The organism is Izhakiella australiensis, assembly GCF_002006995.1.
GTDB classification, from domain to species: domain Bacteria; phylum Pseudomonadota; class Gammaproteobacteria; order Enterobacterales; family Enterobacteriaceae; genus Izhakiella; species Izhakiella australiensis.
In genome coordinates, this window is record NZ_MRUL01000015.1 from 1 (window position 1) to 57,671 (window position 57,671).

The following is a 57,671-nucleotide window of genomic DNA, read 5'->3' on the forward strand; positions in this document are numbered from 1 at the left end:
TCAATCTGAACATCATCCACTCTTCCGCCAGTTTGATCTTTGCCTACGTGCTGCCGCATCTGGTGATGTCGCTGTACGTCAACTCGCGCATGAACGGCCGCTTTCGCTACACCTTCTGGGGTGAAATCTATGAAACGGTGATGGCATTCCACCTGGTGATCCCGACGATGCTGACGCTGATTTCGCCGAAACACGGCAAGTTCAACGTCACCGACAAGGGCGGCCTGCTGGATACCGGCTTTTTTGATTTCAATATTGTGCGTCCGCACCTGATCTGCGCGCTGCTGCTGGTGGCTGGCATTATTTACGGCATCGTGCGCGCGGTGGCCCATACCTGGTTTGCGGTTGACCCTTATGTTATCGCGCTGAACGTGGCCTGGGCGACCTTCGGCCTGATTATCCTGCTGGCGGCCATCGCCGTGGCGCGGGAAACCCGCCAGACGCGCAAGTCGATCCGCATTGACGTAGCGGTACCGGTGATCCTGCACTATGCCAGCGGCATTTCTTCGCGCAGCCAGACCATTAATCTGTCGATGGGCGGTGTGCAGGTCGAGGTGCCGGATAACCGCCATGAAAGCGATCCGATCGAAGCGGTCGACCTGATGCTGCGATCGGGGGCGATCAACATTGCGGTCAGCCTGATCCGCGCCGACGAGAAGGCTATCCGCCTGCAGTTTGATGAGATCCCGCTGGCGCGGCGGCGCGAGCTGGTGCGGGTGGTGCTGGCGCGCGCCGACGCCTGGGTGCGTCCGCCGGCGCCGCAGGACCGGCCGCTGCATTCGCTGCTGACCATCATCCGCACGGTATTTGCGCTGTTCTGGCTGAGTTTTAAAGACTGGCGCAGCGAGCAAAAACGACAGAAGGTACAGCCGCGCGGGGATGAAGTCTGATGAGCAAACGCTTTCTGCTGTTTGGCGCCTTGCTGCTGGCTGCGACCGTGAAAGGCGAAACCGGGCGCGTTACCCAGGACAGCTCGGCGCTTTCAGCGCTGCCGCCGCCGCCCGGGACGGGTCAACACCCAACTATGCCGGCGGCGGGTGCGACGGGGCGAACGCCGATGGCACCGTTAGCGCCAGCGCCCGCAGCGGGGCAGAATGATATCGGCAGCGCGGCAACAGCACAGGCGGGCGGCGAGACGCCGCAGGCTGAAGCGCCGTCAACGGCTGGCGGCCTGCCGCCGTTGCCGCCGGTTGCGACGCCGAACGATTCGTCGACGCAACGTGCTGGCGAGCTTTTTAATCTGCCGTTCTCCGGCGCGATTAGCGTAGCGCAGATGGGGCAGCCGGAAGGCATTGCGCTTGGCAGCGGCCAGCTGCAGGCTGGAATGAGTTTTACCCTGCCGTCCGACCAGGTGGTGACGCATGCCAGCCTGGCGCTGTCATTGAAGATTTCCCCCGCGCTGGCGGCCCGCAACGGGTCTTTGCAGCTGATGCTTAACGGCCAGCCGCTCGGCACGCTGCCGCTTAACGCCTCCGACAGCGATACCGCTGATTATCAGCTTGATATACCGGCGGCGATGGTGGTATCAAAAAATAACCTTAGCTTTAAGGTGAACGATAACGGCGGCCTGCAGTGTGAGCGCGACGCTGATAATAAATACCGGGTAACGATTCTGCCCACCAGCCGGCTATCGCTGGAAGGTCAACAGCTTAATATTGCCAACAGCCTGCAAAACTTCCCGCGTCCCTTTATCGATCCGCTGCGCATGACCCCTGCGCAGGTGCCGATGGTTTTCAGCGCGACGCCCACGCCGGGTGAGGTGAGTGCGGCGGCGGTGCTGGCTTCCTGGCTCGGCATACAGACCGATTATCGCGGCATTCGTTTTCCGGTGAGCCGTAATAGTTTGCCCGATGGCAATGCGGTGATATTTGGCCATCCCGGTGAAAATATTGCTGGCATCGTGCTGCCGCAGACGCAGCAGCCGCTGATTAAGCTGCTGAATAATCCGGTTAATCCTGTCGGTAAGCTGCTGCTGGTGGTCGGCAACAACGATCAGCAACTGCGTCAGGCGGCATGGCGTCTTATCAGCGGCCCGTTGAACGTGGAAGGTGACGCAATGGACGTCACGCCGCAGACGGTGGCCGAACATAAGCCTTACGATGCGCCGCGCTGGATCAATACCCAGCGGCCGGTAAAGCTGTCTGAGCTGCTGCGCAGCGACCAATCGCTGACTAGCAGCGGTATGTCCCATGATGCGCAGCAGTTATCTTTCCGCGCCGCGCCGGATCTGTTCCTGTGGGACGGCGAAACCTTCCCGCTGAATATTCACTATCGTTTCCCCAGTGAAAACTGGATTGATGAATCGAACTCGTTTCTTAGCGTGTCGCTGAACGGCACTTTTCTGCGCAACCTGACGGTGAATAAGCAAGGTATTCTGGAGACGCTCTGGCGCAGGCTGGGCGGCGATGCGCGTCAGGAGCGTTACGCCATGCAGCTGGATCCTTACCTGATATACGGTGACAACCAGTTGCAGTTCTATTTCAACATTAAGCCTAAGGCCAGCGCCCCGTGCAGCGTGCTGACCAATAATAATATCCGCAGCCAGATTGAGCCGGATTCCTCCCTTGACCTTAGCGGTTCGCGTCATTTTGGCCTGCTGCCAAATCTTTCCTGGTTTGTTGGCGCTTCGTTTCCCTTTTCCCGGCTGGCGGACGCGTCCCGCACGCTTTTGATGCTGCCGGAAAAGCCGAGCGATGCGCAGATCGGCACGCTGCTGGCGCTGGCCGGGCGCGCGGGTAGCGCCACCGGCGTCCCATTAACGCGAAACACGGTGGTCTTTGGCGTGCCGCAGGGTGGGGCGCTGCGCGAGCAGCTCGGCAGCAACGACCTGTTGGCGGTCACCAGCCTTGACGGCGGTGACTTTAATCGCCAGATGCTGAACGGTTCGCCTTTTAGCCTGAATAATAATGGCCGCGCGCTGGGCGTTTCGCCGCCATCCACGCTGGAAAAAGCGCGGACATGGCTGAGCGGCGACTGGAACCGCCACCCGCTTGATGCCGATCGTTACCTCTCCTCCAACGAGCAGTGGCGCGGGTTTGTCAGCTACCGCTCGCCGTGGAGCGCCCAGCATCTGGTGGTGGTGGCGCTGGCGACCGACGATACGCAGCTGCTCAAACTGAACCGCGATCTCAGGCAGCCTAAGCTGAACGCGGGCGTGCGCGGCGACAGCGCCATCATTACCGATGAAAATGGCGTGCGCAGTTTTCGCGTCGGCCCACAATTCCCCAGCGGCCAGATGCCGTGGTACATGATGGTGGTGTGGTATGCCAGCCAGCACAGCGTCACGCTGGCGCTGGTGGCGTTGTTGTTGGCGATGATTGCCGGAGGGGGAACCTTCGTGATGCTGCGTCGCCATGCCCGTAATCGGCTGCAGCACGTGCATGATGGTGAGGGTAATAAAAATGATTAAAACCCTGAGGTTGTACCAGCGTACCCGGCAGCTTAATCGCGCGCTAATCATTACCGGCTCGCTGTTAACCACGCTGTCGGCTACCGCTGCGAATAATCCGGCAATTCAGGCGCTGTTGGATCAGGCCAATTACTGGCATCAGAAAGCCCATGACGATCTGGCTCGCCAGTCGCTGCAAAAGGTACTGATGCTAGAGAAGGATAACCACGATGCGCTTTATATGATGGCGCTGATGGCCCAGCAGCAGGGTAACAATCAGGAAGCCGGGCGCTGGCGCGAACGCCTGGCGCAGGCATCACCGCAGGATAGCCGGTTAAGCGAACTTGAATACAGCCGTGAACGGCAAAAAATCCCCGAGACGCAGCTGGCGCTGGCGCGTCAGCAGGCGCGCAGCGGCAATACCAGCGCGGCGCTGCAAACCTGGCGCAATCTGTTTAGCGGCGAACAGCCGCCTGCGGCAGTGGCGGCCGAGTATTATCTGACCATGGCCGGTGACCGAAACCTGCTGCCGCAGGCAATCGACAATCTGCGCCAGTTTGCTGCCGCCCATCCGCAGGATACCGGCGCTCAGCTGGCGCTGGGCAAAGCGCTCACCTATCAGGCGTCAACCCGGCGCGAGGGGCTAACGCTGCTGGAGAATATGGCCGACGGCAACGCCGATGCGGACCGGGCGCTACGCCAGGGCTTACTGTGGCTGGCGGTTCAGCCCGGCGATGCGGAGCGCTATCAGCGCTGGCAGCAGCGCCATCCCCAGGATAGCGAAGTGTCGTCCTACTACCAGAAGAACGTTGGCGGCCAGGCAATTAGCAGTGGTTTTAACGCGCTGAATAGCGGCGACGTCAGCAGCGCGCAAAGCGCCTTTAACCGGGCGCTACAGGCTAATCCCCAGGATGCCGATGCACTGGCCGGGCTGGGCTATATCGCACAGCGGCAGGGCGATTTTGCGCAGGCGGCGGAGTACCTCGACCGCGCCGCGAAGCTCGGTGGCAACAACAGCGCCCAGCGGCAGCAGCAGGCGGATGACGCCCGCTTTTATGCCCAGCTGGCCAAAGCGCAGGCGGCGCTGAAGGCGGGTGACAGCGCGACCGCCCTCAGTCTGAGCGAGCCGCTGACCAATGCCGGCGGCGAGAAAGGTCTGGCGGTGAAGCTGTTTCGCGCTGACGTGCAGCGCCGCAGCGGTAGCCTGCAGGACGCTGAGCAGACGTACCGCAGCGTACTGCAGAGCGACCCGGATAATCGCAATGCTAAAGAGGGGCTGTTCTACGTACTGCGCCAGCAAAATCGCAGCGCTGAAGCTAATCAGCTGCTGGCCTCGCTGCCGGCCAGCGTCAAAGCCAGCGTTGCGCCGCGCGGCAGTAGCAGCGATCCGATTCGGCGCCAGGCGAAGCAGGCGGCCAGCGCTGGCAATACTCAGCAGGCGATCGCCATATTGCAGCAGGGCGTGCAGCGCTATCCGGAGGATGGCTGGCTGCGGCTGGATTTGGCAAGGTTGTTACAACAGCAGGGCGATTCTCAGCAGGCCGCCAGCATAATGGAACCGACCATGGGCCGTGGCGCCGGGCGCGATGCGCTTACGGCAGGCGCGTTGTTTGCCAGTGAAACCGGCGCATGGCAGCAGGCGCAGACGCTGATAAACCGCATTCCGGCCGCCAGCCGCAACGCCGAGCAGCGGGCGCTGGCCACGCGAGTCAACTTTAATTTGCAGATGGCGATAGCCCGGCAATACCTGGCGCAAGGCTCCAACGCCGCCGCGCTCAATACTCTGCGGGCGCTGGCGGTGAATCCGCCGAAGAACCCGGTTGATGCCGGCAGTCTGGCCCAGGCGTTGGTCAGGGCTGGCGATACCAGCGGCGCGGTAGCGGTAGCGCGCGGTAATATGCAGCTCGGCGTGCAGGGGAATGCCGGAGATTATGCCGCGCAGGTGGCGGTGCTCAATCAGGCCGGTTTAAATGATGAGGCGCAGCGGTTTCTCAGCGATCCGGCGCTGCAGGCGCGCAGTACCTCCACGCAGCTGGCGGGCCTGCGCAATGGCTATATCATCAACCAGGCTGACAGCCTGCGCGAGCAGGGCCAGTACGCCGCCGCCTACGATAAGCTGATCACGGCTTTGCAAAACGATCCGCAAAATCGCGATCTGATGTTTGCGATGGCGCGCCTTTATCAGTCCGGCAAAATGAATAAAGAAGCGGCGGTGGTTTACGATTACCTGATGACGCGCGACACGCCCGAACAGGCGGCGCGTGAAGGGGCAATAAGCGTCGCCCTGGCTCGCCACGATGTTGATAAAGCCCGGCAGCTGGCGGCCGGACTGCGCGGCGCTCAAACGCCGGAGCGCCTGCTGTTGCTGGCTCAGGTGGCTGAAGCTTCCGGTGATAAGCAGCAGGCGCTGGCTTATCTGCGCAGCGCGCGCAGCAAGGCGGTCGGGTGGCAGAATGTGCAGTCCGGTCAGGCGCCGGTTATCGGCGGTCTGGCCCTCGCCGATAATCCTTTCAGTAATCGTCATAACAGCGCATCGGCCAGCGCCTCCAGCTACGGTGGGGTGATGCCCTGGCAGCAGGCGCCGCGCGATGACGGCGCTGGGCAAACCGCGATGAATGGCGGCGATGCGGCCAGCGGCGCACAAAGTCGAACGTTGCATCAGATTGACAATATGATGGACAGCCTGCAAGACGAGGCCGGTAACTGGGTGCAGGGCGAATTTCAGGTACGCGGGCGCGACGGCGAGTCGGGGCTGAGCAAGCTCACCGAGGCGAAGGCGCCCCTTACCTGGTCGAGTGCGCCGTTCGGCGATACCCGCTTTGATTTCAGCCTGACGCCGGTGACGCTCAGCGCGGGCAGCGCCTCCAGCGACAGCATGACGCGCTTCGGTACCGCATCGCTGCTGCGTGGTCAGATAGCCCAGCAGAACAACGTTGCCCCCGGACTGGTGAAGCTTGATTCCGCAGGTTCGCAAAACGCGTCCGGCGTGGAGATCGGACTTGGCCTTAGCAATAGCCAGTTTAAAGTCGATCTCGGCTCGACGCCCCTTGGTCAGGATCTTAGCACCCTTGTCGGCGGCATTCAGTGGTCGCCAAAGCTGACGGATTATCTGACGCTGATCCTGACCGGCGAGCGGCGAGCGATGGCCGACAGCTTGCTTTCCTATGTCGGGGTCGAGGATAAGCTTTCCGGCAAGCGCTGGGGTCAGGTAACGAAGAACGGCGGCAGCGCGATGCTGAGCTATGACAACGGCGACGCCGGTTTTTATCTCGGCGGCGGCGGTTACAGCTACATTGGCAGCAACGTACAAAGCAACCAGAGCCTTAACGCATCGGCGGGGATTTATGTCCGGCCATACCATGATGATGACGGTGAGATAAAAACTGGAATCAGCATCGGCTGGATGGATTTTGCCCATAATCTGAGCTACTTCAGCTATGGCCAGGGCGGCTATTTCAGTCCGCAGAATTATGTTTCCGTTTCGCTGCCGGTCGATTTCAGCCGGCGCTATCACGACCTGGATTTACGTATTGGCGGCTCGGTGGGCTACCAGTCATATTCCCAGGACCGCAGCGCTTACTTCCCGACCGATCCGGCGCGCCAGGCGCAGCTGGAGGGGTATTACAACGCGGGCTATATCGACGAAGCATATTATCCGGGCAACAGTAAAAATGGCATTGGCTACAACATTCACGCCGGTGCGGACTATAAGGTGAACCGCAACGTCAGCATCGGCGGCCAGCTGGGCTATGACACCTTCGGCGACTATAACGAAAGCACCGCGCGGCTTAATTTCCGCTATCTTTTTGGGGACCACTGACATGAGTGACTTTGAGGCGGCGACGGCGGCGTATTACCGCCAGCAACAGTATCAACCCGGCTGGCTCGATTTGTTCAGCGTGGTGGTTGAAGGCATGTTCGCCAATGCCAGCGAAGCGGAAAGTCTGGCGTTTTTGCGCCAGATGGGCGGCCAGCTGGCGCAGCGTTATCCCCTGGCAAACGCGACCACGGTTGCCGATTTGGAGCAGGATATTAACCGGCTGCTGGCGCGCTTTGGTTGGGGAACGGTGGATATTCAGCCGGCAGGCGCTTCGCTGGTTATCACTCACCTGGCGCTGCCGCCAGGCGACGACAAGATGGCTGCGGCGCGCTGGCGCAGCGTGTTAACGGCAATATTACAGGGGCTGTACGCTGGCTGGTTGCAGGCACAAGGCGGCGATCCGCTGATTGCCGTTACGCCGGAAGCAAGCGAACGCGAAGATATGCTGCGCTTTCGCTATCAGCGCTAGCCTGGCTTAATCGTACTGCATAATTCCCTGCGCGGCCGGAGCGTAGCGCAGCTCAAAGTAGAGTCGGTCCTTGTCGCAGGCGGATTTTTGCGCCATCAACGCCCGGGTTTCCTCTTCGGGCAGCGGAACGCCGCGAAAGGTTTTACCGGCAATCTGGTGAAAAATCTCATAAACGATACCGCTGGCAGGGGTTGACCCGGCGCATTGCGCGGTCGCATCCAGATAGCGCTGGCACTCGCTGCTGCTAAGCGTGTTGACGCCGCGGCCATCCTGCACCCAGACGTTGATGCCGGACTGGCGAATTTGCGCCACCATCTGCTGATAATCGTCCGGCGTCATATGCCCGGCAAAAAAGCTGCTGATATATACCGGTTGGTTATCGACCGCCTTCAGCTGGCTGCGCGTTTCGCTCAGCCAGCGTAACAGCTGTGTTCTAGCCTGCGGGCCGCGCCAGTTGAGATCGTCTATCTCCGCGCTGATATACCAGCCTTGCGGCTGAAAGCCCCGCTGATTCATCTCTCTTTTTGCCTGCAGAATATCGGCAATCCGCAGGCGCGCCAGATAGTGCGTCAGCGCGGCGCCGGTCTGCTTCTGGCGGCTAAAAAATTCAGGATCGGCATGCAGGCCGACAATCACCTTCAGCCCCGCGTCGCGGGCGGCGTTGATGCGCTGAAGGAGCAGTTTGCTGCCGCTTTCATCACTAAAGGCTGGGCCGTATTGCGTCCATTGCACCACCAGGGTGTCGATGCCCTGCTGGCGCAGCCTGGACATCAGCGTCACCCACTGCGGCGCGCTGATGTTTGCGTCCCGCAGCTGCGGCTGCCAGAACATGCCGGTTATCGCGCTGGCGGCGGGGCTAATCAGCGCCAGCATAAGCAGAAGTGAAACCATTCTCAGCATTACCAGTGAACTCCCAGGGTAAAGAAGGCGTTATTGCGCTCGCCGGGCGCCTGATTAATGGTGCTGAAGGTGCGCTGATATTCCAGTCCAAGGCTGATCTTATGGGGCCAGGCATTATAGCGCGTTTCGCCGGTCCAGATATTCCAGCGTACGCCGATACCACCCAGCTGGTTTACCTGGATGGAATCGCTGATGTAGTCATCATTGCTGCGGCGGTCATCGCGGTTTTTCCCGTTGTAGTCACTGTTAATTTGCAGATGGGCATAAGGTTCCAGGGTTTGTCCCTGTGCTACCTTCTGATGCCAGCTGATGCGGTAGTCTGCCGTAGCAGACTGAATATCACGCCGTACGTATTGCGCCGCATCGAGATATAAATTCTGCGCCAGCCAGCCGCTGCCGTTGGGATGCCATTCGTCGCTGAATTTGCCGTTGTTCAGAAATGATGCGCTGGCGCGCAGCATGGTATCGCTGGTATTCGCGTGATTAGCGAGTGAGAACTGCTGTTCCACGGCAAAAAACAGGGTGAAGTTATAGAACGGTTTCCAGCGAATGCCGGTGCCGGAAGTCGGATTTTTTACCGGCATCATCACTTTGCTGCTGCCGGTATCGCCAAACACGCGGCTGTAAACCGCCAGCGTATCGCCCTTAACCAGCATGTTACGGCCCAGCCGGTACTCGGCTTCCATCTGGCCATAGCTGCGATAACTTTTGCCCGGTGTGGGGCCGCCGGATTGCGGGCTGGCTGAACTCATGGTGCCGGAACGCAGGCCCACCGTGCTGTCGATGCTGAACGTCCAGCGCCGGGCGATGTTTTCATGCAGACGGCGAATATTATACAGCTCCTGGTTCTGCGCCGGCGTCAGCGGCGTGACCTGCGCGGCATCGTTGGTTTCATCGATTAGCTGACGGGCATACAGCTGAGTTTGGTTGCGGTCGTCGAGCCGTTCGTTGACGTACATCAGCTGACGCGGCAGCTGCGGATCGTCGGGAGTAGATTTCAGCGCCTGCTCCAGCATCGCCCGGGACTCGAGGTAGTCGCCGTTACGCCACAGGGCGTATCCCAGCGCGGCCTGGGTCGCACCATTGCCCGGTTCAAGGGCCAGCGCCTGACGTAGGTCGCTGATGTTATTCTGCTTGTTGCGCGCCAGCCGGTACAGGTCCGCCCGGCTGGTCAGCGCTCTGACCGTCGGCTGAATCTCGATGGCGCGGGTAAGGTCTGCTAGCGCTAACTTCGGCTGCGCCGGCAGATAGCGCTGCGCATGCAGCCACCACCACGCCTCGCTGTTAGTCTTGCCCCTTTTTTGCGCTTCATCCAGCCAGCGGTCGCGGGCTGAAGCGTCGCCGGCGGCCTGCGCGGTATTGGCTGCGGCGATCAGGTCCGCGTCGCTCATGTCGCTCAGTGCCAGAGAACGCCAGCCCTGCATGGCGCTGGCATAGTTTTCAACGGCATAAGCCTGATAGGCGACGGCGCGGCGCTGGTAAGCATCCGGCTGGCGTTTCTCCGCCTGCTGCAGAGCAAAAAGCGCCACGCCCGGCAGATCGCCGCGATAGCAGCTGGCGAGACGGCGCCAGCTGTAGGCGTCATAGCTGTCAGACATATCACCCAGCAGGCGGCGAACAACGCGGCAGTCATCGCCTACGCCCGGTAGCTGGCTTTGTAATTGCCGCAGTGCCGGCGTAGGCAGCGGCTGAGTGAGGCGGTTTAGCAGCGCGGGCGTAAGCTGTTCAGGATGCGCCTGAAACAGCTGGAACAGGCGGGCCGTCAGGCGCCCTGCCTGCGGCGTAGAGGCGTCGAGCGGGTAGCGTTGCAGCAGCAGTTCGCTGGCCTCGCGCGACTGGCCGGCTTCAGTCAGCTGCCAGGTTAACTGGTCCAGCAGCTGCATATTTTGCCTGTCCCGCTGGTACATACGGCGCGCCAGCGCCAGGCTTTGTGCCGTATTATGGCTGGCGACGCTCAGCATATAGCGCTCGGTTAGCATCTCATCTTCTGGCAATGTGTCCAGAACGCGCTGCGCTGCGGCATAATCCCCGCTTTTTATCATTGACGGCAGCACCGCATTTGCCACGTAGCGGCGGTTAGCGGCGAACTGCGGGGCAAATTGCACCAGCTGGTGCAGCGGATCGTTACCGTAGCGGGCAATCAAATACAGCCAGTTTTTCTCCTGCGCTTCGTCGTCAAAGCGCGGCTGATGCTCCGCCAGATAGTTTTCCAGCTTGGTTTGCTCATTACGGGTTGCCAGCGCGCTGGCCCACTGCAGCTGATCCTGCGGGCTGTTGAAAATGCCCTGCGCTTGCAGCGTGTGTATATGGTCATCAAGCTGGCCATTAAGCAGGGCGCTAAACCACTGTTTTTTCTCTGCCTCGCTCAGCGGATGCTGCTGCTGTTTACGGGTAAATATTTCATCGACCATCTGCCAGACTTTGAGATAGATAGCGCGTTGCAGCAGGTTATTTTCCAACTGCTGACCCTGCGGCGATGCGGCAAACGCGCCGTCGTCAAGCTGTGCTTTCGCTATTGTCAGCTGCTTTAAGGTTAATGCGCTTTGTCCGATATCGCTGCGACAGCGCGACGTCGGCTCGGCGTTGCACAGCTTTTGCGCCAGACGCAATTGTTCCACCGTCGCCATCGGTTCGGCTTGATAAGGGATAGCTTCCAGCTGCTGCTGTAGACGTTTATCGCCGGGATGACGCTTGAGCTGATCTTTCAGTAACTGACGCGCCTGCTTGTTATGGCCAAAATGCCGGTAGGCCTCCGCCAGATGCTGGGTCAGCGGAACATTATCTGGTGCTTGCTGGAGGACATGGCGAAACTCCGCGATCGCCGTAGTTTCGTCATTTTCTTTTTGCGCGCGGAATGCGCGCTCCAGATGAGGATAAATCATGAAGTAGCGGTAGTCGCTGAGGCCAAGCTCCTCTGCGCTGGTGCCGGTGTCATTGCTTTCGGCTAGCGCGCTGGCGCTGAGCAGGGAAAGCGTCAACATGGCGCACAGTCGCGCTGAATTTTTTCTTTTCATGACGACGCCTGAGCCAGCTCATTCAGCTGGCTGTCAGTGATGCCTGCGCGCTGCAACAGCGTTGGCATCGAGAGCTGGAACTGTTGCTGAAGCCGCAGAACCTGCTCAAGGGTTTCCTGAGTGACCACGCCTTCTGAGACTAAAAATTCGCCAAGTGGCATTTCGCTGCGTTCGTGGCGCAACAGCAGCGCGCTCATGGCCGAGTTATTAATGTGGCCGAGTGAGGTTAACACCTCGGCGAACAGCAGTTGGCGTGGCACAAATTGCTGCCAGAGCTCTTCCGCTTTGAGCGGCGTCAGCCACCCTTTGGCAACCGCCGATTTCAGCAGCGCGCGCTCGTCCTGACCGCGACGACGGGCATACCAGTAGCGCAGTCCGGTAACCACCTGACCGCGCGGTACGATGACGTAATTAATGCGCAGCGCCATTTTACGCTCAAGGGCGGCCAGCGAGATGGGATCGATTCCCGCTTCGCTGGCGACCGTCATGACGTTGTTTTCAACGCGCAGCGGCAGTACGGCATAGCGCAGGGCGATGGTGGCGGGCATCAGGTCGATCAGCGCGCTGTCAATTTCCCAGGCGTCCAGCGAATCGACGTTAACGCCGTTTTGATCGGCAAGCGCGATAGCAAGCTGCCCGGCGCTGATCAGCCCCTGCATCAGCAGCGAACCGCCAAGGCGCATGCCCAGCACGCGATTGGCCAGCGCCTGCTCGAACTGTTCGGGGGTGATTGCCTGATGGTCGATGAGAATCTGACCCAGCGGCCTCTGGGCGCGGTTTTCTCCGCTGACGCTGGGAAAATCATGGGTCGTTTTATCCCAGGCAACGCGCCGCGGGTCGCCATGCTGAATAACCTGACGCAGCGCGCGCCAGTTAGCCATAAAGTTGATCAGGTTGCCCCAGAACAAACGCACAATAGAAAGCAGCCCTTGAGCGAGACCATAATAAACCGTCACAAAAATAACCCGCTGCAGGATGCGGTTGCTCATCAGGCCAAAGTTTACCCACAGCAGGGTAACCAGCCAGCTGCTGCCGCTGAAAATAGAAAGGAACTGCCATGCATTGGGCCAAAGGCGTTGATAAATCAGCAGCATAACCAGCTGCAACATGATGATCATGGCAATAAAGCTGAGAAAATTGCTGATGGCCCCTTTGCGGTCGCGCCAGAGAAAATAATTAAGCATCGGGCTTTTCGCCCAGCGGTGGGTTTTGAATCCCTGAAAAACGATGCCAATTATCCAGCGCGATTTCTGGCGCATGGCGGTGGTGAAAGTGTCAGGAAAATATTCGCGCACGCAAATGATCGACGACGAGCGGGCGCTCTGCAAAAAGCGGGCGCGCTTTGCCTGCGCGGCTTCATCGACCACCGGAAAGCGCACAAAAATTTCCGTCATGCCTTTGGCTTTCAGGCGAAAGCCAATATCGTAATCTTCGGTAAGACTTTGCACGTCAAAGGCGATGCCGTCGCCGTCCGCCAGCAGTGCCATCACCGCGCGCCGACTGAAACAGGTGCCCACGCCGGCGCTGGGAACCTGGCCGGCAAGCGCTTCACGCACCGGCACGTCTTTGCCGTGCAGCTCAGCGAATTCGTCAATATAGGTCATGCTGGTAAAGTGCGACCATTTACGCTCGAAGGGATAAACCGGTATCTGGATAAGATCTTTGCGATCGACCAGATAGTTGAACAAGCGCAGCTCCATCGGCGAGATAACGTCTTCGGCGTCATGCAGAATAAAGCCGGAAAAAGTGAAATTAGCGCTCTGCTCGAACTGGGTAATGGCGTCGAGAATATTATTCAGGCAGTCCGCTTTACTGGTGGGGCCGGGGCGTGCGCACACCACCTTATGGACGTTAGGGAAGCGGGCGCAGACCTCATCCACATCGCGCTGGGTATCGGGATCGTTTGGGTAAGTACCGACGAAAATGTGGTAGTTTTCGTAATCCAGCGTCATGGCAGCCAGCTCGGCCATATTGCCGATAACGCCCGTTTCATTCCAGGCCGGCACCATAATCGCCAGCGGCTTTTCATCCGGCTCATAGAGGACGCGATAGTCCATAGGGCGGTGACGTCGGTAAATGGTCAATGTGCGCACGATGCGGCGCGACCAGTAAATTATATCAATAAATAGATCATCTAAGCCGCTAATTAACATCATAATAGCGAGAGTAATGGCGACCGCTTTTAAGCCATAAAGGTATGTTGCAAAAACGTCCACAAACCCATTCATCGTGTTAGTTGCTTACCGTTATTTTGGTTGTTATCTGGTGTTATCGGCTTTCAGGAGGGCATCCTTATATAGCTTAAACATCTTTTCGCTATACCGACGCATTGCGGTCGCCCCGGATTTAATTATTCGATTACATCTGTCCCGGGGGAGGGAGGCTTTGAGAGGGTTGGCTTCATACTTTTAAACAGAAACTGAAGTAAGTTTACATTTTAGCCGCACAAAAAAAAAGCACTCTGCGCGTAATTATTATAAATATTGCGATGAAATCGCCGTTGGCGAACGGCGGTGAAGGAGAGGGCGGGCGCGGGCTGACCGCGGGATCTTCAGTCGGCGTATTCAGGCCAGCGAGTTAAGGTGTTCAAGCAGAATGGATCCGCCGATACCGATCAGCACCAGGCCGCCGACTATTTCCGCCCATTTGCCCATTACCGGGCCAAGAAAGCGGCCAAGCAGTATGCCTGTTGCTGCCATAATGGTGGTTGCGGTACCGATAGCCAGCGCGGTGGTGACGATGTTTACCTGCAAAAAAGCCAGGCCAACGCCAACGGCCAGCGCGTCCAGGCTGGTAGCCAGCGCGGTGGTCGCCAGCAGTAAAAAACCGTGGCGCTGCGGTATTTCCAGCGGCTCATCGGCGTTTTTCTTACGCAACCCTTCCAGAACCATGCGGCCGCCGAGAATAAATAACAGGAAAAATGCCACCCAGTGATCCCAAGCCATCACGTACTGGCTGGCGACGATACCGATGCTCCAACCAATTAGCGGCGTCAGCGCTTCGATCACGCCGAAGATCAGGCCGGTGCGAACAGCTTCTTTCCAACCCGGGCGATGCAGGGTAGCGCCTTTACCAAGCGCTGCAGCAAAGGCGTCCATTGACATGCCAAGGGCCAGAATAATAGTCGCATAAAGGTTCATGTTATTTATACCAGCCAGAGCGTGCAAACCACCTCCAGCATATAAAAATAGATCTTATCCTGAAAAAAATAAGCCGATTAAGGCTAAGTGGAGTGAATCCTAGCACGCTAATTTTGGAAAAAAAAGACAATAAAATCAGGGTTTTAAATATAGCATTGGCTATACTTTTTAACGGATGCTAATTCTGAGGGGAAGCTGATGATGAAAACTATAAAAGAATGACCTGGTTAGCACAGGTATAGCCTGTGCAATATTTTCCTGGGTGACGATTTCAGCCGGAAAAAATTAATAGAAAAATTTATCTTAGCGGGGGGTTATACCGCCCGGACGAAAGGCATGTCCTTATTGCTGCAAGCCCGGCACCCCGGTCGCAGAAGGTCCGGCTGCTTTCCGCACCGGCACAAGCACATCCGTGTGGCCTGGCGCACGGCCATCCCTGGCCGCGAGCCTGCTGAAATCAGCCGGGCCTTCTCCTCCCCCGTAAGCTTCTTCATCGCTTTCAGTAAAAAACGAAAAGCAGTTCTGTGCCGGGTTAAACACCAGCAACCTGGTTTCTGCTTTTTAATAAAAAACGGATGCCGTTTCCTGCAAACCTGTACCCCAACGTCGTTATCGATTAAAACAGATACCGTTTGCTACAGATCGGCTCCCAATGCCTTCATTAATAAAAAACGGATGCCGTTTTAGCAACCCTGCGCCAACAGGCTTTTCTGCGCCGAGCGAATGAAGCCCGCCAGGGTGAGCTGCAGGGATGCGGCGAAAGTAAGCGCTGCGTCGGGAACGCATCGCGAACGGCCCGTACGGCGGGCTGAAGCAGCGAGGGAAGGGCGCAGCCACGCAGAAACTGCCGGAAGTCTGGGGTCAAGGGGCCATGACGTTTGATGGCCCCTTGCCGGTCGCCCGCAGCGGCGGGCAAATAATCCGCCGGCCCGGCAGGCGAAGGGAATACTCCACCGTTGGTGAAATACACCTCCCACCGCCCGGACGAAAGGCATATCCTCATTGCTGCAAATCCGGCACCCCGGTCGCAGAAGGCCCGGCTGCTTTCCGCACCGGCACAAGCACATCCGTGTGGCCTGGCGCACGGCCATCCCTGGCCGCGAGCCTGCTGAAATCAGCCGGGCCTTCTCCTCCCCCGTAAGCTTCTTCATCGCTTTCAGTAAAAAACGAAAAGCAGTTCTGTGCCGGGTTAAACACCAGCAACCTGGTTTCTGCTTTTTAATAAAAAACGGATGCCGTTTCCTGCAAACCTGTACCCCAACGTCGTTATCGATTAAAACAGATACCGTTTGCTACAGATCGGCTCCCAATGCCTTCATTAATAAAAAACGGATGCCGTTTTAGCAACCCTGCGCCAACAGGCTTTTCTGCGCCGAGCGAATGAAGCCCGCCAGGGTGAGCTGCAGGGATGCGGCGAAAGTAAGCGCTGCGTCGGGAACGCATCGCGAACGGCCCGTACGGCGGGCTGAAGCAGCGAGGGAATGGCGCAGCCACGCAGAAACTGCCGGAAGTCTGGGGTCAAGGGGCCATGACGTTTGATGGCCCCTTGCCGGTCGCCCGCAGCGGCGGGCAAATAAACCACCTGCCTGGCAGGCGAACGGAACAACCCATCGCAGGTAAATAGGACAACCCACCTGAGGTGGAAAAATCAGCCACCCGCCTGGCAGGGCGAACGGACCTCCCCCCGTAGGTGAAATAACTCCCCATCACCAGACGCGAAACACCTGACCGGTTTCAATACCTTCAATGCTGCGACGATAGGCCAGCGCCACCCGGGCTGCCGTCGCGCTCTCGAACCCTGGGAAAAAGGGACCGTAGCTCTCAAGCGCTTCAGTCAGCACCGTGGGGCTGACGGCATTAATACGTAAACCCGCCAGCTCAAACGCCGCTGACTGGACGAAGCCCTCCAGCGCGCGATTGACCGCCATGGCGCTGACGCCGCCGCGAATGGCGTGCTGCGCCAGGATGCCGCTGGTGAGGGTAAAGGAGCCGCCGGGATTAAGGTAATCTTTGCCAATCATTACCAGCCGCACCTGGCCCATCAGTTTATCTTGCAGGCCAATGGCAAACTCGTCAGTTTTCATCTCGCCCAGCGGCGCGAAGTGGACGCTGCCGGTGGCGGCAACGATGGCATCAACGTTACCGCTGCGACTAAACAGCTGCTGAATGCTGTCGTCATTGGTCAGGTCAACTTGCAGGTCTCCGCTCTGGCGGCCAACGCGTATTACCTCATGATTGGGGCGCAGATTTTCCACAATGCCTTTACCCACGGTACCGCTGGCGCCGATCACTAAAATTTTCATTATGAGCTCCTTCAGTTATCGATATTGCATAATTACGGAATATAATTGGGCGATAAAGGGGCAATAATTTAAATCACTCCAAACTCAGAGTTTGTAATTATGGATAAACTGCGCAGCATTGAGGCTTTTATCGCCGCCGTGGAGTGCGGTAGTTTTAGCGAGGCCGCCCGACGGCTGGATATCAGCGCCGTTATGGTTGGCAAGCACGTACGCCAGCTGGAGGACGCGCTCGGTATGCGTTTAATTGAGCGTAACACCCGGCGGCAGCATTTGACGGCGGCGGGTCAGACTTATTATCAAAACAGCCGCGAGGCGCTGTCTCAGTTACGCTGGGCTGATAGCCAGGTGGAAAGTTTACGCCGGTTTCCCTCTGGTACGCTACGGATTAGCGCGGCGGAAAACTTGGGTAGCAGCGTTCTGGCGCCGATGCTGGCGCGCTATCAGCTTGCCTGGCCCGAGGTGCGTATTGAGCTGGTGCTGGATGACGGTTTTGTTGATCTGCTGGAGGATGGCTTTGACTTTGCGCTACGCATCGGCACGCTGGCGTCTGATCTGCCGCTGGTAGCGCTGGCGCTGGGAGGCTATCAGATGGTGGTTTGCGCCTCGTCTGACTATCTGGCGCGCGCCGGTATGCCCGAATCGCCCCAGGCGCTGAGCGAGCATCGCTGTCTTGGGAATATGCACTGGAATAAGCGCAACGGTTGGCAGCTGGGGGAAACCTTCTGGCCGTTGCAGAGTACCTTTAGCTGTAATGATGGTCAAAGCCTGCGTCAGGCGGCGCTGGCCGGAGCGGGTCTGTTGCTACAGCCGCGCGTGCTGGTTGCCGAGGACCTGGCCGCCGGTCGCCTGCTGCCGGTGCTTACCGACTGGTTGCCAGATGCCCGCCCGGTGCATTTGCTGTTTCATCCCGGGCGTCAGACATCGGCAACGCACGCCAGCATCATTGACTGGCTGCGGCGCGAGATGCCGCTCGTGCTGGCGCGCTGAAGATTGTTTCGACGGGAAAATTACCGGAGAATAGACATTCGTATGCCATTTAGTGAACGTTATGAAAACGCCTTTTGAACTGTTTCTGATGCCGATGTCGACGCTGCTGTTGGGCATGCTTTCAGCGCTGCTGCTGCCCGCGCCGCAGTTTGGCTTGCAGCTGACGCGTCAGCTGGTTACCTGGTTTCATCTCAACGATATTAACCAGCTTTATACGCTGGTGTTTTGCCTTTGGTTTTTGCTACTGGGCGCCGCTGAATATTTTCTCATTCGCTTTATCTGGCGCCGTTTTCTCCGCGTCTGAGGCGCCCTTGCGGGCGCCTTGCTATGACAGGATCATGCTCAGACCGCTGCTGAGAATAACCAATCCGATCATAAATAAAACGATCAGCGCGTAGATATCAAAGTTTTGCATAGTTCCCCCTTAAAACCACTGGCCAAATAAACGGATATAAAGCGTTTTCGCCCCCTGGGCGACCAGGCAATAGGCTGCGAGGATAGTCACCAGCCAGGGGAAATAGCTCAGCGGCAGAGGCGTCATGCCTAACGCATGGCTGAGCGGTAAAAAGGGTATGGTGATGCCGACTAGCATAATCAGTCCGGTCATCAGCATGACTGGCCATGCGGCGCAGCTCTGGATAAACGGAATACGGCGGGTGCGCAGCATGTGTACCACCAGCGTTTGCGATAGCAGTCCTTCAACAAACCAGCCCGACTGGAATAGCGCCTGATGATCCGGCGAGTTGGCGGCAAAGACGAACCACAGCACCAGCCAGGTTGCGATATCAAAAATGGACGAAGTCGGTCCCATAAACAGCATAAAACGGCGGATATTGCTGGCATCCCATTTACGCGGGCGACGTAAAAATGCGCGGTCCATTTTGTCCCAGGGCAGCGTGAGCTGTGAGATGTCGTAAAGCAGGTTTTGGATCAATAGCTGAATCGCCAGCATGGGCAAAAAGGGCAGGAAAGCGCTGGCGACTAATACCGAGAACACGTTGCCGAAGTTAGAGCTGGCGGTCATATTCAGATATTTGATGATATTGCCGAAGGTTTCGCGCCCTTTGAGCACGCCTTCTTCCAGCACCATCAGGCTTTTTTCCAGCAAAATTATATCGGCAGATTCTTTGGCAATATCGGTGGCGCTATCCACTGAAATACCGATATCCGCACAGCGTAATGCCGGCGCATCGTTAATGCCGTCGCCAAGAAATCCAACGGTATGTTGATTGTATTGCAGCGCTTGCAGTACCCGGGATTTCTGCTGCGGGGTCAGGCGGCAAAACAGATTACGCTGTTCCACTTCGCAGGCCAGCGCATGATCGCTCATATGGTCTATCGCGCTGCCGCATAGCGCTTCGCCGGGTTCCAGGCCCACATCGCGGCAGATTTTGCTGGATACCGCAACGCTGTCGCCGGTTAGCACTTTTACGGCCACGCCGTGTTCACGCAGTGCTCTCAGGGCGCTGGCCGCGCTCTCTTTCGGCGGATCCAGAAAGGTCAGCAGGCCGGCAATCACCAGATCGCGTTCATCTTCTTTTGTCAGCGGTGCGTCGATCGGCCGATCGGTCAGATCGCGTTCGGCAATCAAAAGTACGCGGTAACCGCGCTTGCTCCATTCCTGAACCTGCTGCTGGATCATGGTAATGGTCGCCGCATCCAGCGGCAGCGCCCGGTGGCCTTCGCGAATGTGGCTGGCAACCGCAAGCATTTCCTCTACCGCGCCTTTGCAAATCAGACGCTGATTTTGCTGCTGGTCGGCGACGACGATCGACAGGCGGCGGCGCTCAAAGTCGAAGGGCAGCTCATCTACTTTGCGGTAGTGACGCATGGCCGATATTTCCGCTTTGCCTTCGCTGAAGCGCAGGATGGCTCGGTCGATCAGATTCCTGACGCCGCTCTGGTGATGACTATTGAGCCACGCCAGCTGCAAGACGGAGTCATCAGCTTTGCCGGCGATATTCAGATGATGGGCAAGAATGATGTTGTCCTGCGTCAGGGTGCCCGTTTTATCCGTGCAGAGGACGTCCATTGCGCCAAAGTTCTGGATAGCGTTTAAATGCTTTACCACCACTTTACGGCGAGCCATGGCGATGGCGCCTTTTGCCAGATTCGCGCTGACGATCATCGGCAGCATTTCCGGCGTCAGGCCGACGGCGACCGCCAGGGCGAACATCAGCGTTTCCCCCCAGTCGCTGCGAGTAAAGCCATTGATAAATAATACAACAGGCACCATCACCAGCATAAAGCGGATGAGCAGCTTGCTGACGCTGTTGACGCCGCGATCGAAGGCGGTCTGCGGCCGATCGCCCAGTAGCGAGCTGGCAAGATTGCCATACCAGGTATCGGCGCCGGTGGCGACCACCAGACCGGTGGCGGTACCGCTGGCAACGCTGGTGCCCATCAGGCAAAAGCCGGACAGCTCAGGCAGAGTGTGTTCATCACAGGGATTCGGCAACGCACCGGGTGTGGCGAACTTCTCCACAGGCAGCGCCTCGCCGCTCAGCGTCGTCTGACTGACAAACAGGTCGCGGCTTTCCAGCAGGCGAACATCGCCCGGCACCATATCACCGGCGGAAAGCCAGACGATATCCCCGGGAACAACCTCCTCCAGCGGGATGATCATTTTTGCTGACTCGCCGTCCGGGGTGCCGCGACGCACCACCGTGGTGGTGGTACGAACCAGCGATTTCAGCGCGGCTGCCGCTTTATTGGTGCGGTATTCCTGGATGAAACGCAGCAGCGCGCTCAGGATAACCATGGTCATCATGATAATGACGCCGCTCAGGCTGGTGGCTTCTCCTTTGATGTAAGGCAGCCAGAAATCGATCACAAAGCTGATGGTTGCCAGTAAGGTCAGCAGGGCAATAAACGGATTTTTGAAGGCGTTGGTCAGCTGAATCAGGGCATGAGGCGCTTTCTCGCTGGCAACATGATTGGGGCCGTATTCATCCAGCCGATTTAGCGCTTCGTCACGCGTGAGTCCCTTATGACAGCAGCGTAGTTGATTAAAAGAGCCTGTTTGCGTTTGTTGGGCCTGCAGGCTGACGGCAAACAGCTGTGCGAAAGTTTTATTTGGGTTTTTCATGTTGTCGCCCATCACATAATTACGATCAATTCATCAGGCTTGTGCCCCTGACAAAGCTGAGATGGGGAAGGTAGTCGAGGTTTAATTCAGGAAATCAGAAAATTAACTATTCCCCGTAGCGCGGCTCATGCCACCCTCACCCGGCTGCTGGTTGGAGGTTCTTTCATTGTTGCTCCGCAGGGCTATGGCAAAGGCAGGGGTAAGCGCTGACGCGCCGTTAAACCGGCGAATGCGCATGACCCGGCCATTGCCGGTTAGTTTTTCGGGAATGAGTCGCTCAAAGGAAGAGAGAATGCATTGCCCGCCGTATTGTTGACGGCAGGCGAACAAAAGAGGTATCAGCCTGCCTTTTATAAGACGCAACCGTCAGGTTTACTGTCCAAAAAGGTGTCTCCACTGGAAAATTCGCCGAAACTATAGACCTGTTTATACAGCTTGTAAATCACTGCCTCTTTTGTTTACTAACGGTTAGTTATTAATTAAAGTTCATATTTTTCAGTTGGTTGCCATCTGTTTTTTGCTCCTGACCGGTTAAAAATGCTTAAACTAAGCCTCAACAAGTGGCAGAAACTGGCAAACAGCCCCCGGTTATTTCATCAGCACGGCTTAACGCGGCAGGCAAAACAGATTTAAATCGCGCCCGATGGTTATAAATTAAGCTAAATAACCGCGTTGTCTTTTACTGCTGACTTTTTTTAAGAAAAATTTAGTTATTAACACTGAAAAAGGCACCTTTCTCCCTGCCATCCGCCAGTCAGCATGGTGAACAGAATATTATCCTCTTTTCCCCGGTGGGAAGCCGTCTCCGCTGGGCTTTTTGCCATTGAATGCCCGCGATCGGATGCGTAAGATTCTGTGACTCGATTTACAAATAAGAAACAAATATGCAAGCCTCCATCGCAGAAACACTCAATGCTGACAATGAGCAGCCAACAAATTCCCGCAGCAAGGTGGTGATTGCCTCGCTGGTCGGTACGGCTATCGAATTCTTTGATTTCTATATCTATGCCACGGCGGCGGTGATCGTTTTTCCCCATATCTTTTTCCCGCAGGGTGATGCCGCCGTTGCCACGCTGCAATCACTGGCGACTTTCGCCATCGCCTTTGTTGCCCGGCCGATCGGCTCGGCGCTGTTTGGCCACTTTGGCGACCGTGCCGGACGCAAGGTTACGCTGGTGGCATCGCTGCTGACCATGGGACTTTCTACCGTATTGATTGGCCTGCTGCCTGGCTATGACACCATCGGCGTGTTTGCACCGTTACTGCTGGCGCTGGCGCGTTTTGGCCAGGGACTGGGGCTTGGCGGGGAGTGGGGCGGCGCCGCGCTGCTGGCGACTGAAAACGCCCCGGCGAAAAAGCGCGCGCTGTATGGTTCATTTCCACAGCTGGGCGCGCCGATTGGCTTCTTCTTTGCTAACGGAACCTTCCTGCTGCTTTCCTGGCTGCTGAGCGATCAGCAATTTATGTCCTGGGGCTGGCGCGTGCCTTTTATTCTCTCTGCAGTGCTGGTGATCATTGGACTCTATGTGCGCGTTTCGCTGCATGAATCGCCGGTATTTGCCAAAGTGAAAAAAGAGAATAAACAGGAGCGCGTGCCGATTGGTACCCTGCTGACAAAGCATCTTAAAGCGACCATCCTTGGTACGTTTATCATGCTGGCTACCTATACGCTGTTTTACATCATGACCGTTTATTCAATGAGCTACGGTACGGCGCCGGCGCCCGGAGGCTTAGGTTTCCCGCGCAATACCTTTCTGTGGATGCTGATGGTGGCGGTGATTGGTTTTGGCGTGATGGTGCCGGTGGCGGGTTTGCTGGCCGATCGCTTTGGCCGCCGCCGCACGATGACTATTATCACGTTGCTGATCATCGCCTTCGCTTTCCTGTTTCCCACGATGCTGGGTTCGGGCAATGAGCTGCTGGTGATGGCATTTCTGCTGCTGGGACTGAGCATCATGGGACTGACGTTCGGACCGATGGGGGCGCTGCTGCCTGAGCTATTCCCGACGTCAGTGCGCTACACCGGCGCGTCATTCTCCTACAACCTGTCATCAATTCTTGGCGCCTCGGTGGCGCCCTATATTGCCGCCTGGTTGACCCATACTTATGGCTTGTACGCCGTGGGGCTGTATCTGGCAGCCATGGCGCTGCTTACGCTGATCGCCGTGCTGTCCTGTAAAGAAACTCAACACGAATCGCTTTACGATTAACCGCGTTACGCGCAAATAAAAACCCGTAACCGGTGATTCGGTTACGGGTTTTTTGTTGCCTGCAAGCCAGCTAACCGCAGCGGTTATTTCTGCGCTTTCATCTGCTGCAGCACTTGGGTGCATTGGTTGTCTTCGTTATCGCTTGGCGACACCAGCGCCAGCAGCGCCGCTGCCGGTGCAACCACCGCGCCCAGCGCAACCGCCGCCGCGCCGCGGGCGATCAGTGGGCCGGGTTTCACGCCGGCATCGGGATTTTTAAAGGTGCCGCGCACGTAAAGCGGTGAGCGCAGGGTAACGATGCGCACGCCCTTGCTCTTAGGATCGATAGTCAGGTCCAGGCGCTCATTGGCAAAATTGGTGCTGCCGGTGACATTGATTACCGCGTTCTCGGTATCAAAGACAAACAGGCGCGGCGTGGCCAGACCGTTCTTCAGGTTGAGATCGGTGGCAGCGCAGTTAATCCTGACTTCATCGTCGCCAAACAGTTTGCCAACCACGTAGTTGCCGACGTTAAGACCGGCAATCTCCATCAGGCTGCGGCTGATAACCCCGCTATTCATCAGCACCTTCAGCTCGCCGTTGCTGGTGGCAAGCAGGTCGGCCACGGAATTACCGGTGCCGCTGATGGTGGCATCGCCGTTAAGCTGGCCGAGGCTGCTTTGCATCGCTTTTACGTCCGGCGCCAGCTGACGCAGTTTTAATTTACGCGCATGCAGATCGGCGCGTCCTTGCATGGGTGACTTGTCTCCTTCCAGATGAATACTGGCGTTCAGGCTACCGCCGGCAATGCCAAAGCGCAGCGGATCGAGGCGCAAATCGCCGTTCTTTAGTATCAGATGGGTATAAAGATCGCTGAGCGGTAATTTGTTACCGTGTTCGATTCGCTGGCCGCTGAATTTAACGTCAGCATCCATAACGTCCCAGCTTTTGGTATCAAACTTGTCGTGTGGCAGTACCCGGTCCGCTGGCTGCGTCGAAGCGTCGCCGCGTGCGGCTTTTGCTTGTTCGGTTTTACTGCTGCCTTTACCTGAGTTAACCCCAATCAGCGGGCCGAGATCGGCCATGCGCAGCTGTTTCGAGTTCAGCTCTCCTGTGAGCGATGGCCGCGGTTTGCCTTGCGTATAGGTCAGCGAGCCGTGAATATCGCTGTCGCCAATATGGCCGTTGAATTTCTCATAACGAAACTGCGGTCCGCCTTCCCTTTGGAAACGGGCGATGAGGTGGCCATCGGTCTCGTACGGCGGGGTATCCGGTAACAGCACGCCGGTCAGGCCATAGAGATTTGCCAGCGTATCGCCGGAGAAGCGCAGACGAATATCAAGACCGCCGAGATTAAGTGGATCTTGCAAGGTTCCTTCCACCCTGACGCGGGTTGTGCCGTTGCGCACATCGGCCTGGAGCGGGAAGGGATTGGTTTTACTGCGCAGCGACAGCATGCCGCCGATTTTGCCTTCGCCACTTAGCGGCTGGTTGTTATAGGTACCGTCGGCGCGCCAGCCAAAGACGAAGTCGGAGGCGCCGGGCTGACCGGAATTATCCTTACTGCCAGCAACCTGGACATAGGGCACCGGTTTACCCAGCGGATCAACGCTGACCCGCACGTTGGCTTTATTAATCGCATCCTGATAGTGGATAGTGCTGCGGTCAAAAATAATATTATCCAGGCGAAACGACCAGCTGGAGGGCTGGGCATCTGGCTGCGGGTTTTTACTGCTGGCCAGATCGAAGGTCCAGTTATTCTTGCCGTCAGCGGTCTGCACCAGGCTGGCGTCAGGCCGCTGTAGCTTGATCCACGGCAGATAGATTTGCTTGCCGATCAGCGCCAGCGGCGAAATGGTGGCGTCGACCCGCTGCAGGTGCACCATATTCACTTCCGGGATACCGGGCGGGTTACCCAGCATAATATCCTGGGCATGAATATGCGGCCAGGGAACCCAGCTGCGCCAGCCCGGCTCATCGCGGTGACGCTCCCAGTTCACGCCCAAATCGCCGCGAATAGCAAAGGGGCGATTTAGCTCCGCCGTGACCTTTTTATTGATGGTAGGTTTGAGGCGGTTCCAGTCGAAGGTGGTAATCACCACAATGATCAGAACCAGCAATGCAATAATAATTCCAACAACCCAACTTACAATTTTTCCTGTACGCGACATGTCCGTCTCCTCGCCTGTCCCCTACTAAGAATAGACGAGGCGAGCGGAAGCGATCAGGTGATCTGCAATGGCAGGGTGTTCAGTTGGTCAAAAGCCATCGGTCTGGCGAAGTAATAACCTTGCGCAGCATAGGCTGGCGAGGCCTGAACCTGCCGCCAGTCATCAATGGTTTCTACCCCTTCAACGATAACGCCGCGACAATAACGATTAATTAATGTCAGCAGCAAGTTAAACATATTGCGCCCCTCTTCGCTGCTTCGCAGCAGGATAAAAAGCTCGCGTGATAACTTGATATAGTCATATTTCAGTTCGGTGAGCGCGGAGAAGTTGGCCATGCCCGAACCGAAATCATCCAGCCACAGTGGCCCGAGTTCGGGAATGCGCGATAAGAGGGTTTGCTGCGGGAAAGCATGATGTTCAACCAGCTCAAAGCGTAGCCAGGGGCTACGGGCGATCAGCGTGCGAATAGCGGTATGGTGCTGCAAGGTTAACAATGTCGGGCCGTCTATGTTTACGGATGCGACGATGTTGTCCTGTTCGAACTTACGCTGCCAGCCGATCAGCATTTTGAGCTGTTCATGGATGACAAAGCCGCGCTGTGTAACGTCCAACGCGGCAAAATCAAAATAACTTTCCGGCGATAGCCTGATTTGCGGCGCCGAAGGATGCACCACCGCCGTCAGCATTTCAATAGCCATTAGCCTGCCCGAGAGCTGGTATATGGGCTGGAAAGTATAAAAGCGCTGGCACTGCTGCCAGTACAAACGCGCTTGCTGCTGCTTTTGCATCTCAATTGTCGAAGGCAGCCGGTGACTGATATTTTTCAGCCCCATTTTGTATCCTTTTTCGCTTATTTTTCGTCTATTGGTGTTAAGCAATCGTTTTCGTTGCAATCGAAGCGTATCAGTAATCATCTTCGCCGGGATAGTCTTTCGACCCGTTGGCGAGCGGACATTACTGTCAGTCGTTTTGCGAGTGTATCAAGCAGTCATGGGTTTCAATCGTGATAAAAAGCACCTGTTTTCGGGGTTCTTTGCTGGCTGAGAACCCAAAAATCGTGCTCAATAAAATTAAAACGTTGTTTTATTTTTATTGACTGGCTTCTGTACTGGCAGGAAACTGAAACTCTATTTTTACTGCAACAGAGAATGCGCATGAAGAAGATAGCTGTTATTGGTGAATGTATGATCGAGCTGACGCAGCACGGCCGCGATATGAGCCGTGGCTTCGGCGGCGACACTCTCAATACTGCCGTATATATTGCGCGTCAGGCTGCGGAAAACGCGCTCAGCGTTGCCTACGTTACCGGTCTGGGAACCGATAGTTTCAGCACAGAAATGCTCGACGCCTGGCAGCAGGAGGGCGTCGGGACCGGTTTGATTCAGCGCATCTCCGGCCGTCTGCCGGGGCTGTATGTGATTGAAACCGATACGCAGGGTGAGCGAACCTTTTATTACTGGCGCAGCGAGGCCGCTGCGCGTTTCTGGCTGGAAAGCGAGGCGGCTGACGATATCTGCCGTCAGCTGGCGGAATTTGATTATCTCTATCTGAGCGGCATTAGCCTGGCGATTCTGAGTGAAGCCAGCCGGAGAAAACTGTTCACTTTACTGACGGCATGTCGCCAGCGCGGCGGTCAGGTTATTTTTGATAACAACTACCGGCCACGCCTTTGGGCAAGCAGCGACGACGCGCGTCAGGCCTATCAGCTCATGTTGCAGCATAGCGACCTGGCTTTCCTCACGCTGGATGATGAAACGGCGCTGTGGGGAGATGCTGAGGCACAGACGGTGATTGAACGTACGCACCGGGCTGGCGTTAGCGAGGTTGTTATTAAGCGTGGCGCCGATGCCTGTCTGGTTTCGCTTCAGGGAGAGTCATTGCTACAGGTACCGGCTATCAAGGTGGCCAACGAGCAAATTATTGATACCACGGCGGCAGGAGATTCGTTCAGCGCGGGCTATCTGGCCGCCAGGCTTTGCGGCGCCACGGCGCAGCATTCGGCGCAGCAGGGGCACCGGCTTGCCAGCAGCGTGATTCAGCATCGGGGCGCGATTATCCCACGCGAGGCAATGCCGCCGGCGTAACTGCCGGCATTGATGGTAATTTGCGCAGCGCCAGCTGATATACTTTCTGACGAACAGATTGTCCTGTGACGTCTGACGAACCGGGAGAAACGACATGCTTAAAGTCTGGGGACGAAAAGCATCATCGAACGTTCAGGCGCTGATGTGGGGCATTGGCGAGCTGGGACTGGATTTCCAGCGCGATGATGTTGGTCATAAATTTGGCGGTAATGATACGGCTGAATTTCTGGCTATGAATCCTAACGGCCTGGTGCCGGTGCTACGCGACGGCGACGGTGCGCCGCTGTTTGAAACGGCGGCAATCTTGCGCTATCTGGCCGCGCGCTATGGCGACGCGCCGTTCTGGCCGCAGGACGTCACGCAGCGCGCAACGGTTGATATGTGGGCTGAATGGGCGAAAATTAATATTGCGCTGGGTTTTACCGCGCCGATTTTCTGGCAGGTCGTGCGCACGCCGCAAGCTCAGCGCGATAATGCGGCAATCGCGCGCGCACTAGCGCAGCTCACGCGTTTTTTACGCATTGCCGAAGCCCGGCTTGAACAGCATCCATGGCTGGCAGGGAACGATTTCACCCTGGCAGATATTCAGTTCGGCCACCTGCTCTACCGCTATTACGATATCGACATTGAGCGCGCCGATTTGCCTCAGCTGGCGGCTTACTATCAGCGTTTGCAGCAGCGTCCGGCCTATGTCGAACATGTTATGGTTTCCTATCAGGAGCTAAGGGCATAACCGGCCCGCCTGCCTGCGCTTTGCTGCTTCATTTCTGCCGCCGCTATGCTGTCCGGCCCTGCGGGCTATTGGCGGCGGCTATCCTGCTGAATTTTCACACTAATTTGACTTAACTCCATGTTTTTGTTGATTAAGGTTAATTCCTAAAGTCGTATTAACCGGCAGCAAAAACTGGACGCTTTTAGCACAACGATGCAATGTTTTTTTAGAGCCGGGCGCTGACATCCTCCATTTACTGCCAGCGGCACAGCCCGTTTTGCACCGTTGATTGAAGGAGCGTCTGATGAAAGCTGAAATTTTTAATATCTGGCCACAGGGCGATGCGCCGGGTGCCGGCGAGTCCCGGGCGCAGCCGAGGATCGTTGACCTCGCAAAAGAGTATGAACCCTACAACCGCGCCGCTTACGGTGTGCGCTGTCCGGAAATTGCGCTTTATCATCCCGATGAGTCCAACGCGCTTAATATCACGCTGTTGGTTGCGCCGGGCGGCGCTTTTGAAAAGGTAATGATTGATAAAGAGGGCAGCGCCCTGGCGACCTTCTTTACCTCAATGGGCTACCATCTGGCGGTAATGACTTATCGCCTGCCGGAGGACGGCCATCATGAGGGCCCGGATGCGCCGGTAGCGGATGCGCAGCGGGCGATACGCCTGCTGCGTGAGCGCGCCAGTCGCGGCCTTAACGGTCATCGTATTGTGATGATGGGGTTCTCTGCCGGCGGTCATGTTGCCGCCAGCCTTGGCAATCGGTTCGATGAAAAACTCTATCCGGTTCAGGATGCGGCAGATGCGCTGGCGGCCCGGCCGGATGCCCAGGTGCTGGTTTATCCGGTTATCAGCATGCGGGAAGGGCTGACCCATGAGGCGTCACGCCTGCGCCTGCTCGGCAAAAATCCGACCCAGCGTGAGATCGATGCCTACTCAATGGAAAGCTGCGTGACACCCCAGACGCCGCAAACGCTGTTAATTCATGCCGTCGATGACAGCGCGGTACCGATCAATAACAGCATGGTGATGTTCAGCGCGCTGCGCGAGAAAAACATTCCGGCCGAGCTGCATTTTTACGAGCAGGGCGGCCATGGCTTTGGCATTCGTAACGTGGTTGATAAGCCGCTTGCCAGCTGGCCGATGCTGGTTACGGAATGGCTGAGGTCGCGTCACTGGACGACCCGGCCACGGCTGGTGGTCTAGCGATATTGCCGGGACAGGAGCAAAGGGATCCACTTCCTGTCCCGCTGGCCGTATTTATTGGGAGGCTTTCGGAATATCTGAAACCTCAGGTTTGCCATCCTCGCTGACGCTGGTATTACTCGCCGGCGGCGTCATAATTTTCATCCAGCTCTCCTGCAGCGCTTTCATATTTGCTTCTGGTTCGCCCTGTGGTTGTATCAGCATTAGCGTGAGCTCCTGCGAAAGCTGCTGGCGTAGTTCCTGATTCATCATTGGCAGCGTCAGGCCGGAGAGAAAGCTCTGGCGCAGTTTTTGATACTGTTCTGGTGCAATATCTACCACGGCGTTTTGCTGAGAGCGCAGGCGCTGGCTCATCAGTACGCTGGTGTCGGTTCGGGCATAGGTAGCAAACAGCTTATTAAGTTCGGTCGTTTTCTGCGCCATTAGCGCGTCGAACTCATCCTGCGGCAGGCCGTTATCACGAATTTTTGCCAGCTCACGGGCGATCAATTCAAGGTTTTTATTCAGCGCGGCGTTATCTGAATCCATATTAATGGCGCACTGAGCGCGTTGATAAAGTACGCGGCAGTCAAAACCAACCTGTACACCTTCTGCTTTGCTTTCGCTTAATGCACGCTGCACGTGCCAGAATAACGCCTCGCGCGCCAGATCGCTCAGCCAGTAATGCTGCATGCTCTGCTCGTCGCGTATTGGTTGCCAGGGCGAATCCCACATCAGCGACAGGCGGTCCTGATTAAGACTTTTATTCACCAGACTGACCGGCTGATGCGGCAGCGGCGACAGGGTCGGCATCGGGGCTGGCGTCTGGCGTCTGCCGGTCAGCGGAGAGAAGTATTTGCCTATCAGTTCAGACAGGCTGCGCCCTTCGACGTTCCCCACCACAAACAGCGTCATGGCGTCCGGGGTATACCATTGCTGATAGAAACTTTTTAGCTGAGCGATATCCACCGGCGTGGTAGTACGGGCGGCGGGATCGTGCCCCAGCAGCGCTGAGCCTTTCATGCGATAGCGCCACCAGGGATCCATAGGGTTTGCCGGCCAGGTGGCGATAGGATCATCCGATCCCAATGCGCTATTGACCACGTCTTCGCTGAAATTCATTTTACCGGCGGTGGCGGCGAGCCAGCTTAGCGCTTCCTTGAGCAGGTCCGGACGATTGTTTGGCAGGCTGAGGTTGTATTGCGTGAAGTCATAAGAGGTAATCGCCGGGGCCAGAGGGTGGTTTGGATCCATACCCTGCTGCCAGAGCGCGCGTTGCTGAGTTGGGCTTAGCGCGGAATTATGCACCAGCGCCATACGCGACAGAAGATGGGAATAACCGGTCTGTTGCGTATTCTCCACCAGCGAGCCGGTGTTAACGATCAGACGTAGTTCAATACGGTCGCTGGGGCGCTGCGGTGTGGAGAGTATCTGCCAGTTAAAACCGTTATCCAGTTTCCCCTGCTGCCAGGCAGGGTCGGGTTGGAGTGTGTCTGCTTGCACAATACTGGCGGAGGCTGCCAGTACGATACCGCCTACCAAAAGACAAATCCTTGAACCCTGCATGTGAACCCCTACTCAATCACAATCCAAAATAGAAACAAAGGCTGGCGCTTTCCGGTCAGAATAAAGGTGGTTACTAACCTGATGTAGCCATTGGTTTTTTTACCAGGTGACCTGTTAGACCACGTAACCGCGCCAATGTCACGAAACGATAAGAAAAATAAGTGGGGTTATTATGCAAATGCCCGCGGCGAGAGCAAGTCGCAGCGGGCATTTAAGGCAAATTTTAACGCAAATGCGGATTAGCTTTGTGGTTCGCCAACGTTGCGGTTCTTGCCGCCTGACGACAGGGTGGCTTTCAGCTGGCGTTCATCCAGCTGATCGACCCATTTAGCCACGACGATCGTGGCGACGCCGTTACCGACCAGATTGGTCAGCGCGCGGGCTTCTGACATAAAGCGATCGATGCCCAGAATCAGCGCCAGACCGGCTACCGGCAGATGACCTACCGCAGAGAGCGTCGCCGCCAGGACGATAAAGCCGCTGCCGGTAACGCCTGCGGCGCCTTTAGATGAAAGCAGCAAGACGACCAGCAGGGTAATCTGATGCCAGATGTCCATATGACTGTTGGTGGCCTGGGCAATAAATACCGCCGCCATGGTCAGATAGATAGAGGTGCCGTCGAGGTTGAAAGAGTAGCCGGTAGGAATAACCAATCCGACCACCGATTTCTTACAGCCCAGCTTTTCCATCTTGTCGAGCATGCGCGGCAGCGCTGATTCTGATGAGGACGTACCCAGCACGATCAGCAGCTCTTCTTTGATGTAGCTGATGAACTTAAATATATTAAAGCCCGTTACCCTGGCGATAACGCCCAGTACCAGTACCACAAACAGAATACAGGTGAGGTAGAAGCACAGGATTAGCTGGCCGAGCTGTACGAGTGAACCAACGCCATATTTACCAATGGTGAACGCCATGGCGCCGAAGGCACCCAGCGGCGCCAGGCGCATAATCATATTGATGATGCCGAAAATCACCTGAGAGAAGTTTTCAATTACATTGAAAATCAGCGTGCCTTTGTCGCCGAGGCGGTGCAGGGCAAAGCCAAACAGGATGGCAAACATCAGTACCTGCAAAATGTTACCGCTGGCAAAGGAGCCGATCACGCTGGCTGGAATGATATCCAGCAGAAAGGCGGTCACGCCCTGTTCTTTGGCCTGGGCGGCGTAGGTGGCTACCGCCTGGGCATCAAGCGAAGCGGGGTCAACGTTCATGCCCGCGCCAGGCTGTACAACGTTGACGATAATCAGGCCAATAATGAGCGCGACGGTGCTGACAATCTCAAAGTAGAGCAGGGCTACCGCGCCGGTACGGCCTACGGCTTTCATGCTCTCCATGCCGGCGATGCCGGTTACCACGGTACAAAAGATAACCGGGGCGATGATCATTTTAATCAGTTTTACGAAGGCATCACCGAGCGGTTTCATCTGAGCGCCCAGGTCGGGATAGAAATGGCCCAGAAGTATCCCAATAGCGATGGCAGTAAGTACTTGAAAATATAAACTTTTAAACAAAGAGATTTTCATAAGCAGATGTCCAGTAAAATCAGGAAACGATACGGCCACTGTAATAATTTTTTACGACCGGGCGAAAATAACATCGTGCTAACATGATTGATACAACCTGGCTCGCCCCTCAACCCCCTGACATGTTTTTTTAAGAGCTGAATCCCTTCAGCCCTAGATTTTTCAGGGGTTTTGAAAGTTTTGTAATTGATATCAGTGTGATGTTACGCTGACCGGGATGGGTAAAAAACGCGCAGTGAAGCTATTAATGGGTAGCGGTTCCGAATAAAGATAGCCCTGGCCGATATGAATGCCGCGCGCCAGTAGCCAGTCGCGCTGTGTTTCCGTTTCAACGCCCTCTGCCACCACGTCGATAGTAATAATTTCAGCAATCGCGGCCACAATGCGCACCATGGCGTCATCTTCCGGCAGGCCTGCAACAAAGCTGCGATCCATTTTTAGCTTACTGATCGGCAAGTCTTTGAACTGCTGTAGCCAGTTGAGGTTGGCATAGCCCATGCCGAAATCATCCAGCGCCACCGGAATTCCCGCTTCACGTAATTTTTGCAGCAGCTGGAGCGCCTGATCCGGCTCGCCGACCTGGGCGGTCTCCGTTAGCTCCAGCACCAGACTGCCCGGTTTGATGTGATACTGGCTGAGCAGATCTCGCAGGTGGCTGACCATCGCTGCATCCCGCAGCTGGATAGCTGAAAGATTGACGCTTAGTGGCAGGTCGATGCCGCATTTTTGCCAGTCGGCCAGCAGGCGGCATGATTCTTCCAGCACCCAGCGTCCCAGCGGGTTGATGACCCCAAGCTGTTCGGCGTTAGCGATAAGATCTTCCGGTAAGCTCCAGCTGCCATCGGGCTGGCACATGCGCAGCAGCGCTTCCGCGCCCACCATCTTACCGCTGTTCATATCGATTTGCGGCTGTAGAAACAGCGCAAAGCTTTCTTCTTCCAGCCCCTGCAAAATGTCATGCTCCTGAGTCAGACGACGCTGCGCACGTTCGGTCATGGATGGCTCGAAGAACATTATCTGGTTCTTGCCGCGGTGATGGGCGGACATCATGGCAGACGAGGCGCGGCTTAGCAGCTCTTCGCCATGCTGAGTTTCTTTTTCACGCAGGGAAATACCCATGCTGGTTACCGGGCGTAGCTGGAGCTGCTCAAGGGTAACCGGCTGGGTGAGCTTCTGCATCAGGTTGCGGGCCAGGCGCATGGCGCGAAACAGATTGCTGGCGCGCTTTACCAACAAGGCGAAGTCGCTGTTGCTGATCTGAGCCAGTACGCTGTGCTCGTCAATGCATGCGCGGATACGATCAACCTGGGTCATCAGCAGCATATTGCGCTGATCTTCCGTTACGATGCCGTTCGTTTCCTGTAACGTTTCCATCCGTAGCACGATGATGGCTAACGGCGCGGTATTTTTTACCGATTTTAATTGCTGCTCGACCAACGCCAGAAACAAAGCCTTATTCGGTAATCCCGTCAGAGCGTAATGGGTCGTAAGGCGGCTCATTTCATCGTAGATATTGCCCAGCGTTTGCTGGTTGTAATTGTAATTCAGGATCAGCTGGCCCAGTTCATCATCGCGATGATTTGGGGGAAGGGGCAGCTGGTGAGCAATCAGATCCTGCGGCGTAAGGGCATCAAGCTCAAGCGCCAGGCGGCGCAGCGGTCGTACGATCAGCCGGTTGATGCACCAGCTGATTGCCACGGTCAGCATCAGAGCCAGTAGCAGATAAGCAATCAGCATGGTGGCAACCGTTGCGCGAATAAACTGGTAAACGCGCGCCGAGTCGGCCTGCAGGACCAGCGATGCCAGCGGTCCGGGCAGCGCGCGCTCCGGGGAGTAGAGCGGGACGCTGATGGTAACGGGCAGATCAAACAGTTGAGCGATCAGCGCCGGCACCGGCTTCTCTACGGCGAATTCACTGTGCAATGCGGGAATATCGTTAGGCAGGACGATATCGGCGCGGGCGATCACGCCGGCGGGTTTGAGGGTTGCCAGAATACGTTCAACCTGAGGAATATCTGCTTTCAGCACCGCTTCAGATAATGGCTGACGAATCGTGTGGGCGACGTTCTCCATCTGCTGGGCGTAGTCGATCCTGCGCTGCTGCACAAAGTGGAAAAGCTGGAGCAAAATAAACAGGCTTACGATAACCAGCGTAACCGCAGAAACCGTTGCCATTTGTTTAATCGTCAGGGATCGGGTAACGCGCAATACTGGCCTCCGAATCGCCAATACCTGTCAGGCTATCGTGCTAATGAGTTTGCACAGAGTATATATGAATCCGGCGGCGCAGTGGCCTGCGTTTCTGACGCCGTGTCCTTTCATAAGGTTTTCATCACTTTATCCCGAATCACCCTCATCAGATAGCGTGAAAGTGTGATCAGATTCAAAAAAAATTGTCTGAAAAGGCGCGCGGGTGTATATTTTTTTGCGTTTTTAAAACTTTTTTTAATTGGATGACGCGGTCATGCGAAAAATACTCAGCTATATCTTCCATTGCTATGTCGAAGCTTTTAAGCACGTTCCTCCCGGCGCCATGCACTGAGCTACTTCCCCGGATGCGGAAAGGCCAGCGCCATGCGTGCGCTGACCCATTCAACGAATACCGCTACCCGGGAAGATAAGTGCCGTTTCTGCGGATAAAGCAGCGAAACCGGCATTGGCTCAGGAGGCAGCTGCGGCAGGATTTCGCGTAATACTCCGCTGCTCAGCGCCTTTTCCACCCGATAGCGCGGTACCTGAGCAATCCCCATCCCCGCTTCAGCCGCCCCAGTATAAAGGTCGGCACCGTCGACGGCTATTTTGCCGGGCAGAGAAACCGTGCGCTGGATTTTTCCTTCATAAAATATCAGCGGCATTGCCTGGCCGGTGGCGCTGGAAATGTAGCTGACGGCAAAATGCCCTTGCAGATCGGCCAGCGTTTTTGGTTCGCCGTAACGGGCCAGATATTCCGGGCTGGCGACGGTAACCTCTGGCATCAGCGCAACGCGGCGCGCTACCAGGGTCGAGTCCTGTAAGTTTCCCGCCCGTAATACGCAGTGAAAACCTTCGCGCACAATGTCCACCAGGCGATCGCTATCGCTTATGTGCAGGGTAATTTCAGGGTAGCGTCGCGTGAATTCACCGATCGCCGGCATGATGAAGTGTTGTGCCAGGGTGCGCTGCATATTTACCCGCAACAGGCCTTTCGGTTTGGAGGGGCGGAACTGTCCTTCGGCTTCTTCTATATCTGCCAGCAGCCTGATGCTGCTTTGATAAAACTGCTGCCCATCGCTGGTTAACTGCACGGTGCGCGTGGTGCGCTCCAGCAAACGCGTGCCGAGGCGCGATTCCAGTTTCTTGATCATGTTGGTCACGGTTGCCCGTGGGATCATCAAGTCCTGCGCGGCGCGGGTAAAACTGCCGCGCTCCGCAATGCGGACAAAGATCTGCATTTCCTGAAAGCGGTCCATCTTTATGTCTATTGTTAATCAAAATGGAATAAAGATGATTATTAGTCGGTAATTATCTTTAACGCAATATCAATCATAGTAAAGCGACAGAATAAAACTGAGGATAAAGCGATGTCTGATACAGCTAAGGTTGCAATTGTTACCGGTGGTTCGCGTGGAATAGGCGCAGCCATCGCGGTGGAAATGGCGAAGGCCGGCTTCGATGTACTGGTGAACTATGCCAGTAATCAGGCGGAGGCGGTTAAGGTTCAGCAGCAAATTATCGGGCTGGGCCGCAGGTCGGTTATCTTTCAGGGAAATGTGGCGGAGTCAGCCGACGTTAAGGCTATGTTTGACTACGCAGAGCAGGAGCTGAGTAAGGTGCATACGGTGATTAACAGCGCAGGCGTTCTGAAAACCCTGCCGCTGCTTGAGCACAGCGACGAGTTGTTTACACGCACTTTTGCAATCAATACCCAGGGAAGTTTCAACGTGATGCGGGAAGCCGGTAAGCGTCTGGAAGACGGCGGGCGGATTATTATGCTTTCTACCACCGCTATCAGAGCAAAGATGCCGGGTTATGCCATCTACAACGCGTCAAAGGCGGCGGTGGAAGCGCTGGTAGCGACCTATGCGAAAGAGCTGCGCGGCCGGGCGATAACGGTTAATGCCGTGGCGCCCGGGCCGGTTGCCACCGAGCTGTTCTTTGCCGGTAAAAGCGAGCAGCTTATTCAACAAATGGCCAACCTGTCGCCGTTAGAGCGCCTCGGTGAGCCGCAGGATATTGCCGGGCTGGTGGCTTTCCTGGCAGGCGAGCAGGGCGGTTGGATCAATGGTCAGACGGTATGCGCTAACGGCGGCATTGCCTGATTTGCTATGCAGGCCGGCCTGCCGGCCTGCGATTGCGCATCAATTTCAGGCAGGTGAGGTGATAATAAAAACATCGCCCTTTGCCTGAGCAGCGTGGCCCGCATCCGTTTGGCGGCTTTTTATGGCGATTCAGGAAGATAAACCGAAGCGGCAAGGCTGGGAAAATTCGTATTTTGCTGGCTATCCTTTACCGGTATCGTCTGATACCGGATAACAATTTATGCTGCTTATTATTTCTTTTTTATCTTTTTGAGGAAGCGTATGAAAAGCAAGTTTGCACCGTCACAAATTGCGTTGCACTGGCTGGTTTTTATCCTTGTCGCTATTGCCTATACCACCATTGAATTACGCGGTTATGCTGGCCGGGGTACTGCCTTGCGCGCGCTGATGATTGGCACCCACTTTAGCTGCGGTGCGGCGGTGCTGGCGCTGATGCTGACCCGCATATTCCTACGCCTGAAGCATCCGCAGCCCGCGATTACGCCACCGCCGCCCAGCTGGCAGCTCTGGCTGGCTAAGCTGGTGCACTGGCTGATCTACCTGCTATTCATCACCCTGCCGGTGCTCGGATTAACCTCGCGCTATCTGCGCGGCGCTGACTGGGCGCTGTTTGGTATTGCTATGCCGACGGCTAACCCCGGGGGTGGCGATGTCGCCGGCGATATCATTGACTGGCATAAAACGCTGGCGCCGCTTGGCTACTGGCTGATTGGACTGCATGCGGCGGCGGCGCTATTTCATCACTATTTTATCAAAGACAACACCCTGCTGCGTATGATGCCCGCCCGGCGTAACGACGCAGACTAATTCAGCCGGTCATCAGCTGATTCAGCGTTTGCAGGTCGCGCTCTACCGCCGCGATATCTTCAGCAAAGTGGGCTTCTGATGTCAGGCTGTCGCAGAACAGGGTGATCATCACCTGAGCACCCTGTTCGTTGGCGATAATGCGCATTGGCACATAAACCTCTTTGCCCAGCCCGCTATCGACGTAGTGATCCATGATGCCGTAAGGGTTGTGATCGGTGAAGCGGATAAGCACTTCGCCCGCCGGTCCGCTGGTTTTCCAGCGCTCTCCTTGCGGCGACATCTCGCTCTGGCTTAGTCCAGCGGCCCAGCGGGGGAAAAACGTTGGTTTCCAGATCGTTTCATAGAGATCGACCCAGTTTCTGGCAATAGTTTGCGTGACGACATGTGAGGGCAGCATCCGGCCTCCGGCTAAATAAAAAGGCAGCTGTTGTTATAACAAACTGCCTTTGCCGGCGCAAAATCCGGCGCGTTACGCCGCTTCCGGTCGCGATGCCGGACTGACGAATCTTTTTATGCCATCAAAGATGCCGCCAAGCACGACGCTGGTAATCCAGCTCAGGGCAATCAGCAGCGCATAAATCGCCAGCGTGTAGTGCGGAGAGTAGACGATCGGCTGAATAAAGTAATAGCAATAGAATGAGTGCGTTAGCCACATAAAGCCGGAGCGATTGCCGAGAGAATAAAATATTCGCCGCGGCGCTTGTGGTAGCACGTTATGCAGCTGAATTAAGCAAAAGGCCAGCAGCGGTACTATCAGACAAAGGGAGACGAAGAAATATTTAGTCAGGCCATAGCCAATAACCACAATCGCGGCAATACACAGCGGCGTCAGCAGGCGATTGCTGATGCCGTGCCGTTCCAGCCAGGCATTAATCTGCGTGCCGTGGCGCCCTAACATCAGGCCGCTGGTTAACGGCAATATCCAGATCAGGTAGGCGATAATATCCTTCAGATACCAGGCCTGGAAGTTATGCCAGTACAGGCGTGTGCCCACCACTGAGGCAACCAGCGACATTGCCAGCAACGGCAGCGGCGGAATTTTCAGTAGCAGCGGGTAAGAGAACAGGTAGGCAACGTAGAGAAAGAGAAACCACCATTCCAGATTCCAGCTGGTGTCCAACCCGCTTAAGTTAAGCAGCAGCGACTGCAGGCTCAGGGTATAGCGTCCGTCACCGTTAAAAAACAGCATGCCGATGGGGACAAACAGCAGCGCCACCAGCCAGGCCTGGCTGTATATCGAAACGGCTTTTTTGCTCAAATCTTTTGGCCCTTTGCGCTTACTGAATGCAAAGCCGTAGCCGGACAGAAACAAGAAGATCGGAACGCAAATTTTGCAGTACTGGGCGATATTTAATTCAAAATTTATCTGCTGGCTCAGTGGGATAATCACAATGCTGGGATCGATGCGGTTCGGGAAAGCAAAAAGATGATGAAACAGCATCATCAAAATCGCCATCCCCTTAATAAAAGCGGTTTGTTCCCGTGTAATGGTCATTGTTTTCCCCCTGATAGTCGCTACGACTATAGGGAGCGAGAAGCGTCAACAAAAGTAAATTATGCGGTTTAAACCGCAAATCAGATTATACCGAAGAGCCGGCAATTCGCTGATGGCAAGCGATGAAAATTTTCAGGCGATGGTGAGCGGCCAGTGGACATAGGACTGATAATGACTTTCCTGATCCAGCAGCTCCTTGCGCAGCGGATGCGCCTCCAGCCAGCCGGCTGGCAGAGTCAGGTGAAGCGCGTCGTCATCCGCCAGCAGGCGGACGGCGGGCAGCGTGTCATCGTGGCGCCGACTGGCGAAGATAATCGCCAGTCGCAGCAGGCGGCAAAGCCGCTCCGCCAGCCGTAGCGGAATAGCGTTTTGCTGGCCGAGCTGCGCCAGATCGATATTACCGCTTTGATTTTGCAGCAGGGTGGCTAACAGATTTTTTTGTGCGGGGGTGAAACCGGGAAGGTCGAGATGGCGAATAAGATAGGCGGCGTGCTGGGGGGCTTGTCTAAAATCGACGCTCAGGCCAATTTCGTGAGCAAGACAGGCGCTTTCCAGTAACAGCCGACAGCGTTCATCCAGCTTCCAGCGTTCACTGACCTGCTGCATAAAGCTGAGGGCCAGTTGGCGAACGCGCTCAGCCTGCGTCACGTCTATATTAAATCGCCGCTGTACGCTGCTTAAGGTGCGTAGTCTGACGTCGCGATCGACCGGCAGGTGCAGCATGCCATAGACTAAGCCCTCGCGCAGCGCGCCGCCTGCCAGCGTCATGCCGTCGATTTGTAGCTCTTCGAAGATCGCGATCAGAATCGACAGGCCGCTGGGAAATACCAGCGCGCGTTCCAGCGTCAGCCCCTCGATTTCCAGTTCTTCCAGCTTATCGCATTGAATGGCGCGCTGTTTCAGCTGCTGCAGCTTGCTCAGGGTGATGCGCTCATCCATTCCCTGCGCCACCATGATTTCCTGCAACGCCTGCACGGTACCGGAGGCGCCGACGCAGGTTTCCCAGCCTTGCTGGCGAAGGATATCCGCCACCGGGCGCAGCATTGCCCGCGCCGCCTGTTCGGCCTGCTCAAAATTGTTCTGCCCCAGACGACGATCGGAAAAGTAGCGTTCCAGCCAGGTGACGCAGCCCATGGAGAGACTGAACAGCGAGGTGGTCAGAGAACCCGATCCGGTAACCAGCTCGGTGCTGCCGCCGCCGATATCGACAACCAGACGCTTATCGGAACCGCCGGTGGTGTGGGCGACGCCGTGATAAATCAGTCGGGCTTCTTCTTCGCCGCTAATCACGTTCACCGCACAGCCCAGAATCTGCTGCGCTTTTTCAAGGAAAGCCCCGGCATTAGCGGCAATACGTAATGTGGCGGTTGCCACTACGCGGATTTGCTGCGGGGGAATGTCCTGTAGCTGCTCTGAAAACAAACGCAAGCACTGCCATCCCCGGTTCATCGCGTCGTCTGAGAGCTGATAAGTGCTGTGGTCGAGACCTGCGGCAAGGCGCACTTTCCGCTTAATACGCGCGACTGTCTGGATGGTGCCGGACACTTCCCGCACCACCAGCATATGAAAACTGTTCGAACCCAGATCTATCGCGGCATAAAGAGAAGAAGAGCTTAGCATGAAACCGTTAACCTGAGCGTTTGCGATTATTACGCGGTGCGCCGCCACGGCGATTGTTGCCACCGCGACGAGGACCGTTTCCGCCCGGACGGCTGCGGCTTAAGCGTTTTGCCGGCGGCAGATCCTCCAGCAGCGCATCGCTGTTGTATCGACTGACGGGGATGCCATGACCAATATATTCTTCGATTGCCGGCAGGTTAAGGGCATATTCCTCGCAGGCAAGGCTGATCGAATGACCGCTGGCGCCAGCGCGACCGGTACGACCGATGCGATGTACGTAGTCTTCGCGATCGTCCGGCAGGTCATAGTTGAATACATGCGTTACCGCAGGAATGTGCAGGCCGCGTGCGGCAACATCTGTTGCCACCAGAATGTCGATATCGCCTTTGGTGAAATCGTCCAGAATGCGCAGACGTTTTTTCTGCGCAACGTCGCCGGTAAGCAGGCCAACGCGATGACCATCGGCGGCCAGATGGCCCCAGATATCTTCACAGCGGTGCTTCGTATTGGCGAATACGATAGCGCGATCCGGCCACTCTTCTTCCAGCAGGGTTTGCAGCAGACGCATCTTCTCTTCGTTTGAAGGATAGAAAAGCTCTTCTTTTATCCGGTGACCGGTTTTCTGCTCCGGCTCAACTTCCACATATTCGGCGTTGTTCATATGTTCGAACGCCAGTTCGCGTACGCGGAAAGAGAGGGTGGCGGAAAACAGCATATTCAGACGCTGATTGGCGGCCGGCATGCGCCGGAACAGCCAGCGGATATCTTTGATAAATCCGAGGTCGAACATGCGGTCGGCTTCATCAAGCACCACAACCTGAATTGCGCCGAGGTTAATATAATTCTGTTTTGCGTAGTCGATTAAACGGCCGGTGGTGCCGATCAGGATGTCAACGCCGCTTTCCAGGACCTTGAGCTGTTTATCATAGCCATCGCCGCCGTAAGCCAGGCCCAGTTTCAGCCCTGACGTTTTCGCCAGCGGCTCTGCATCAGCATGAATTTGCACCGCCAGTTCCCGCGTAGGCGCCATGATTAGCGCACGCGGTTGGTTGGTCTGACGGCCTTCAGCGGCAGGGTGAGAGAGAAGATGATGAAACGTTGACGTCAAAAACGCCATTGTTTTGCCGGTTCCTGTTTGCGCCTGACCCGCAACGTCCCGCCCGGCTAGCGTGAGGGGGAGTGCCAGTGCCTGAATAGGCGTGCAGTTATGAAAGCCTTTGTTTTCAAGGGCTTCAATCACCGTCGGGTGCAGGGCGAAGTCGGAAAACTTCTGTTCTGTTAAATGTGTTTTGCTCATAGTGTGGTAGAATATCAGCTTACTATTGCTTTACGAAAGCGTATCCGTTGAAATAAAGTTATCCTAAGTTGGCAGATTTTACGCCAACCAGCCAGGTTTAATCTTGTGGAGTAAGACATGAGCAGCGATAAAATCGTTCATCTGACTGACAGCAGCTTTGAAACTGACGTTCTGAAAGCCGAACGCCCAACGCTGGTAGATTTCTGGGCCGAGTGGTGTGGTCCGTGCAAAATGATTGCGCCAATCCTTGATGAGATTGCGGAAGAGTACCAGGGGAAACTGACGATTTCTAAGTTGAACATCGATGAAAATCCTGGCACCGCGCCTAAATATGGCATCCGTGGTATCCCTACGCTGCTGCTATTTAAGAACGGCGAAGTGGCGGCGACCAAAGTCGGCGCGCTTTCTAAAGGCCAGCTGAAAGAGTTTCTTGACGCGAATCTGGGCTAAGTCGATCTGCTTTTCTGGCGTCGGCGGTGCGGCTTTTTTTCACACTTGCTGGACGCCAGAAATTTCGCATGCTATGTTACTTTTACTGCATTCTGAACTTACCTGTAGTTTGAATCTAAGATTTATCCCTTGTTGAACGCTATATTAAGCCTTTCGCTATTAGCGCGTCAGCAATCTGACGGTTTGTACCATCGGTTTCGGCAAGCTTTTCACCGTCTTCTCGTATCAGATCGACATGCACTGCATCAGATCGTCGGGCAGACCGGGAGAAAGCATGCCATTAGACAGGCATGGATCCTATTGCCATACCATCCACGACAAATAGTTCGAGATTTACCCCGAGTTTAAGAACCCACCATTATGAATCTTACCGAATTAAAAAATACGCCGGTTTCTGATCTGATTACTCTCGGCGAGAACATGGGACTGGAAAACCTGGCGCGTATGCGCAAACAGGACATTATCTTCGCCATTCTCAAGCAACATGCAAAAAGCGGCGAAGATATCTTCGGCGATGGCGTGCTGGAGATATTGCAGGATGGATTTGGTTTCCTCCGCTCTGCAGACAGCTCCTACCTCGCCGGTCCCGATGATATCTACGTTTCTCCCAGCCAAATTCGCCGCTTTAACCTTCGTACCGGTGACACCATCGCCGGTAAAATACGCCCGCCGAAAGAAGGTGAGCGCTATTTCGCACTGCTGAAGGTTAATGAGGTTAACTACGATAAGCCGGAAAACGCGCGTAGTAAGATCCTGTTTGAAAACTTAACGCCGCTGCATGCGAATTCTCGTCTGCGCATGGAGCGCGGCAACGGTTCGACCGAAGACCTCACCGCGCGCGTGCTGGATTTAGCATCGCCTATCGGTCGTGGCCAGCGCGGGCTGATCGTTGCGCCGCCGAAAGCCGGTAAAACCATGCTGCTGCAGAACATTGCACAGAGCATCGCCTATAACCATCCTGACTGCGTATTGATGGTGCTGCTGATTGATGAACGCCCGGAAGAAGTGACCGAGATGCAACGCCTGGTAAAAGGTGAAGTTGTTGCATCGACCTTCGATGAGCCAGCATCCCGCCACGTTCAGGTCGCCGAAATGGTCATTGAAAAGGCGAAGCGTCTGGTTGAGCACAAAAAAGACGTTATTATTCTGCTCGACTCAATTACCCGCCTGGCGCGCGCTTACAACACCGTTGTTCCCGCATCCGGCAAGGTGCTGACCGGGGGTGTTGATGCCAACGCATTGCATCGTCCTAAGCGTTTCTTCGGCGCAGCCCGTAACGTTGAAGAGGGCGGTAGCCTGACGATTATCGCGACTGCGTTGATCGATACCGGGTCGAAGATGGACGAGGTGATTTACGAGGAGTTTAAAGGTACAGGTAATATGGAGCTGCACCTTTCACGTAAAATCGCTGAAAAACGCGTATTCCCGGCGATCGATTACAATCGCTCCGGTACGCGTAAAGAAGAGCTGCTTACTTCACAGGAAGAACTGCAGAAAATGTGGATCCTGCGTAAGATTATCCACCCGATGGGTGAAATCGACGCCATGGAGTTCCTCATCAATAAGCTGGCGATGACCAAAACTAATGATGAGTTCTTCGATATGATGAAGCGCTCGTAACGCGCCCGGCCTGCCGGCGATGATATAGGGTGGTAAGGGGCATCGCAGGCAGGCTGTACACTACTTCATCATCGTGTTAATAAAAGCGAAAAACGCCACGTTCAAACGTGGCGTTTTTGTTTCATGGGCTATAGGATACCAGCTGAAAACCGAATGCTATTGGTCCTGAAAATAAACCGGTTATCCCTGTTTTTTACCGGTGCGGCGTAATGAAAGCTGAATTGAATGAGTGCCTTTGGCATGGTCATTGCTTATAATAACGATGCAGTATTCTTAGCAGAGAGCGGGTTAATGTGAATTTACTCAATATGAGTACCGAGCTTGCCATTGTTTTTATTTCTACGCTGGTATTTATTTTTTTTGCTCGCAAAGTCGCTAAGAGAATTGGCCTGGTAGATAGACCAAACTACCGTAAACGCCACCAGGGGGTTATCCCGCTGGTCGGTGGGATTTCTGTTTTTGCCGGAACCTGCTTTACTTTTGCCGTCACCAATTTCTATATCCCCCATAGTACCCTTTATCTTGGCTGTGCCGGCGTGCTGGTGCTGGTTGGCGCGCTGGACGATCGTTTTGATATCAGCGTAAAAATTCGGGCGCTTGTTCAGGCGGTAATCGCGCTGTTAATGATGTTTGTAGGTAAGCTCTATCTGCTCAGTCTGGGATTTATTTTCGGACCCTGGGAGATGATAGTCGGCCCCTTCGGCTATGTGCTCACCCTGTTCGCCGTCTGGGCCTGTATCAACGCGTTTAATATGGTCGATGGCATTGACGGCCTGCTCGGCGGCCTGTCATGCGTAACCTTTCTTGCTATGGGCATCATTCTGCTGCACAGCGGACAATACAGCCTGGCAATGTGGTGCTTTGGTATGATTGCCGCCATCGTGCCCTACATTTTACTTAATCTCGGCGTCATGGGGCGGCGTTACAAAGTCTTTATGGGCGATGCGGGCAGTACGCTGATTGGTTTTACTATTATCTGGATACTGCTGGAAACCACCCAGGGCGACAATCATCCCATCACGCCCGTCACCGCTTTGTGGCTGATTGCTATTCCGCTGATGGATATGGTGGCGATTATGCATCGCCGTCTCAGTAAGGGCATGAGTCCTTTTTCCGCCGACCGCCAGCATATTCACCACCTGATCATGCGTGCGGGTTTTACCTCACGCCAGGCTTTTGTGTTTATAACCCTCATGGCGGCGTTAATGGCCGGTATCGGCGTGCTGGGTGAAAGTCTGTGGTTTGTGCCAGAGTGGTTTATGTTGGTGCTCTTTTTGCTGGCATTCATTGTTTATGGCTACTGCATCAAACGCGCGTGGCGGGTGGCACGCGTGATTAAACGAATAAAAAGGCGTTTACGCCGTCAGCTACCGAAAAGCCAGTGAGGATTGGTGATGCTACAGGTTGAAACCGAAGAGAACGCTCTGGATTTACGGGCGCTTTGCTGTGCGCTCTGGCGTGGTAAAGGCTGGATTATTGGCGGTGCGCTGCTACTGGCTTTATTTGCACTGGCATATTCTCTGCTGGCCCGGCAGGTCTGGAGCGCTACCGCTGTCACCGATCGTCCGGGAATCACCCAGTTAGGCAATTATTATTCCCAGCAGCAATTTATTAACGATATGACCGCCAGGCGTGATGAAGACGGTAACGCGCCGCCGCAAAATATTGCTGATGAGGTGTATAAAGAGTTTGTTTTGCAACTCTCCTCCTGGGACACGCGTCGTGATTTCTGGTTGCAAAGTCACTATTACCAGCAGCTGAAAACCGGCAATGCTGGCGATGATGCCAGAACGCTTGATCGCTTAATCAGCAACATCCAGTATCAGCCCGCCGATCCGGATAAAGGGATTGCGGATAGCGTCCGGCTGATGGCGGATAATGGCGGTGCGGCGAACCAACTGCTGCGCGACTATGTCGCCTTTGCTAATCAGCGTGCAACGGATAATCTGCGCCAGGCATTGGACGGGGCCTGGCAGGCGCGACGCATGCAATTGCACAGTGAGGTTCAGCGCCAGCAGGCTGTCGCCAAAGCGGTATATGAACGTGAGCTTTATAACCTTAAGCAGGCGCTGGCCATTGCCCGCCAGCAAAATCTTCAGCGTATGCAAACCACCACTTTGCCGGACCAGGTTCCGGACTCGGAGCTGTTTTTACTTGGCGTTCCGCTGCTACAGTCGAGAGTGGAGAATTTGCAGGCCATCGGCCCACGCTTTGGATTAAGTTACGATCAAAATCAAGCGCTGCTGGCAACGCTGACCGCCGGTCCGCAGCTGGATAAAACCTTCAGCAGTTGGCGTTATCTGCGCACGCCTGAAGAACCCGTCAGCCGCGATAGCCCGCGTCGGGGTTATTTAATCGCTATGTGGGGCGTGGTAGGTGCTTTGATTGGTGCTGGCGTAGCGCTGGCGCGTCGGAGCAAACTCCGCCGAGAAACCGAGGATATCTTGTGAAAGTATTAACCGTATTCGGTACGCGTCCTGAAGCGATAAAAATGGCGCCGTTGGTTCATCAGCTGGCGCAGGATACTGATATAGAATCACGCCTGTGCGTCACGGCACAACATCGCGAGATGCTGGATCAGGTTCTTAGCTTATTTTCTCTGAAGCCGGATTACGATCTGAATATCATGCGGCCCGGGCAAGATCTGACGGATATTACCGGCCGCATACTTGATGGCATGAGAGACGTTCTGAAAGACTTCCAGCCGGATGTCGTTCTGGTGCATGGCGATACCACAACCACGCTCGCTGCCAGCCTCGCAGCATTTTATCAGCAGATACCGGTTGGGCACGTTGAAGCCGGACTGCGCACGGGAAATATGCGTTCGCCCTGGCCGGAGGAGGGGAATCGCGTACTGACCGGACGTCTGGCTTCATGGCACTTCACCCCCACGGAGAATGCCCGGCAGAACCTGTTGCGGGAAAACCTTCCCGACGCGCAGATTGTCGTCACCGGCAATACGGTTATCGACGCACTGTTCTGGGTTCGCGACGGTATTTTGCGCGATCCCCAGCAAAATAGCGCGATGGCCAGCCGCTACCCCTTCCTTGAAGCCGGTCGTAAAATGGTGTTGGTTACCGGCCATCGCCGGGAAAGCTTCGGCGGGGGATTTGAGCGAATTTGCCATGCGCTGACGCAGCTGGCCCATCTGCATCCCGATTGCCAGATTGTCTACCCGGTTCATCTGAATCCTAACGTCAGCGAGCCGGTGAATCGTATTCTGCGCGGCATTGATAACATCACGCTGATTGAACCGCAGGAATATCTGCCCTTCGTCTGGCTGATGGATCGCGCCTGGCTGATCCTGACCGATTCCGGCGGCGTTCAGGAAGAGGCGCCTTCATTAGGCAAGCCGGTATTAGTCATGCGGGAAACCACCGAGCGCCCGGAGGCGGTGGATGCCGGTACCGTGCGGCTGGTTGGCACTGACAGCGCTAAAATCGTGGCGGAAGCTTCACGCCTGTTAAGTGATGATGACGCCTGGCACGCCATGAGCCGGGCGCACAATCCTTATGGCGACGGCAAGGCTTGCCCGCGTATCGTTCAGTTTCTGAAAGAAAATCGGATCCACTTATGAATTTCAATACCCTGTCTGTTATTGGATTGGGCTATATCGGTCTTCCCACCGCTGCTGTCTTTGCCGCCCGGGGAACGCCGGTGGTTGGTGTGGATATCAACCCGCAAACTGTTGAAACCATTAATCGCGGTGCGGTTCATATTGTTGAACCGGACCTGGATAATATCGTACAGCAGGCGGTGTCTGCCGGCACGCTGAGGGCTGTCGGGCAGCCGGTTAGCGCCGATGCATTTCTTATTGCCGTACCCACGCCTTTCCGCGAGGGGCACCAGCCAGACCTGAGCGCGGTAAATGCTGCGGCTAACGCGATCGCCCCGGTGTTGAAGCGTGGTGACCTGGTGGTGCTGGAGTCGACGTCGCCGGTTGGAACCACCGAGCAGATGGCCGACTGGCTGGCTCAGGCCCGTCCCGATCTGCGCTTTCCTCAGCAGGCCGGCGAAGCGGCTGACGTGATGATTGCTTACTGTCCGGAGCGCGTGCTGCCGGGGAAAGTCATGGTGGAGCTTATCAAAAACGATCGGGTAATCGGTGGTATGACGCCGCGTTGCTCGCAGCGCGCTTGTGAGCTTTATAACCTGATTCTCGAAGGGGAGTGCGTTGTCACCAATGCCCGCACGGCAGAGATGTGCAAACTCACTGAAAACAGCTTCCGCGACGTGAATATTGCTTTCGCCAACGAGCTTTCGCTGATTTGTGCCGATCAGCAGATTAACGTCTGGGAACTGATCGAACTGGCAAACCGCCATCCGCGCGTCAATATCTTACAGCCAGGACCTGGCGTCGGCGGCCACTGCATTGCTATCGATCCCTGGTTCATCGTGGCCCAGAATCCTCAGCAGGCGCGTTTGATTCGTACTGCGCGCGAGGTCAATGACAGTAAGCCCGATTGGGTCATCGAACAGGTAAAAAAAATGCTGGCGGAGTGCCTGGCGGAAACCAATCAGCGGCCCAGCGAGATAACTATCGCCTGCTTCGGTCTGGCATTTAAGCCTGATATTGACGATTTGCGTGAAAGTCCGGCGATGGCTATCACCGGGCAGATTGCGCGCTGGCATCAGGGCGCCACGCTGGTGGTGGAACCCAATATTACAACGTTGCCGTCAAAGCTGCAGGGGCTGGTTGAGCTGGTTGCGGCGCATCAGGCAATAGACCAGGCCGATATTCTGGTTATGCTGGTCGATCACACGGAGTTTCGCGCGCTGGACGCCGGGAAAATAGCCGGTCGCCGGCTGATCGATACCAAAGGCATCTGGCGTTAAGCCTGGGAAGGAGACGACATGCGCATTACAGCCCGTATTGAGCCGCTGGCCTGGGAAAGCGAATTTTTTGGCATTCGCTGCGGTCGTCTGCTGCTGGAAGGTGATGTGCCGCTGGCGGCGCTGCCCATGGATGATTACCAGCTAGTGCAGGCAAAAGTGCCCGCGCAGCGCAGCGCGGAGCTGGATGCGCTGGGCGATGCCGGCTTTCGTTTGGTTGAGGGGGAAGTCGATTTTGTCTTTTGTTCTGATTCCGCCGCCCGGCCTGATGGTATTAAAATCGCCCGTAATGAGCATATTCCCGCGCTAAGCGCCGCCGCCGCTCAGCTGTTCGTGCAGAGTCGTTTTCGTTCGCCCTGGTTTAAACCGCAGGATAGCGGCCGGTTTTATGCGCGTTGGATTGAGAATGCAGTAAAAGGCAGCTTCGATCATCAGTGCTTACTGGCGCTGGATGAGGCAGGCGAAATTGCCGGATTTGTTTCACTGCGTCGGTTGGATGATGGTAGCGCCAGGGTCGGGTTACTGGCCGCGCTTACGCCAGGACAGGGCACGGGGAAACGCCTGATGAACGCTGCACTTGACTGGGCCAGAGCGCAGCGGCTGACAACGCTACGCGTGGCGACGCAAACCAGCAATCTGGCGGCGATGCGTCTGTATACGCGCAGCGGCGGCGTGCCGGACAGCTCCGCCTGGTGGCTATATAGGTAAACTTATGATCCCATTTAACGCCCCTCCGGTGGTGGGCAACGAAAGCGAATATATGCAGTCGGCAATGTCCAGCGGAAAGCTCTGCGGCGATGGCGGCTTCACTCGCCGCTGCCAGCAGTGGCTGGAGCATCGTTTCAACTGCCCGAAAGTTCTGCTGACGCCTTCCTGCACCGCCTCGCTGGAAATGGCCGCCATTCTGCTGGATTTACAGCCGGGTGATGAGGTCATCATGCCCAGCTTTACCTTCGTCTCGACAGCAAATGCCTTTGTGCTGCGCGGCGCGACTATCGTCTTTATTGACGTGCGCGAGGACACGCTGAATCTTGATGAAAATAAAATCGAGGCGGCGATCACCAGCCGGACCAAAGCCATCGTGGTGGTGCATTACGCCGGCGTGAGCTGCGAAATGGATGCCATCATGGCGCTGGCTGCTAAATACGATCTCAAAGTGGTAGAAGATGCGGCGCAGGGGGTGATGTCCAGCTGGAAAGGGCGAGCGCTCGGTACTATCGGGCATATCGGCTGCTTTAGCTTTCATGAAACCAAGAATTACACCGCAGGCGGTGAAGGCGGCGCGACGTTGATTAACGATCGCTCGCTGATTGAGCGCGCCGAAATTATCCGCGAGAAAGGCACTAACCGCAGCCAGTTTTTCCGCGGCCAGGTGGACAAATATACCTGGCGCGACCTGGGTTCCAGCTATTTGATGTCCGATTTGCAGGCGGCCTATCTCTGGGCGCAGCTGGAAGCCGCCGATCGGATAAACCAGCAGCGTCTGCGCCTCTGGCAGCATTACTATCAGGCTCTGAAGCCGCTGGCTGAACGCGGACGGCTGGTATTACCGAACCAGCCGAAAGGGTGCCAGCATAATGCGCATATGTTCGCTATCCGCCTGCGCGATGAACAGGAACGTAGCGCGCTGATTAACTGGCTGAAAGAGGCGGAAATTCTGGCTGTTTTCCACTATATCCCGCTGCATACCTCACCGGCAGGGCAGCGATTTGGCCGCTTTCATGGCAAAGACGAAGTGACGACGCGTGAAAGCGAACGTTTATTGCGCTTACCGCTGTTTTACAACTTGTCGGATAATAATCAGCAGACGGTAATCAACTCGCTGTTGAGTTTCTTCTACTGATGTCTCTGGCGCGTGCATCGCTGTGGACGGCCTGTTCCACCCTGGTAAAAATCCTCGCCGGTCTGGTGGTGGTGAAACTACTGGCGGTGGAGTATGGCCCGCAGGGCGTTGGCCTGGCGGGGAATTTTCGCCAGCTGATTACCGTGCTCGGCGTACTGGCCGGCGCCGGTATTTTTAACGGCGTCACCGCGCTGATAGCCGAGCGCCAGCGGCAGCCAGAAGCATTACGTGCCGTCGCGGGCAGCGCATCGGCAATGGTACTTGGGTTTTCATTGCTGCTGGCGGCGTTGTTTTTGCTGTTTGCCCCGCCGATCAGCCAGGCGCTGTTTGGTCGACAGGATTATGCCGGCGTTATTCGCATTGTGGCTCTGCTACAGGTAGGCATCGCCTGGGCAAACCTGATGCTGGCAATTATTAAAGGCTATCGTGATGCCAGCGCGAATGCGCTGGCATTGAGCATTGGCAGTATAGCCGGCGTGCTCGCCTGGCTATGCTGCCACTGGCTGGGCGGCTACCGGGGCGCGCTGGTCGGCCTGGCGATGGTGCCCGCGCTGGTGGTGCTGCCAGCCAGTTGGTTGGTATTACGCCGGGAACATTTCCCCTGGCATTATCTACGCCCGCGCTGGCAGCCTGAGGTGGTCATGACCCTGGGTAAATACACGCTGATGGCGGTTATCACCGCGGCAACGCTGCCGGTTGCATGGATTATGATGCGCAATCAGCTGGCCGCCCAGGCGGGATGGAGCCAGGTGGGTATCTGGCTGGGGGTGACCAGCATTTCCGATGCCTGGCTGCAGTTTATTACCGCCTCATTCAGCGTCTGGCTGCTACCGACCCTGGCGCGCCTGCAGGATAAGGCGGCAATCAGCCGGGAAATCGGCCGTACACTTTTATTCGTCCTGCCGCTAGTCACCGCCGTGGCTTGCCTGGTCTGGCTACTGCGGGATGTCGCTATCTGGCTGCTGTTTTCTCCTCAGTTTTTGCCAATGCGCGATTTATTTATCTGGCAGCTGCCGGGCGATGTGCTGAAGGTCGGTGCCTATGTGTTTGGTTATCTGGTCATCGCGAAAGCCGCGTTGCGCATTTATATTTTGACGGAGATCAGCCAGTTTGCCTTGCTGCTGGGCTTTTCCCACTGGCTTATCCCGCTGAACGGTACGCGCGGTGCAGCTCAGGCTTATATGGCTACCTATGTGGTGTATTTTGCGCTATGCGTCAGCGCTTTTTTGATTTATCGCCTGCGTAAATGACGATGCTGATACATATACTCGGGGCTGATATTCCCCATCATAATCAAACCATGCTGCGCTTTTTTAACGATACACTGGCGCAGACAACCACGCGACGGCGCCAATTCTGGGTAGTAAACTGCCCGCCAGATCTACAGCATAAGCTGCCAGCGCTGGATATTCGCGCCTTTGCAACGAAAGCGCTGCTGGCAAAAGCGGTAACCGCGTATGCGCCCCGCAATCGTCAGGATCGCTTTCTGTTCCACGGTCAGTTCAATTTGCGAATCTGGTTGGCGATGTTGCGCGGGGCGCTGCAACCCCATCAGGTGCTCTGGCACGTCTGGGGCGCGGATCTGTATCAGGATCGGCGCGGGCTTAAGTTTAGCCTGTTCTATGCGCTGCGCAGGCTGGCTCAGCGCCGGGTTGGCCAGGTGTTTGCTACTCTTGGCGACTTAAGGGTTTTTCATGCACGCTGTCCGCAGATACCCGGCAGACGGCTCTATTTCCCTACCCGAATGCCAGCGGTACCTGCGACGCTACCGTCGCCGCAAACTCTGCCTTTGAGGCTGCTGCTGGGCAACTCCGGCGATGCCAGCAACCGGCATATAGCCGGATTAAAGGCGATTCACAATAGCTTTGGTGATGCGGTCCGGATCACGGTGCCGATGGGCTATCCGCCGGAAAACGAACGCTATATTGCGCAGGTAGAAGCCGTAGGGCGTAGCCTGTTCCCTGCGCATACACCGATTATCCTGCGGGAAACATTAGATTTTGAGCGCTACCTTGCGCTGATAACGCAGAGTGATTTAGGCTACTTTATTTTCGAGCGTCAGCAGGGAATTGGCACCCTTTGCCTGTTGATTCAGGCAAATGTTCCGCTGGTTATTAGCCGCCATAATCCCTTTTGCCAGGATCTGGCGGCTGCGAATATACCGCTGCTATTTGCTGAAGACGCCCTGAACCAGCAGCAGATTGCTGATGCGCGACAGCGGTTGATATCAATGGACAAAACGTTAATTAGTTTTTTCGAACCGGGCTACATTGCCGGCTGGAAAGAACTACTGCAACAATTTGAGGATTAAGACGCATGACGCTTCCACAGTTTAGTGGCCTGTTGGTGGTGTATTTGCTATCACTGGGGTTTGTACTAACGCTCACCTGGCGTGATTTCCGGCGGGTTCGCTTTAGTTTTCACATTTTCTTTTCCCTGCTGTTTCTGCTGACATTTTATCTCGGCTTTCCTCTTTCCAGCATGCTGGTATTTGGTTTTAATGCCGAAATTGTCCCGCCGGTTTATCTGCTGGAGGCGCTGCTTTCTGCTACCGGCTTTTATGCTATTTATTATGTTTGCTACAAAACGCGCCTGCGTCCGCTGCGGGACGGGCCGCGGCGATCGGCCTTTTCCATCAATCGGGTGGAGTATCAGCTGACGGTTGGTTTACTGATGCTGATCGCGCTGGGGTCGGTGGCGATATTTTTTGTTCACAACGGTTTTTTGCTGTTCCGACTGCAATCCTATAGCCAGATATTTTCAGCCGAAGTCTCCAACGTGGCGCTGAAGCGCTTTTTCTACTTTTTTATCCCGGCGATGCTGCTGGTGTATTTTAGCCGTGAAACGCGCCGTCAGTGGATGCTGTTTTTATTGGTTACGGTTACTTTCGGCCTGCTGACCTATGCGATCGTTGGCGGTACCCGCGCCAATACCATTATTGCTTTCGCAATTTTTCTGTTTATTGGTATTAACCGGGGGTGGATTACGCTGTGGATGCTGGTGGCCGCTGGCGTGGGGGGAATTGTGGCGATGTTCTTTTTGGCGCTGGGTCGCTATAACCTGAATGTCAGCGGCAGCGAGGCCTTTTATACCTTCCTTTATCTGACGCGTGATACCTTCTCTCCCTGGGAGAACCTTGCGCTGCTGTTTAGCCATTATCACGACATCGTCTTTCAGGGACTGGCGCCGATGGCGCGTGATTTCTATGTGTTTATTCCCCACTGGCTCTGGCCCGGACGCCCGTCGGCAATATTAAATACGGCCAATTATTTTACCTGGGAAGTGCTGGATAATCATTCAGGGCTGGCGATTTCACCCACGCTGATTGGTTCGCTTCTGGTGATGGGGGGCGTTTGGTTTTTGCCTTTTGGTGCGCTGGTTGTCGGCTGGATAATTAAATGGTTTGACTGGCTTTATCAGTCCGGTCGTAATGAAACGCAGCGCTATAAAGCCGCCGTACTGCAAAGTTTTTGCTTCGGGGCGGTATTTAATATGATTGTACTGGCGCGAGAAGGCCTGGATGCCTTTGCTTCGCGCGTGGTGTTCTTCATTTTAATTTTTGCCGCCAGCGTCGTGGCGGCTAAATTATTTTACTGGCTGCTGGATAACGCGGGCCTTATTCGTTCCGCCAGTGCCATGAGAGTTTTCCATCAGGATAACAATGCATAAATATGGTGTTGATTGAAATTATATGAATAACCAGGGAGAGGAACCACCGGTTTATACCTTACGCGATATAAGCCTGGCAGGCTTTACCAGTCGCGAAGCGTTTATTGCCCATCTTACGGCCGGCGGCGGTTGGCTGCCGGGGATGATTGTGGCAATCAATGCTGAAAAAATGCTGGCTGCCGAACGGGATCCGCAGGTCAAAGCGTTGATTAACGGCGCGCGCTACCGCTATGCCGACGGTATCAGTATTGTGCGTGCAATTCATCGTAAGTATCCCCAGGCCCAGGTCGCGCGCGTTGCCGGGGCGGATTTGTGGGAAGGAATAATGCAGCAGGCTGGTCAGACTGGCGGCAAGGTCTTTCTGGTCGGTGGAACGTCGGAAGTATTGCAGCTAACGGCCGAGAAACTGCGTCAGCGCTGGCAGGTAAATATTGTTGGTATGCAGGACGGCTACTTTACCCCTGACCAGCAGGACGCAATTGTTGAGCGCATTGCTGCCAGCGGCGCAGAAATTGTGACCGTCGCCATGGGATCGCCAAAGCAGGAGATCTTCATGCGTGACTGCCAGGCCGTTTATTCCGGGGCGCTTTATATGGGCGTTGGCGGTACCTATGATGTGTTTACCGGCCGTGTAAAACGCGCGCCAAAAGCCTGGCAGAAATTAGGACTTGAGTGGCTGTATCGTTTTATTCGCCAGCCAACGCGTATTGGACGGCTGATTAAGATGCTGACCTTTATCCGCTGGTATTTGCGAGGCGATCTGTAACGGCCGTGGGATGCTATCTGGTTGCTAAATGGCCAGTTTCTGCCGCAAAGCAGCGTAAATAAGCGAGCAGGCAGCGGTGAGTGCACAAAGCGTAATCAAACGCGTTTTTTTGTGCAAAAACCACTGGACAGCATGGGAGCAAATCCGTACTATGCCCATCCGCAACGGCGCTACGCGCCCGTAGCTCAGCTGGATAGAGCGCTGCCCTCCGGAGGCAGAGGTCTCAGGTTCGAATCCTGTCGGGCGCGCCATTAAGTTGTGCGCAAGAGCTGCGGTGGTAACATTTACCGCGTTTACAAACAAATCATTGTTTCTCTTGTAGAAGCTGTCCGGTAGCAGTAAGTGATTTGTAGAAAGACAGTGGTGGCTATAGCTCAGTTGGTAGAGCCCTGGATTGTGATTCCAGTTGTCGTGGGTTCGAGTCCCATTAGCCACCCCAATTTTGATGGAATGCGAAGGTGGCGGAATTGGTAGACGCGCTAGCTTCAGGTGTTAGTGTCCTTACGGACGTGGGGGTTCAAGTCCCCCCCCTCGCACCAATCAAAATAGCAATACGGCAGTATTTCGGCGAGTAGCGCAGCTTGGTAGCGCAACTGGTTTGGGACCAGTGGGTCGGAGGTTCGAATCCTCTCTCGCCGACCACTTTCAGAAACCTGCTTTTTTAAGCAGGTTTTTTTCTTTTGTAGCAAACAGAGGATGAGAACCTCCGCAGGAGGTTTGAGCCGAGCGCAGCGAGACAACGTTGCTTCAGCAACGGCCCGCAGGGCGCTTCCCGCAGGGATGCGTAATCCTCTCTCGCCGACCACTTTCAGAAACCTGCTTTTTTAAGCAGGTTTTTTTCTTTTGTAGTCGTTTATATGCGTTTGTTGAATAGAATGAGTGTCTCCGAACCCTGGTAGCGCTGTCGTCAGGCGGTGACATTTATCTTGTTGATTAAAATAAAGTTTGATTGCACTGCCATCCGCTGTCTCCGCCTTGCGACAGCCGGAGAGCGAGGCGTCAGCTGCAAAAGCAAACAGAAGTTAGCGCTATTTTGGTAATATTTGTTTAAAAACAAACGGATAGAAATATTTTTTGGCTGATTTTTTATTTGGCACAGTAAATGCTTTATAGAAAAAGTAGATGCTCATTCCACCCCTTATGCTCGCTACGGCCTCATAAACCCAGGAATGACGCAGAGCCATTTACGGTACACGCTGTCCACCCGTCCGCCATGACTGGCAGATGATCGGACATTACGTTGAGTCTTGTACCACCGGTTATCTTAATGACCTGATCTTATGCCTGTCTTGCGACAGGCTTTTTTTTGCAGCGTGAAAGGAAAAGCAAAGGCGGCGCAAGCGCCGCCTGAAGGGGTCAGGGGTTGTTTTTTAAGGTAAGTAGCAGGCCGTCACGACGCATTTGTGCGGCCTCTTCCGGCTTATGAAGCCTGTCGAGCATGTCAGCAAGCCAGGCATAGTCATAAGCATCCGGACGCTGTTTCAGCGCTTCACGAAACGCCTCGCTTGCCTGCTGCCAGTCACCGTGCTGCATCAGCAGTTGACCGAGCGTACTCCAGAGCAGCGGCGTAGCGCCGTGCTGCTTAATTTGTTGGCGTAGTGCTTTTTCAAGCTGTTCAGGGTTGCCATCTTTCAACTTGGGCATCAGGAGGATCAGCCGCTCATCGTATTGCCGTTTCAGACCATCCAGCACGATTTCCTGGGCGGCATGGTGATCGTTACAGGCGATAAGGTGTTCGGCCACCGCGACCTGTAGCGTCATATCCTGGCGGGTTTTACGTCGCTGATTGTGCCACCATTGTTTGAGGCCTTCGCTACCGTTATCCGCCATGGCCTGATTCATCAGCCCCAGCCATGCCTGCTTTTGCAGCACCTCAAGCTGGCTGTCATCGACCTGCTGGTTTTTTTCCAGCGCCGGCAAGATATCCAGCAGAGATGACCATGCACCGGTGCGCAGGTAAGCTTGCTCAGCAAGACGCAATACCTCCGGGTGACGCGGCGCGACCTCAAGCAGTTTATCGATGCCGTGGCGCGCTGCGTGATCTTCATTACGAGCCAGCTGAATACGCACCCGGGTTATTTCTACCGGCAGCCGGTCATTTTCAGCCAGCTCTGCCGCGCGCTCCAGATGCTGATTGGCGCGAATTTCATCACCGCGCTGCTGTGCAGCCTCCGCCGCCAGCAGATAGTTAACGACCGGCTGCTCAGCGTGATCGGCATGGCTGGACATCAGTTTCTCAACCTGCTTGTAGTCACCTTCGGCGAGTTTCATCAGCGCGATCTGCGTTTGTTTTCTGGCCCGGCTGCGCTTACGACCTTTAAACCAGCCGCGAGTGCGGGTTCCGGTTTTAAACAGGCGGCGTAACAGCCATTCCAGCAGCAGAATAACGATAAGCGCAATGAGCAATATAATGACCAGTCCCGTCAC

At 55.7% G+C, this 57,671-nt stretch carries 42 protein-coding genes, 4 tRNA genes and 1 other RNA gene (1 of these 47 running past the window's edge); 30 read left to right on the forward strand and 17 right to left on the reverse strand.

Annotated features, from left to right (window positions below; all coding sequences use genetic code 11):
• The 4 genes from BTJ39_RS17800 to bcsD all read left to right on the forward strand — a co-directional run.
• Nucleotides 1-890 (forward strand): PilZ domain-containing protein (locus tag BTJ39_RS17800; RefSeq protein WP_176110369.1); only part of this gene is annotated, 890 nt, incomplete at its 5' end.
• The gene (gene bcsB, locus BTJ39_RS17805; protein ID WP_078004037.1) at nt 890-3,409 is read left to right on the forward strand and encodes a cellulose biosynthesis cyclic di-GMP-binding regulatory protein BcsB; all 2,520 of its coding nucleotides are present in this window, start codon (nt 890-892) and stop codon (nt 3,407-3,409) included. The genes BTJ39_RS17800 and bcsB, both read left to right, overlap by 1 nt.
• Complete coding sequence (locus tag BTJ39_RS17810) at nt 3,402-7,208, forward strand: cellulose biosynthesis protein BcsC (RefSeq protein WP_096777762.1); 3,807 nt, start codon at nt 3,402-3,404, stop codon at nt 7,206-7,208. The genes bcsB and BTJ39_RS17810 overlap by 8 nt, the downstream gene beginning before the upstream one ends.
• 1 nt (nt 7,209) lies before the next feature.
• Complete coding sequence (bcsD, locus tag BTJ39_RS17815; RefSeq protein WP_078004038.1) at nt 7,210-7,677, forward strand: cellulose biosynthesis protein BcsD; 468 nt, start codon at nt 7,210-7,212, stop codon at nt 7,675-7,677.
• 6 nt (nt 7,678-7,683) lie between these two features.
• Here the strand turns inward: bcsD and BTJ39_RS17820 are convergent, their stop codons facing one another.
• The 5 genes from BTJ39_RS17820 to BTJ39_RS17850 form a co-directional block, all read right to left on the reverse strand.
• Nucleotides 7,684-8,577, reverse strand: coding sequence for a DUF4434 family protein (locus BTJ39_RS17820; RefSeq protein ID WP_078004039.1), 894 nt, complete (start codon nt 8,575-8,577; stop codon nt 7,684-7,686).
• Nucleotides 8,577-11,591, reverse strand: a complete 3,015-nt coding sequence (locus tag BTJ39_RS17825; RefSeq protein WP_078004040.1) for a phage receptor — start codon at nt 11,589-11,591, stop codon at nt 8,577-8,579. Before BTJ39_RS17825 ends, BTJ39_RS17820 begins: the two co-directional genes overlap by 1 nt.
• On the reverse strand, nt 11,588-13,819 hold the full coding sequence (gene nfrB, locus BTJ39_RS17830; RefSeq protein WP_078004041.1) for a cyclic di-3',5'-guanylate-activated glycosyltransferase NfrB: 2,232 nt from the start codon (nt 13,817-13,819) through the stop codon (nt 11,588-11,590). Before nfrB ends, BTJ39_RS17825 begins: the two co-directional genes overlap by 4 nt.
• Before the next feature lie 336 nt (nt 13,820-14,155).
• Nucleotides 14,156-14,731 (reverse strand): manganese efflux pump MntP, encoded by a 576-nt coding sequence (gene mntP, locus BTJ39_RS17835; RefSeq protein WP_078004042.1) that lies wholly within the window; start codon nt 14,729-14,731, stop codon nt 14,156-14,158.
• A gap of 1,706 nt (nt 14,732-16,437) precedes the next feature.
• Nucleotides 16,438-17,034 carry a short chain dehydrogenase gene (locus BTJ39_RS17850; protein WP_078004045.1) on the reverse strand — a complete coding sequence of 199 codons (597 nt, stop codon included), beginning with the start codon at nt 17,032-17,034 and terminating at the stop codon, nt 16,438-16,440.
• 99 nt (nt 17,035-17,133) lie between these two features.
• Between BTJ39_RS17850 and BTJ39_RS17855 the strand changes: the two genes are divergently transcribed.
• Both BTJ39_RS17855 and BTJ39_RS17860 read left to right on the forward strand, forming a co-directional pair.
• Nucleotides 17,134-18,021, forward strand: coding sequence for a LysR family transcriptional regulator (locus BTJ39_RS17855; RefSeq protein ID WP_198412956.1), 888 nt, complete (start codon nt 17,134-17,136; stop codon nt 18,019-18,021).
• 61 nt (nt 18,022-18,082) lie between these two features.
• Nucleotides 18,083-18,325 carry a DUF1158 family protein gene (locus tag BTJ39_RS17860; protein ID WP_078004046.1) on the forward strand — a complete coding sequence of 81 codons (243 nt, stop codon included), beginning with the start codon at nt 18,083-18,085 and terminating at the stop codon, nt 18,323-18,325.
• A 120-nt stretch (nt 18,326-18,445) separates the two neighbouring features.
• Here BTJ39_RS17860 and mgtA read toward each other — a convergent pair whose 3' ends face one another.
• Entirely contained in the window at nt 18,446-21,109 is a 2,664-nt protein-coding gene (gene mgtA, locus BTJ39_RS17865; protein WP_078004118.1) for a magnesium-translocating P-type ATPase, read from the reverse strand.
• A gap of 884 nt (nt 21,110-21,993) precedes the next feature.
• Here mgtA and BTJ39_RS17870 point away from each other — a divergent pair.
• Complete coding sequence (locus tag BTJ39_RS17870; RefSeq protein ID WP_078004047.1) at nt 21,994-23,319, forward strand: MFS transporter; 1,326 nt, start codon at nt 21,994-21,996, stop codon at nt 23,317-23,319.
• A gap of 83 nt (nt 23,320-23,402) precedes the next feature.
• Here the strand turns inward: BTJ39_RS17870 and BTJ39_RS17875 are convergent, their stop codons facing one another.
• Nucleotides 23,403-25,469, reverse strand: a complete 2,067-nt coding sequence (locus BTJ39_RS17875) for an AsmA family protein (RefSeq protein WP_078004048.1) — start codon at nt 25,467-25,469, stop codon at nt 23,403-23,405.
• Nucleotides 25,470-25,522: 53 nt separating this feature from the next.
• On the reverse strand, nt 25,523-26,302 hold the full coding sequence (pdeH, locus tag BTJ39_RS17880) for a cyclic-guanylate-specific phosphodiesterase (protein WP_078004049.1): 780 nt from the start codon (nt 26,300-26,302) through the stop codon (nt 25,523-25,525).
• Nucleotides 26,303-26,617: 315 nt separating this feature from the next.
• Between pdeH and kdgK the strand changes: the two genes are divergently transcribed.
• The 3 genes from kdgK (at nt 26,618) to BTJ39_RS17895 (ending at nt 29,475) form a co-directional block, all read left to right on the forward strand.
• A complete protein-coding gene (kdgK, locus tag BTJ39_RS17885) occupies nt 26,618-27,553 on the forward strand; it encodes a 2-dehydro-3-deoxygluconokinase (protein WP_196239596.1) in 936 nt (311 codons plus the stop codon).
• Nucleotides 27,554-27,647: 94 nt separating this feature from the next.
• Nucleotides 27,648-28,286: a glutathione S-transferase family protein gene (locus tag BTJ39_RS17890; protein ID WP_078004050.1), complete on the forward strand. Its 639-nt coding sequence runs from the start codon at nt 27,648-27,650 to the stop codon at nt 28,284-28,286.
• Between the two features lie 283 nt (nt 28,287-28,569).
• Complete coding sequence (locus BTJ39_RS17895; protein WP_078004051.1) at nt 28,570-29,475, forward strand: alpha/beta hydrolase; 906 nt, start codon at nt 28,570-28,572, stop codon at nt 29,473-29,475.
• 54 nt (nt 29,476-29,529) lie between these two features.
• Here BTJ39_RS17895 and BTJ39_RS17900 read toward each other — a convergent pair whose 3' ends face one another.
• The 3 genes from BTJ39_RS17900 to hmsP form a co-directional block, all read right to left on the reverse strand.
• Nucleotides 29,530-31,020, reverse strand: a complete 1,491-nt coding sequence (locus BTJ39_RS17900; RefSeq protein ID WP_078004052.1) for a M16 family metallopeptidase — start codon at nt 31,018-31,020, stop codon at nt 29,530-29,532.
• 239 nt (nt 31,021-31,259) lie between these two features.
• The gene (locus tag BTJ39_RS17905; protein ID WP_078004053.1) at nt 31,260-32,546 is read right to left on the reverse strand and encodes a dicarboxylate/amino acid:cation symporter; all 1,287 of its coding nucleotides are present in this window, start codon (nt 32,544-32,546) and stop codon (nt 31,260-31,262) included.
• Between the two features lie 192 nt (nt 32,547-32,738).
• Nucleotides 32,739-34,754 (reverse strand): biofilm formation regulator HmsP, encoded by a 2,016-nt coding sequence (gene hmsP, locus BTJ39_RS17910; protein ID WP_078004054.1) that lies wholly within the window; start codon nt 34,752-34,754, stop codon nt 32,739-32,741.
• 256 nt (nt 34,755-35,010) lie between these two features.
• Here hmsP and azuC point away from each other — a divergent pair, with 256 nt between their 5' ends.
• Nucleotides 35,011-35,088, forward strand: a complete 78-nt coding sequence (gene azuC, locus BTJ39_RS25445) for a stress response protein AzuC (protein ID WP_422386049.1) — start codon at nt 35,011-35,013, stop codon at nt 35,086-35,088.
• Nucleotide 35,089: 1 nt separating this feature from the next.
• On the opposite strand, the gene BTJ39_RS17915 is transcribed toward azuC, so the two are convergent.
• On the reverse strand, nt 35,090-35,977 hold the full coding sequence (locus tag BTJ39_RS17915) for a LysR family transcriptional regulator (RefSeq protein WP_338418165.1): 888 nt from the start codon (nt 35,975-35,977) through the stop codon (nt 35,090-35,092).
• A 129-nt stretch (nt 35,978-36,106) separates the two neighbouring features.
• Here BTJ39_RS17915 and BTJ39_RS17920 point away from each other — a divergent pair, with 129 nt between their 5' ends.
• Both BTJ39_RS17920 and cybB read left to right on the forward strand, forming a co-directional pair.
• The gene (locus BTJ39_RS17920; protein ID WP_078004056.1) at nt 36,107-36,844 is read left to right on the forward strand and encodes an SDR family oxidoreductase; all 738 of its coding nucleotides are present in this window, start codon (nt 36,107-36,109) and stop codon (nt 36,842-36,844) included.
• A gap of 261 nt (nt 36,845-37,105) precedes the next feature.
• A complete protein-coding gene (cybB, locus tag BTJ39_RS17925) occupies nt 37,106-37,651 on the forward strand; it encodes a cytochrome b561 (protein WP_078004057.1) in 546 nt (181 codons plus the stop codon).
• Between the two features lies 1 nt (nt 37,652).
• On the opposite strand, the gene BTJ39_RS17930 is transcribed toward cybB, so the two are convergent.
• The 4 genes from BTJ39_RS17930 to rhlB all read right to left on the reverse strand — a co-directional run bounded on the left by BTJ39_RS17930 (nt 37,653) and on the right by rhlB (nt 42,063).
• Complete coding sequence (locus BTJ39_RS17930) at nt 37,653-38,048, reverse strand: polyketide cyclase (protein WP_078004058.1); 396 nt, start codon at nt 38,046-38,048, stop codon at nt 37,653-37,655.
• A gap of 72 nt (nt 38,049-38,120) precedes the next feature.
• A complete protein-coding gene (locus BTJ39_RS17935) occupies nt 38,121-39,146 on the reverse strand; it encodes an acyltransferase family protein (RefSeq protein ID WP_078004059.1) in 1,026 nt (341 codons plus the stop codon).
• Between the two features lie 132 nt (nt 39,147-39,278).
• Entirely contained in the window at nt 39,279-40,766 is a 1,488-nt protein-coding gene (gene gppA / locus BTJ39_RS17940; protein WP_078004060.1) for a guanosine-5'-triphosphate,3'-diphosphate diphosphatase, read from the reverse strand.
• A 7-nt stretch (nt 40,767-40,773) separates the two neighbouring features.
• Nucleotides 40,774-42,063, reverse strand: a complete 1,290-nt coding sequence (gene rhlB / locus BTJ39_RS17945; protein ID WP_078004061.1) for an ATP-dependent RNA helicase RhlB — start codon at nt 42,061-42,063, stop codon at nt 40,774-40,776.
• A 117-nt stretch (nt 42,064-42,180) separates the two neighbouring features.
• Here rhlB and trxA point away from each other — a divergent pair, with 117 nt between their 5' ends.
• The 17 genes from trxA to BTJ39_RS18030 all read left to right on the forward strand — a co-directional run bounded on the left by trxA (nt 42,181) and on the right by BTJ39_RS18030 (nt 56,049).
• A complete protein-coding gene (trxA, locus tag BTJ39_RS17950) occupies nt 42,181-42,513 on the forward strand; it encodes a thioredoxin TrxA (RefSeq protein ID WP_078004062.1) in 333 nt (110 codons plus the stop codon).
• 360 nt (nt 42,514-42,873) lie between these two features.
• Entirely contained in the window at nt 42,874-44,133 is a 1,260-nt protein-coding gene (gene rho / locus BTJ39_RS17955) for a transcription termination factor Rho (protein WP_078004063.1), read from the forward strand.
• 293 nt (nt 44,134-44,426) lie between these two features.
• Entirely contained in the window at nt 44,427-45,518 is a 1,092-nt protein-coding gene (gene wecA, locus BTJ39_RS17960) for a UDP-N-acetylglucosamine--undecaprenyl-phosphate N-acetylglucosaminephosphotransferase (RefSeq protein WP_078004064.1), read from the forward strand.
• Nucleotides 45,519-45,527: 9 nt separating this feature from the next.
• Nucleotides 45,528-46,583: an ECA polysaccharide chain length modulation protein gene (gene wzzE / locus BTJ39_RS17965; protein ID WP_078004065.1), complete on the forward strand. Its 1,056-nt coding sequence runs from the start codon at nt 45,528-45,530 to the stop codon at nt 46,581-46,583.
• Entirely contained in the window at nt 46,580-47,710 is a 1,131-nt protein-coding gene (gene wecB / locus BTJ39_RS17970; protein ID WP_078004066.1) for a non-hydrolyzing UDP-N-acetylglucosamine 2-epimerase, read from the forward strand. Before wzzE ends, wecB begins: the two co-directional genes overlap by 4 nt.
• The gene (gene wecC, locus BTJ39_RS17975) at nt 47,707-48,969 is read left to right on the forward strand and encodes a UDP-N-acetyl-D-mannosamine dehydrogenase (RefSeq protein WP_078004067.1); all 1,263 of its coding nucleotides are present in this window, start codon (nt 47,707-47,709) and stop codon (nt 48,967-48,969) included. Before wecB ends, wecC begins: the two co-directional genes overlap by 4 nt.
• Before the next feature lie 18 nt (nt 48,970-48,987).
• Nucleotides 48,988-49,674: a dTDP-4-amino-4,6-dideoxy-D-galactose acyltransferase gene (rffC, locus tag BTJ39_RS17980; protein ID WP_078004068.1), complete on the forward strand. Its 687-nt coding sequence runs from the start codon at nt 48,988-48,990 to the stop codon at nt 49,672-49,674.
• Between the two features lie 4 nt (nt 49,675-49,678).
• Nucleotides 49,679-50,809, forward strand: a complete 1,131-nt coding sequence (gene rffA, locus BTJ39_RS17985) for a dTDP-4-amino-4,6-dideoxygalactose transaminase (RefSeq protein ID WP_078004069.1) — start codon at nt 49,679-49,681, stop codon at nt 50,807-50,809.
• Nucleotides 50,809-52,059 carry a lipid III flippase WzxE gene (wzxE, locus tag BTJ39_RS17990; RefSeq protein WP_078004070.1) on the forward strand — a complete coding sequence of 417 codons (1,251 nt, stop codon included), beginning with the start codon at nt 50,809-50,811 and terminating at the stop codon, nt 52,057-52,059. Before rffA ends, wzxE begins: the two co-directional genes overlap by 1 nt.
• Nucleotides 52,056-53,120, forward strand: coding sequence for a TDP-N-acetylfucosamine:lipid II N-acetylfucosaminyltransferase (locus tag BTJ39_RS17995; RefSeq protein ID WP_078004071.1), 1,065 nt, complete (start codon nt 52,056-52,058; stop codon nt 53,118-53,120). The genes wzxE and BTJ39_RS17995 overlap by 4 nt, the downstream gene beginning before the upstream one ends.
• A 5-nt stretch (nt 53,121-53,125) precedes the next feature.
• Nucleotides 53,126-54,478, forward strand: coding sequence for an ECA oligosaccharide polymerase (gene wzyE, locus BTJ39_RS18000; RefSeq protein ID WP_078004072.1), 1,353 nt, complete (start codon nt 53,126-53,128; stop codon nt 54,476-54,478).
• Between the two features lie 22 nt (nt 54,479-54,500).
• Entirely contained in the window at nt 54,501-55,244 is a 744-nt protein-coding gene (wecG, locus tag BTJ39_RS18005; protein ID WP_078004073.1) for a lipopolysaccharide N-acetylmannosaminouronosyltransferase, read from the forward strand.
• A gap of 174 nt (nt 55,245-55,418) precedes the next feature.
• Nucleotides 55,419-55,495, forward strand: a tRNA-Arg gene (locus tag BTJ39_RS18010).
• Between the two features lie 112 nt (nt 55,496-55,607).
• Nucleotides 55,608-55,683 (forward strand) — tRNA-His (locus tag BTJ39_RS18015).
• Nucleotides 55,684-55,696: 13 nt separating this feature from the next.
• Nucleotides 55,697-55,783, forward strand: a tRNA-Leu gene (locus BTJ39_RS18020).
• Between the two features lie 26 nt (nt 55,784-55,809).
• Nucleotides 55,810-55,886: transfer RNA gene (locus BTJ39_RS18025), tRNA-Pro, on the forward strand.
• Nucleotides 55,887-55,919: 33 nt separating this feature from the next.
• Nucleotides 55,920-56,049: non-coding RNA, RtT sRNA (locus BTJ39_RS18030), on the forward strand.
• Between the two features lie 551 nt (nt 56,050-56,600).
• On the opposite strand, the gene hemY is transcribed toward BTJ39_RS18030, so the two are convergent.
• Nucleotides 56,601-57,671: the 3' portion of a protoheme IX biogenesis protein HemY gene (gene hemY, locus BTJ39_RS18035; RefSeq protein WP_078004074.1), read on the reverse strand. It continues 120 nt past the right edge of the window; 1,071 of the gene's 1,191 nt are visible here — the last part of the coding sequence; its start codon lies off the right edge, out of view — the gene reads right to left on this strand; it ends in the stop codon at nt 56,601-56,603.

Bases quoted from the DNA above. Each gene is read 5' to 3' on its own strand.
- bcsB (WP_078004037.1), top strand. From the start codon at position 890: ATGAGCAAACGCTTTCTGCTGTTTGGCGCCTTGCTGCTGGCTGCGACC.
- BTJ39_RS17810 (WP_096777762.1), top strand. From the start codon at position 3,402: ATGATTAAAACCCTGAGGTTGTACCAGCGTACCCGGCAGCTTAATCGC.
- bcsD (WP_078004038.1), top strand. From the start codon at position 7,210: ATGAGTGACTTTGAGGCGGCGACGGCGGCGTATTACCGCCAGCAACAG.
- BTJ39_RS17820 (WP_078004039.1), bottom strand. From the start codon at position 8,577: ATGCTGAGAATGGTTTCACTTCTGCTTATGCTGGCGCTGATTAGCCCC.
- BTJ39_RS17825 (WP_078004040.1), bottom strand. From the start codon at position 11,591: ATGAAAAGAAAAAATTCAGCGCGACTGTGCGCCATGTTGACGCTTTCC.
- nfrB (WP_078004041.1), bottom strand. From the start codon at position 13,819: ATGAATGGGTTTGTGGACGTTTTTGCAACATACCTTTATGGCTTAAAA.
- mntP (WP_078004042.1), bottom strand. From the start codon at position 14,731: ATGAACCTTTATGCGACTATTATTCTGGCCCTTGGCATGTCAATGGAC.
- BTJ39_RS17850 (WP_078004045.1), bottom strand. From the start codon at position 17,034: ATGAAAATTTTAGTGATCGGCGCCAGCGGTACCGTGGGTAAAGGCATT.
- BTJ39_RS17855 (WP_198412956.1), top strand. From the start codon at position 17,134: ATGGATAAACTGCGCAGCATTGAGGCTTTTATCGCCGCCGTGGAGTGC.
- BTJ39_RS17860 (WP_078004046.1), top strand. From the start codon at position 18,083: ATGAAAACGCCTTTTGAACTGTTTCTGATGCCGATGTCGACGCTGCTG.
- mgtA (WP_078004118.1), bottom strand. From the start codon at position 21,109: ATGAAAAACCCAAATAAAACTTTCGCACAGCTGTTTGCCGTCAGCCTG.
- BTJ39_RS17870 (WP_078004047.1), top strand. From the start codon at position 21,994: ATGCAAGCCTCCATCGCAGAAACACTCAATGCTGACAATGAGCAGCCA.
- BTJ39_RS17875 (WP_078004048.1), bottom strand. From the start codon at position 25,469: ATGTCGCGTACAGGAAAAATTGTAAGTTGGGTTGTTGGAATTATTATT.
- pdeH (WP_078004049.1), bottom strand. From the start codon at position 26,302: ATGGGGCTGAAAAATATCAGTCACCGGCTGCCTTCGACAATTGAGATG.
- kdgK (WP_196239596.1), top strand. From the start codon at position 26,618: ATGCGCATGAAGAAGATAGCTGTTATTGGTGAATGTATGATCGAGCTG.
- BTJ39_RS17890 (WP_078004050.1), top strand. From the start codon at position 27,648: ATGCTTAAAGTCTGGGGACGAAAAGCATCATCGAACGTTCAGGCGCTG.
- BTJ39_RS17895 (WP_078004051.1), top strand. From the start codon at position 28,570: ATGAAAGCTGAAATTTTTAATATCTGGCCACAGGGCGATGCGCCGGGT.
- BTJ39_RS17900 (WP_078004052.1), bottom strand. From the start codon at position 31,020: ATGCAGGGTTCAAGGATTTGTCTTTTGGTAGGCGGTATCGTACTGGCA.
- BTJ39_RS17905 (WP_078004053.1), bottom strand. From the start codon at position 32,546: ATGAAAATCTCTTTGTTTAAAAGTTTATATTTTCAAGTACTTACTGCC.
- azuC (WP_422386049.1), top strand. From the start codon at position 35,011: ATGCGAAAAATACTCAGCTATATCTTCCATTGCTATGTCGAAGCTTTT.
- BTJ39_RS17915 (WP_338418165.1), bottom strand. From the start codon at position 35,977: ATGCAGATCTTTGTCCGCATTGCGGAGCGCGGCAGTTTTACCCGCGCC.
- BTJ39_RS17920 (WP_078004056.1), top strand. From the start codon at position 36,107: ATGTCTGATACAGCTAAGGTTGCAATTGTTACCGGTGGTTCGCGTGGA.
- cybB (WP_078004057.1), top strand. From the start codon at position 37,106: ATGAAAAGCAAGTTTGCACCGTCACAAATTGCGTTGCACTGGCTGGTT.
- BTJ39_RS17930 (WP_078004058.1), bottom strand. From the start codon at position 38,048: ATGCTGCCCTCACATGTCGTCACGCAAACTATTGCCAGAAACTGGGTC.
- BTJ39_RS17935 (WP_078004059.1), bottom strand. From the start codon at position 39,146: ATGACCATTACACGGGAACAAACCGCTTTTATTAAGGGGATGGCGATT.
- gppA (WP_078004060.1), bottom strand. From the start codon at position 40,766: ATGCTAAGCTCTTCTTCTCTTTATGCCGCGATAGATCTGGGTTCGAAC.
- rhlB (WP_078004061.1), bottom strand. From the start codon at position 42,063: ATGAGCAAAACACATTTAACAGAACAGAAGTTTTCCGACTTCGCCCTG.
- trxA (WP_078004062.1), top strand. From the start codon at position 42,181: ATGAGCAGCGATAAAATCGTTCATCTGACTGACAGCAGCTTTGAAACT.
- rho (WP_078004063.1), top strand. From the start codon at position 42,874: ATGAATCTTACCGAATTAAAAAATACGCCGGTTTCTGATCTGATTACT.
- wzzE (WP_078004065.1), top strand. From the start codon at position 45,528: ATGCTACAGGTTGAAACCGAAGAGAACGCTCTGGATTTACGGGCGCTT.
- wecC (WP_078004067.1), top strand. From the start codon at position 47,707: ATGAATTTCAATACCCTGTCTGTTATTGGATTGGGCTATATCGGTCTT.
- rffC (WP_078004068.1), top strand. From the start codon at position 48,988: ATGCGCATTACAGCCCGTATTGAGCCGCTGGCCTGGGAAAGCGAATTT.
- rffA (WP_078004069.1), top strand. From the start codon at position 49,679: ATGATCCCATTTAACGCCCCTCCGGTGGTGGGCAACGAAAGCGAATAT.
- wzxE (WP_078004070.1), top strand. From the start codon at position 50,809: ATGTCTCTGGCGCGTGCATCGCTGTGGACGGCCTGTTCCACCCTGGTA.
- BTJ39_RS17995 (WP_078004071.1), top strand. From the start codon at position 52,056: ATGACGATGCTGATACATATACTCGGGGCTGATATTCCCCATCATAAT.
- wzyE (WP_078004072.1), top strand. From the start codon at position 53,126: ATGACGCTTCCACAGTTTAGTGGCCTGTTGGTGGTGTATTTGCTATCA.
- wecG (WP_078004073.1), top strand. From the start codon at position 54,501: ATGAATAACCAGGGAGAGGAACCACCGGTTTATACCTTACGCGATATA.